52 protein-coding genes, 5 tRNA genes and 2 pseudogenes (2 of these 59 only partly in view) are annotated in these 57,671 nt (G+C 29.2%); 28 read left to right on the forward strand and 31 right to left on the reverse strand.

Annotation, left to right across the window (positions count from 1 at the left end):
* The 5 genes from PG913_RS11040 to proS form a co-directional block, all read right to left on the reverse strand.
* A tRNA-Lys gene (locus PG913_RS11040) sits at nucleotides 1-48 on the reverse strand; it reaches 25 nt to the left of the window's first position.
* Nucleotides 49-666: 618 nt separating this feature from the next.
* Nucleotides 667-918, reverse strand: a complete 252-nt coding sequence (rpsT, locus tag PG913_RS11045) for a 30S ribosomal protein S20 (protein ID WP_058884204.1) — start codon at nucleotides 916-918, stop codon at nucleotides 667-669.
* Between the two features lie 36 nt (nucleotides 919-954).
* Nucleotides 955-1,026, reverse strand: a tRNA-Glu gene (locus PG913_RS11050).
* Nucleotides 1,027-1,146: 120 nt separating this feature from the next.
* Nucleotides 1,147-1,218 (reverse strand) — tRNA-Glu (locus PG913_RS11055).
* A gap of 579 nt (nucleotides 1,219-1,797) precedes the next feature.
* Nucleotides 1,798-3,276 carry a proline--tRNA ligase gene (proS, locus tag PG913_RS11060; protein ID WP_271230756.1) on the reverse strand — a complete coding sequence of 493 codons (1,479 nt, stop codon included), beginning with the start codon at nucleotides 3,274-3,276 and terminating at the stop codon, nucleotides 1,798-1,800.
* A gap of 200 nt (nucleotides 3,277-3,476) precedes the next feature.
* Here proS and PG913_RS11065 point away from each other — a divergent pair, with 200 nt between their 5' ends.
* The 5 genes from PG913_RS11065 to porT all read left to right on the forward strand — a co-directional run bounded on the left by PG913_RS11065 (nucleotide 3,477) and on the right by porT (nucleotide 8,251).
* Nucleotides 3,477-4,400, forward strand: coding sequence for a hypothetical protein (locus tag PG913_RS11065; RefSeq protein ID WP_271230757.1), 924 nt, complete (start codon nucleotides 3,477-3,479; stop codon nucleotides 4,398-4,400).
* Nucleotides 4,401-4,447: 47 nt separating this feature from the next.
* Complete coding sequence (locus tag PG913_RS11070) at nucleotides 4,448-5,809, forward strand: OmpP1/FadL family transporter (protein ID WP_271230758.1); 1,362 nt, start codon at nucleotides 4,448-4,450, stop codon at nucleotides 5,807-5,809.
* A gap of 104 nt (nucleotides 5,810-5,913) precedes the next feature.
* Nucleotides 5,914-6,807: a NifU family protein gene (locus tag PG913_RS11075; protein WP_271230759.1), complete on the forward strand. Its 894-nt coding sequence runs from the start codon at nucleotides 5,914-5,916 to the stop codon at nucleotides 6,805-6,807.
* A 12-nt stretch (nucleotides 6,808-6,819) separates the two neighbouring features.
* Nucleotides 6,820-7,548, forward strand: coding sequence for a bifunctional demethylmenaquinone methyltransferase/2-methoxy-6-polyprenyl-1,4-benzoquinol methylase UbiE (gene ubiE / locus PG913_RS11080; RefSeq protein WP_271230760.1), 729 nt, complete (start codon nucleotides 6,820-6,822; stop codon nucleotides 7,546-7,548).
* A 1-nt stretch (nucleotide 7,549) separates the two neighbouring features.
* Complete coding sequence (gene porT, locus PG913_RS11085) at nucleotides 7,550-8,251, forward strand: type IX secretion/gliding motility protein PorT/SprT (RefSeq protein ID WP_271230761.1); 702 nt, start codon at nucleotides 7,550-7,552, stop codon at nucleotides 8,249-8,251.
* Nucleotides 8,252-8,581: 330 nt separating this feature from the next.
* Here the strand turns inward: porT and PG913_RS11090 are convergent, their stop codons facing one another.
* From PG913_RS11090 to PG913_RS11105, 4 genes are all read right to left on the reverse strand, one after another.
* Nucleotides 8,582-9,397, reverse strand: coding sequence for a mechanosensitive ion channel family protein (locus PG913_RS11090; protein WP_271230762.1), 816 nt, complete (start codon nucleotides 9,395-9,397; stop codon nucleotides 8,582-8,584).
* Between the two features lie 9 nt (nucleotides 9,398-9,406).
* Nucleotides 9,407-9,604, reverse strand: coding sequence for a hypothetical protein (locus tag PG913_RS11095; protein WP_271230763.1), 198 nt, complete (start codon nucleotides 9,602-9,604; stop codon nucleotides 9,407-9,409).
* Nucleotides 9,605-9,609: 5 nt separating this feature from the next.
* Nucleotides 9,610-10,179, reverse strand: a complete 570-nt coding sequence (locus PG913_RS11100) for an RNA polymerase sigma factor (RefSeq protein WP_271230764.1) — start codon at nucleotides 10,177-10,179, stop codon at nucleotides 9,610-9,612.
* 177 nt (nucleotides 10,180-10,356) lie between these two features.
* Nucleotides 10,357-10,929 carry an RNA polymerase sigma factor gene (locus PG913_RS11105; protein ID WP_271230765.1) on the reverse strand — a complete coding sequence of 191 codons (573 nt, stop codon included), beginning with the start codon at nucleotides 10,927-10,929 and terminating at the stop codon, nucleotides 10,357-10,359.
* 200 nt (nucleotides 10,930-11,129) lie between these two features.
* Between PG913_RS11105 and PG913_RS11110 the strand changes: the two genes are divergently transcribed.
* Complete coding sequence (locus PG913_RS11110) at nucleotides 11,130-11,993, forward strand: sigma-70 family RNA polymerase sigma factor (RefSeq protein ID WP_058884193.1); 864 nt, start codon at nucleotides 11,130-11,132, stop codon at nucleotides 11,991-11,993.
* 263 nt (nucleotides 11,994-12,256) lie between these two features.
* On the forward strand, nucleotides 12,257-12,913 hold the full coding sequence (rpe, locus tag PG913_RS11115) for a ribulose-phosphate 3-epimerase (protein ID WP_271230766.1): 657 nt from the start codon (nucleotides 12,257-12,259) through the stop codon (nucleotides 12,911-12,913).
* A gap of 45 nt (nucleotides 12,914-12,958) precedes the next feature.
* Here the strand turns inward: rpe and PG913_RS11120 are convergent, their stop codons facing one another.
* Nucleotides 12,959-13,378, reverse strand: coding sequence for a CBS domain-containing protein (locus PG913_RS11120; RefSeq protein WP_271230767.1), 420 nt, complete (start codon nucleotides 13,376-13,378; stop codon nucleotides 12,959-12,961).
* A gap of 131 nt (nucleotides 13,379-13,509) precedes the next feature.
* On the opposite strand from PG913_RS11120, the gene PG913_RS11125 reads away from it, so the two are divergent.
* The 5 genes from PG913_RS11125 (at nucleotide 13,510) to PG913_RS11145 (ending at nucleotide 18,611) form a co-directional block, all read left to right on the forward strand.
* On the forward strand, nucleotides 13,510-14,142 hold the full coding sequence (locus PG913_RS11125) for a Crp/Fnr family transcriptional regulator (protein ID WP_271230768.1): 633 nt from the start codon (nucleotides 13,510-13,512) through the stop codon (nucleotides 14,140-14,142).
* A gap of 476 nt (nucleotides 14,143-14,618) precedes the next feature.
* Nucleotides 14,619-16,064: a site-specific integrase gene (locus PG913_RS11130; RefSeq protein ID WP_271230769.1), complete on the forward strand. Its 1,446-nt coding sequence runs from the start codon at nucleotides 14,619-14,621 to the stop codon at nucleotides 16,062-16,064.
* A 411-nt stretch (nucleotides 16,065-16,475) separates the two neighbouring features.
* Nucleotides 16,476-16,763, forward strand: a complete 288-nt coding sequence (locus PG913_RS11135) for a helix-turn-helix domain-containing protein (RefSeq protein ID WP_271230770.1) — start codon at nucleotides 16,476-16,478, stop codon at nucleotides 16,761-16,763.
* Nucleotides 16,764-16,982: 219 nt separating this feature from the next.
* On the forward strand, nucleotides 16,983-18,335 hold the full coding sequence (locus tag PG913_RS11140; RefSeq protein ID WP_271230771.1) for a hypothetical protein: 1,353 nt from the start codon (nucleotides 16,983-16,985) through the stop codon (nucleotides 18,333-18,335).
* A 48-nt stretch (nucleotides 18,336-18,383) separates the two neighbouring features.
* The gene (locus PG913_RS11145; protein WP_271230772.1) at nucleotides 18,384-18,611 is read left to right on the forward strand and encodes a hypothetical protein; all 228 of its coding nucleotides are present in this window, start codon (nucleotides 18,384-18,386) and stop codon (nucleotides 18,609-18,611) included.
* Nucleotides 18,612-19,084: 473 nt separating this feature from the next.
* On the opposite strand, the gene PG913_RS11150 is transcribed toward PG913_RS11145, so the two are convergent.
* The 15 genes from PG913_RS11150 to PG913_RS11220 form a co-directional block, all read right to left on the reverse strand.
* Nucleotides 19,085-19,158, reverse strand: a tRNA-Arg gene (locus tag PG913_RS11150).
* 19 nt (nucleotides 19,159-19,177) lie between these two features.
* The gene (locus PG913_RS11155) at nucleotides 19,178-19,624 is read right to left on the reverse strand and encodes a GatB/YqeY domain-containing protein (RefSeq protein ID WP_271230773.1); all 447 of its coding nucleotides are present in this window, start codon (nucleotides 19,622-19,624) and stop codon (nucleotides 19,178-19,180) included.
* 70 nt (nucleotides 19,625-19,694) lie between these two features.
* On the reverse strand, nucleotides 19,695-21,527 hold the full coding sequence (gene ftsZ, locus PG913_RS11160; protein ID WP_271230774.1) for a cell division protein FtsZ: 1,833 nt from the start codon (nucleotides 21,525-21,527) through the stop codon (nucleotides 19,695-19,697).
* Nucleotides 21,528-21,611: 84 nt separating this feature from the next.
* The gene (gene ftsA, locus PG913_RS11165) at nucleotides 21,612-22,961 is read right to left on the reverse strand and encodes a cell division protein FtsA (RefSeq protein ID WP_271230775.1); all 1,350 of its coding nucleotides are present in this window, start codon (nucleotides 22,959-22,961) and stop codon (nucleotides 21,612-21,614) included.
* On the reverse strand, nucleotides 22,951-23,688 hold the full coding sequence (locus tag PG913_RS11170) for a cell division protein FtsQ/DivIB (protein WP_271230776.1): 738 nt from the start codon (nucleotides 23,686-23,688) through the stop codon (nucleotides 22,951-22,953). The genes ftsA and PG913_RS11170 overlap by 11 nt, the downstream gene beginning before the upstream one ends.
* Before the next feature lie 2 nt (nucleotides 23,689-23,690).
* Nucleotides 23,691-25,037 (reverse strand): UDP-N-acetylmuramate--L-alanine ligase, encoded by a 1,347-nt coding sequence (murC, locus tag PG913_RS11175; RefSeq protein WP_271230777.1) that lies wholly within the window; start codon nucleotides 25,035-25,037, stop codon nucleotides 23,691-23,693.
* The gene (gene murG / locus PG913_RS11180; RefSeq protein ID WP_271230778.1) at nucleotides 25,037-26,128 is read right to left on the reverse strand and encodes an undecaprenyldiphospho-muramoylpentapeptide beta-N-acetylglucosaminyltransferase; all 1,092 of its coding nucleotides are present in this window, start codon (nucleotides 26,126-26,128) and stop codon (nucleotides 25,037-25,039) included. The genes murC and murG overlap by 1 nt, the downstream gene beginning before the upstream one ends.
* On the reverse strand, nucleotides 26,125-27,303 hold the full coding sequence (locus PG913_RS11185; protein ID WP_271232171.1) for an FtsW/RodA/SpoVE family cell cycle protein: 1,179 nt from the start codon (nucleotides 27,301-27,303) through the stop codon (nucleotides 26,125-26,127). The genes murG and PG913_RS11185 overlap by 4 nt, the downstream gene beginning before the upstream one ends.
* Before the next feature lie 15 nt (nucleotides 27,304-27,318).
* Nucleotides 27,319-28,653 (reverse strand): UDP-N-acetylmuramoyl-L-alanine--D-glutamate ligase, encoded by a 1,335-nt coding sequence (murD, locus tag PG913_RS11190; RefSeq protein ID WP_271230779.1) that lies wholly within the window; start codon nucleotides 28,651-28,653, stop codon nucleotides 27,319-27,321.
* Between the two features lies 1 nt (nucleotide 28,654).
* Nucleotides 28,655-29,881 carry a phospho-N-acetylmuramoyl-pentapeptide-transferase gene (gene mraY / locus PG913_RS11195; protein ID WP_271230780.1) on the reverse strand — a complete coding sequence of 409 codons (1,227 nt, stop codon included), beginning with the start codon at nucleotides 29,879-29,881 and terminating at the stop codon, nucleotides 28,655-28,657.
* Between the two features lies 1 nt (nucleotide 29,882).
* Nucleotides 29,883-31,349 carry a UDP-N-acetylmuramoyl-L-alanyl-D-glutamate--2,6-diaminopimelate ligase gene (locus PG913_RS11200; RefSeq protein ID WP_271230781.1) on the reverse strand — a complete coding sequence of 489 codons (1,467 nt, stop codon included), beginning with the start codon at nucleotides 31,347-31,349 and terminating at the stop codon, nucleotides 29,883-29,885.
* Nucleotides 31,350-33,311 (reverse strand): penicillin-binding protein, encoded by a 1,962-nt coding sequence (locus tag PG913_RS11205; RefSeq protein WP_271230782.1) that lies wholly within the window; start codon nucleotides 33,309-33,311, stop codon nucleotides 31,350-31,352.
* Between the two features lie 58 nt (nucleotides 33,312-33,369).
* Nucleotides 33,370-33,699 carry an FtsL-like putative cell division protein gene (locus PG913_RS11210; protein WP_271230783.1) on the reverse strand — a complete coding sequence of 110 codons (330 nt, stop codon included), beginning with the start codon at nucleotides 33,697-33,699 and terminating at the stop codon, nucleotides 33,370-33,372.
* Nucleotides 33,699-34,595 (reverse strand): 16S rRNA (cytosine(1402)-N(4))-methyltransferase RsmH, encoded by an 897-nt coding sequence (rsmH, locus tag PG913_RS11215; RefSeq protein ID WP_271230784.1) that lies wholly within the window; start codon nucleotides 34,593-34,595, stop codon nucleotides 33,699-33,701. The genes PG913_RS11210 and rsmH overlap by 1 nt, the downstream gene beginning before the upstream one ends.
* Nucleotides 34,582-35,052, reverse strand: a complete 471-nt coding sequence (locus PG913_RS11220) for a division/cell wall cluster transcriptional repressor MraZ (protein ID WP_271230785.1) — start codon at nucleotides 35,050-35,052, stop codon at nucleotides 34,582-34,584. Before PG913_RS11220 ends, rsmH begins: the two co-directional genes overlap by 14 nt.
* Nucleotides 35,053-35,253: 201 nt before the next feature.
* Between PG913_RS11220 and PG913_RS11225 the strand changes: the two genes are divergently transcribed.
* The 8 genes and pseudogenes from PG913_RS11225 (at nucleotide 35,254) to PG913_RS11260 (ending at nucleotide 43,335) form a co-directional block, all read left to right on the forward strand.
* Nucleotides 35,254-36,018: an alpha/beta fold hydrolase gene (locus PG913_RS11225; RefSeq protein ID WP_271232172.1), complete on the forward strand. Its 765-nt coding sequence runs from the start codon at nucleotides 35,254-35,256 to the stop codon at nucleotides 36,016-36,018.
* Between the two features lie 17 nt (nucleotides 36,019-36,035).
* A pseudogene (yihA, locus tag PG913_RS11230) lies at nucleotides 36,036-36,648 on the forward strand (ribosome biogenesis GTP-binding protein YihA/YsxC).
* Between the two features lie 31 nt (nucleotides 36,649-36,679).
* Nucleotides 36,680-37,366 carry an RluA family pseudouridine synthase gene (locus PG913_RS11235; protein WP_271230786.1) on the forward strand — a complete coding sequence of 229 codons (687 nt, stop codon included), beginning with the start codon at nucleotides 36,680-36,682 and terminating at the stop codon, nucleotides 37,364-37,366.
* A gap of 56 nt (nucleotides 37,367-37,422) precedes the next feature.
* Nucleotides 37,423-38,796 (forward strand): aldehyde dehydrogenase, encoded by a 1,374-nt coding sequence (locus PG913_RS11240; RefSeq protein ID WP_271230787.1) that lies wholly within the window; start codon nucleotides 37,423-37,425, stop codon nucleotides 38,794-38,796.
* A 108-nt stretch (nucleotides 38,797-38,904) separates the two neighbouring features.
* A complete protein-coding gene (locus tag PG913_RS11245; RefSeq protein WP_271230788.1) occupies nucleotides 38,905-40,041 on the forward strand; it encodes a DegT/DnrJ/EryC1/StrS family aminotransferase in 1,137 nt (378 codons plus the stop codon).
* Nucleotides 40,042-40,045: 4 nt separating this feature from the next.
* The gene (locus PG913_RS11250) at nucleotides 40,046-40,459 is read left to right on the forward strand and encodes an MFS transporter (protein WP_271230789.1); all 414 of its coding nucleotides are present in this window, start codon (nucleotides 40,046-40,048) and stop codon (nucleotides 40,457-40,459) included.
* 8 nt (nucleotides 40,460-40,467) lie between these two features.
* Nucleotides 40,468-41,475 carry a UDP-glucose 4-epimerase GalE gene (gene galE / locus PG913_RS11255; RefSeq protein ID WP_271230790.1) on the forward strand — a complete coding sequence of 336 codons (1,008 nt, stop codon included), beginning with the start codon at nucleotides 40,468-40,470 and terminating at the stop codon, nucleotides 41,473-41,475.
* Nucleotides 41,476-41,820: 345 nt separating this feature from the next.
* Nucleotides 41,821-43,335, forward strand: coding sequence for a choice-of-anchor I family protein (locus PG913_RS11260; RefSeq protein WP_271230791.1), 1,515 nt, complete (start codon nucleotides 41,821-41,823; stop codon nucleotides 43,333-43,335).
* A gap of 72 nt (nucleotides 43,336-43,407) precedes the next feature.
* Here PG913_RS11260 and fabD read toward each other — a convergent pair whose 3' ends face one another.
* Nucleotides 43,408-44,295 carry an ACP S-malonyltransferase gene (fabD, locus tag PG913_RS11265; RefSeq protein WP_271230792.1) on the reverse strand — a complete coding sequence of 296 codons (888 nt, stop codon included), beginning with the start codon at nucleotides 44,293-44,295 and terminating at the stop codon, nucleotides 43,408-43,410.
* Nucleotides 44,296-44,736: 441 nt separating this feature from the next.
* Between fabD and PG913_RS11270 the strand changes: the two genes are divergently transcribed.
* From PG913_RS11270 to PG913_RS11285, 4 genes are read left to right on the forward strand one after another with little or no spacing between them, the layout of a single operon-like run.
* The gene (locus PG913_RS11270; protein WP_271230793.1) at nucleotides 44,737-45,990 is read left to right on the forward strand and encodes a mechanosensitive ion channel family protein; all 1,254 of its coding nucleotides are present in this window, start codon (nucleotides 44,737-44,739) and stop codon (nucleotides 45,988-45,990) included.
* A gap of 5 nt (nucleotides 45,991-45,995) precedes the next feature.
* Nucleotides 45,996-47,078, forward strand: coding sequence for an ABC transporter permease (locus PG913_RS11275; protein WP_271230794.1), 1,083 nt, complete (start codon nucleotides 45,996-45,998; stop codon nucleotides 47,076-47,078).
* 48 nt (nucleotides 47,079-47,126) lie between these two features.
* Nucleotides 47,127-47,570 carry an acyl-CoA thioesterase gene (locus PG913_RS11280; protein WP_271230795.1) on the forward strand — a complete coding sequence of 148 codons (444 nt, stop codon included), beginning with the start codon at nucleotides 47,127-47,129 and terminating at the stop codon, nucleotides 47,568-47,570.
* Entirely contained in the window at nucleotides 47,570-48,373 is an 804-nt protein-coding gene (locus PG913_RS11285) for a DNA/RNA non-specific endonuclease (RefSeq protein WP_271230796.1), read from the forward strand. Before PG913_RS11280 ends, PG913_RS11285 begins: the two co-directional genes overlap by 1 nt.
* A 52-nt stretch (nucleotides 48,374-48,425) precedes the next feature.
* On the opposite strand, the gene PG913_RS11290 is transcribed toward PG913_RS11285, so the two are convergent.
* A tRNA-Leu gene (locus PG913_RS11290) sits at nucleotides 48,426-48,507 on the reverse strand.
* 94 nt (nucleotides 48,508-48,601) lie between these two features.
* On the opposite strand from PG913_RS11290, the gene PG913_RS11295 reads away from it, so the two are divergent.
* Nucleotides 48,602-49,990: a dipeptidase gene (locus tag PG913_RS11295; RefSeq protein WP_271230797.1), complete on the forward strand. Its 1,389-nt coding sequence runs from the start codon at nucleotides 48,602-48,604 to the stop codon at nucleotides 49,988-49,990.
* A gap of 68 nt (nucleotides 49,991-50,058) precedes the next feature.
* Here the strand turns inward: PG913_RS11295 and PG913_RS11300 are convergent, their stop codons facing one another.
* On the reverse strand, nucleotides 50,059-50,517 hold the full coding sequence (locus PG913_RS11300) for an Lrp/AsnC family transcriptional regulator (RefSeq protein ID WP_271230798.1): 459 nt from the start codon (nucleotides 50,515-50,517) through the stop codon (nucleotides 50,059-50,061).
* 506 nt (nucleotides 50,518-51,023) lie between these two features.
* On the opposite strand from PG913_RS11300, the gene nhaC reads away from it, so the two are divergent.
* Entirely contained in the window at nucleotides 51,024-52,508 is a 1,485-nt protein-coding gene (gene nhaC, locus PG913_RS11305; RefSeq protein WP_271230799.1) for a Na+/H+ antiporter NhaC, read from the forward strand.
* Nucleotides 52,509-52,736: 228 nt separating this feature from the next.
* On the opposite strand, the gene PG913_RS11310 is transcribed toward nhaC, so the two are convergent.
* Complete coding sequence (locus PG913_RS11310) at nucleotides 52,737-54,701, reverse strand: putative porin (RefSeq protein ID WP_271230800.1); 1,965 nt, start codon at nucleotides 54,699-54,701, stop codon at nucleotides 52,737-52,739.
* 70 nt (nucleotides 54,702-54,771) lie between these two features.
* On the opposite strand from PG913_RS11310, the gene PG913_RS11315 reads away from it, so the two are divergent.
* On the forward strand, nucleotides 54,772-55,371 hold the full coding sequence (locus PG913_RS11315) for a ribonuclease HII (protein ID WP_271230801.1): 600 nt from the start codon (nucleotides 54,772-54,774) through the stop codon (nucleotides 55,369-55,371).
* 33 nt (nucleotides 55,372-55,404) lie between these two features.
* Nucleotides 55,405-56,454, forward strand: a complete 1,050-nt coding sequence (locus PG913_RS11320) for a nucleoid-associated protein (protein WP_101903232.1) — start codon at nucleotides 55,405-55,407, stop codon at nucleotides 56,452-56,454.
* A gap of 57 nt (nucleotides 56,455-56,511) precedes the next feature.
* Here the strand turns inward: PG913_RS11320 and PG913_RS11325 are convergent.
* Both PG913_RS11325 and rimM read right to left on the reverse strand, forming a co-directional pair.
* Nucleotides 56,512-57,103, reverse strand: a pseudogene (locus tag PG913_RS11325) (PhnA domain-containing protein).
* Nucleotides 57,104-57,531: 428 nt separating this feature from the next.
* Nucleotides 57,532-57,671, reverse strand: the final stretch of a protein-coding gene (rimM, locus tag PG913_RS11330; RefSeq protein WP_271232173.1) for a ribosome maturation factor RimM. It continues 388 nt past the right edge of the window; 140 of the gene's 528 nt are visible here — the last part of the coding sequence; its start codon lies beyond the right edge, outside the window — the gene reads right to left on this strand; the stop codon is at nucleotides 57,532-57,534.

Genomic DNA, 57,671 nt, shown 5'->3' on the forward strand with positions numbered 1-57,671 from the left:
GACCCTCTCCTTAAAAGGGAGATGCTCTACCAACTGAGCTACCAGGTCATTTATCTTTTCTCCTTAGCGGTTGCAAATATACCACCTATTTTTGGTTCTACAAACTTTTTTATAAAAAAAAGAATAAAATTAAAACAAAAAACTAAATAACCTCATTATCTGCATGTTAATTAAATATTATTTTTATTTATTTTTTATAAAATATTAACTTCGATAATAAAATTAAGAAAAAGCATTAATCGAAAATGATAGCATCTTCTCCTACTTTTTTTTTGATAAAAATTATTATCCAAGAAAACACAAAGAGTTTAAAATTAAAGAAAAACTAGATTACTATAATCTTCAATTTATTTCAGCATTTCATAAAGCTGAAAAACAAGGACATTAAATTTAAAACAAACTATAATATAACGAAAAGTTTAAAAGAAGAGGTTTAAGACACTTATTTTGATAATTAATAAAGTAAAAAAAAATCAACAAGTTATTAATAATTCTATTTAAAGCAATAATAATCTATCTGATATAGTTTTATTCAGACATGAATAATAAACACTTTTAAATAACTTAATAACAAGGAAAAATCAAATAATTAGAAAAGTATAAACCAAAAAAAACGTTTCGATATATCGAAACGTTTTTTTTAATATTTTAAGTAAACTTAAATTCTTATAAAGAAGCTACGTGTTTAGCTAATTTTGATTTTAAATTTGCTGCTTTATTCTTGTGAATAATATTGTTCTTTGCTAATTTATCTAACATAGATACTACAGTAGAAAACATTGCAGTTGCTTCTGCTTTATCTTCAGATGCTTTTAATCTTCTAACAGCATTACGTGTTGTTTTATGCTGATATTTATTTCTTAAACGCTTAGCGTCGTTACTTCTGATTCTTTTAATCGCTGACTTGTGATTTGCCATTATGCTAAAATTCTTAAAGGTTTATAAAAAACTTTGTAGTCCGTACGGGAATCGAACCCGTGTTACATGGATGAAAACCATGCGTCCTAACCCCTAGACGAACGGACCAAAACAATCATTCTGATTGAGAGTGCAAATATAAGATACTTTTTTATATTTACGGTAATTTTATTATTAATTTTTTGTTTCGTTAATAAAATAAACATTAACAAAACATCAATTAAATTGTAGTCCGTACGGGAATCGAACCCGTGTTACATGGATGAAAACCATGCGTCCTAACCCCTAGACGAACGGACCGTGACAAACAATTTATCTGATTGCGGGTGCAAATCTACAACTGTTTTTCAGTACTACAAAATTTTTTGAAGTTTTTTTTGAGAATTTTTACATAAAAAATTCAGAACACCTTCAGTAAACACCATAACAAACTAATAAACAAATAGATAGTAATAAGTCACAGCTAAATAAAAAAAACTGTTGTTTTTTGTAAATTTGAATACACAAAGTACTTTTCTTTACTTTACGACAGCAGAGCCCTTACTCCTATCATAAAAAAAACTAATAAACATCTGATTAATTTGATGTTTTATCAGTTTACATTAATTTAATATTGTTTAAATCTTAGTTTTTTTGATGTTTAGAAAAAAAGAATACAAAATATTTTATCTGATTATTAAAAAATAGTGGAATTTCTAGCCCCGATTGAAGCAATTGTTTGAGCTCTTTTTTATTTTTCTTTTCGAAAAAATAAAAAAAGCGAGTGCGGAAAGCGGGAAATTGCTTCTAATTATTATTCTTAAATAAAAATTGCACTCATTTTTACCCATAAAAAAACCCTACCGAAGCAGGGTTTTTAAATTGTATATAATATAAATACTAGTACGCTTTTGCAAAAAGTACTTTTTTAGAAGAAGGATTTCCTGTAAAAATACAAGTTCCCGCCTCTTCTTTAGCATCATTAGGAATACATCTAATAGTAGCTTTTGTAAGATCTTTAATTTTCTCTTCAGTTTCTTCAGTTCCGTCCCAGTGTGCTAGTACAAATCCTCCTTTATTTTCAATAGCATCTTTAAATTCATCGAAAGTAGTCACCTCTGTAGTGTGATTCGCTCTATAATCTAAAGCTCTTTTAAATAAATTCTCTTGAATCTCTTCTAATAAATTGGTAATAACATCTACAACGTTATCAATAGCAACCGTTTGTTTTTCGAAAGTATCACGACGAGCAACCTCAACAGTACCGTTTTCTAAATCACGATTACCCATTGCAACTCTTACAGGAACTCCTTTTAACTCATATTCAGCAAACTTTGCACCTGGTCTGTAAGTGTCTCTATCATCAAATTTAACAGAAACTCCTTTTTTACGTAACTCTTTTACAATTACAGCTACTTTTTCAGAAATAGCTTCTAATTGGTCATCACCTTTATATATAGGAACAATTACTACTTGAATAGGCGCTAATTTTGGAGGTAATACTAAACCAGCATCATCAGAATGTGTCATAATTAACCCACCGATTAAACGCGTTGAAACTCCCCAAGAAGTAGCCCAAACGTATTCTTTCTTTCCTTCTTTAGAAGTATATTTTACATCAAAAGCTTTTGCAAAATTCTGTCCTAAAAAATGAGATGTTCCTGCTTGTAAAGCTTTTCCATCTTGCATTAATGCTTCAATAGTATAAGTATCTTCAGCACCTGCAAAACGTTCGCTTTCAGATTTAGCTCCTTTTATAACTGGCATCGCCATAAATTCTTCAGCAAAAGTTGCATATACTTCTTGCATTTGTTTTGCTTCTGATACAGCTTCTGTTTTAGTTGCGTGAGCGGTATGCCCTTCTTGCCATAAAAATTCTGCTGTTCTTAAAAATAAACGAGTACGCATTTCCCAACGAACTACGTTTGCCCATTGATTTATCAATAAAGGTAAATCACGGTATGATTGAACCCAACCTTTATAAGTGTTCCAAATAATTGCTTCTGATGTTGGGCGAATTACTAATTCTTCTTCTAATTTAGCGTTCGGGTCAACTCTTAATTTCCCTTTATTCTCAGGATCATTTTCTAAACGATAATGTGTTACAACCGCACATTCTTTAGCAAATCCTTCGGCATTTTTTTCTTCAGCTTCAAATAAACTTTTGGGTACAAGTAACGGAAAATAAGCGTTTTGATGTCCTGTTTCTTTAAACATTCTATCTAGTTCTTTTTGCATATTTTCCCAAATAGCATATCCGTAGGGTTTAATAACCATACATCCTCTAACGGCTGAGTTTTCAGCTAAATCAGCTTTTACCACCAATTCGTTATACCATTTCGAATAATCTTCGTCTCTTTTTGTTAAATGTTTGCTCATAATCAAAAGTTTGGCATAAATATTGTTATATTTTATGCGTAAATTGTCTATGCAAAACTACATTAAAAAGGCTACAAGCCCAACAAAGAAATCGTATTTTGTACCCCAGTTTTCTAATTAGTTTTTATAACCTTAAAATTTAACTCATGAAGTTCCATTATACTAACACCAAGCTTCCCTTTTACATGCTATTATTATTTATGACAGCAACAATTGTTTCTTGCGGAACAATGCAAACGGTTGCTGATAATGATGATGGAATTTATGCAGATGATAAACCTATCAAAAAATATCAGCGTACTATTATTGTTGCTGATACAAAAGAAATTCAAGAGGATAATGAAAATTATTTTTCAAAAGAATTAGACCGTTTAGATAGATTAAATGATACCGAAATTTTTACAGATATTGAAGAATATGCATCAGAAGAAAATGAAGAAGATACATATGAAGCACCTATAAAGTATAATAATTACAATACAAACGAACCTTGGGGATATAGTAATACTAGTAATGTTGTTGTTAACATAAGTACTTCTCCTCAATGGGGATATTACAATAATTGGGATACATATTACGGATATAATTACAACAGACCTTGGTGGCGTTCTGGATATAATAATTATCACTGGAACTTTTACAATTATGGTACGCCTTATTATTACAGACCATATTACAGAAATAATTATTACGGATACAATTATAACAGGTACAATTATAGAGGAGCTAATTCTTACAGAGGATATAGACAAAATTCAAGTTACAGAAGAAATAATACAAGCAGTAATAGAAGATACTCTTCATCAAGAAGAACTTCTAATACCTACAGAAAAAGTACAAGAAATGTAAAATCGTCAAGAAGAGCTAACGCTACAAGAAACACTCGCGCTAACTCAACAGGAAATTATAAAAATAACAGAAGTAATACAAGATCGAAAAGATCAACTAGAAAAAGTAGTTCTAATACTAGACAGAATAACTCTTATAGAAGAAATAATTCTAGAGCATCGAAAACTTATACTAAACCATCATCTTCATCAAGAAATTCAAATAGCAGAGCAACAAGCACACCAAGAAGAAGCTCATCTTCTAGTAGTAGAAGATCAGGAAATAATAGACGCTAATTTAAATAGCTTTTCTAAATACGTTTTTAAACTAATCAACGAAAAAAATGAAACGACTTTTAACATTTGCGGTTATTATCGCTAGTACTACTTACACTTTTTCGCAATCATTAAATTATACTGATTTAGGTATTTTATTTTCGCAAAATGAAAATTATGGAACAGCACGTTTTGAAGCAATGGCTGGTGCATTTGGAGCTTTAGGTGGCGATGTATCATCAATAAATATTAACCCTGCTGGAGGTGCTGTTGCTAGAAAAAACTTAGTTTCTATTACTTTAGGTAACAGAAATACGGATACATCTATTAATTATTACGGAGAAAAATTTAATAATCAAGATAACTTTTTTAACCTAACACAAGCAGGCGCAATACTTTCGTTTGATACAGCATACGATTCTGATTGGAATCGATTTGCTTTAAGCTTTAATTATAGTATTAAAAAAGATTTTAATAACTCTTATCTTTTAAATAATGGAGAATATTTAAAATATTCTGAACACCAAAATGATGAAAAAATTAATAAAACAGCATTTTTAAACTCTGTAGAACATAAATATTCCAATTCATTTGGAGGACAAACAGCTATTTATAACTTTGGATTTTCAGCTGTACATTTAAATAAGTTTTTTGTGGGAGCTGCTTTAAATATTCATGATTTAAATTTCACCCAAACAACCCACTTAAATGAAGTAAATCAAGATAATAAAGGAAATACTTTAAAGGCATACAATTTGACAAGCTCTCAAATGCAAGGAAATGGTTTTTCACTTAGCTTAGGGTTTATTTATAAAGTAAATCGTAATTTTCGTTTTGGTTTAGCATACGAAAGCCCTGCTTGGTATGAAGAAGTTATTGAAAACTATAAAGATAGACTAACAATGAATGATATCAAAAACCTTGATTTAGACTCTTATTATGATCTTATTAATGATTATCCTAATAGTTTCCGTTTTAAATCTCCAGGTAGAATAACGGCAAGTGGAGCAATTATTTTCGGTAAAAAAGGATTGGTTAGTTTCGATTATACTTATAAAGATTTTAGAAATATTAAATATCAAGAGACTGATCAAACACTTTTACAAGCAAATCAAAGTTTTTCAAATACATTAAGAAGTACACAAGCTTTAAATGTTGGTACGGAATGGCGTTTTGATAAAATGAGTATTAGGGGTGGTTATCATTATGAAAAAAACCCGAACTTACTTACCGCTTTTGGAGGGAATACCAATAAAGATAATTTAAGAGGTTTTACCTTAGGGTTAGGATATAATTTTGGAAAAACAAAATTCGATTTATCATATAGGAAATCTGAAAACATGGATTATTATACCTTAAATAATTCAGGAGATACTGAAGTAAATAATAATAGCTCAAGAGTTTCTGCTACACTAACTTTTAATTTATAATTTCCAATAGTAACAAATTATATAAATCCTGCTTTTGCAGGATTTTTTATATACATATATCTCAGTTTTTTACCGTAATTTTGCACTTCATTTTACAACTTATTATGAGCACTATAAAAATAAATATACAAGAAACAAGTAACGAAACCATCTTAAAATTTACGAGTACTACAATTCTAGTAAACGGTGGTAGTTATGAGTTTAATAATATAGATGAAGCTAAAAATTCACCTTTAGCACAACAACTTTTTCACCTTCCATTTGTAAAGAAAATTTTAATTACAGCTAATTTCATTGCAATTCAACGTTATGATATTGTTCAATGGGAAGATGTAGAAGAAGAACTTCGTGAGCAAATTGAAAACTATTTACAAGAAGGAAATAAGTTAGTAACTGAAGTTACAACTAAAAAAGATGCTGTTGAAGTATATGCTGAAGTTACTCCGAATCCTGCGGTTATGAAGTTCGGTTCGAACAAAGCACTTACTCAAACAGATGTTGAGTTTAAAAATATCGAAGAAGCTAGTAAGTCTTCTCCTTTAGCTAAAGAATTATTCGGATTTCCGTTTGTAAAAGAAATTTTTATTTCTGAAAACTATGTGTCAATTACAAAATATGACATGATAGAATGGAATGAAGTACATCAAGAAATTCGTTCTTTTATTAGAACTTATATTCAAGATGGAAAAATAATAATACAAGAACTTCCTAAGCAAAAAACCAAAGAAAACGTTGAAATTCCTAAAGAAGATTTAACAGATACTGAAGCTGAAATTGTTGCTATTTTAGACGAATATATTAAACCAGCTGTAGCTTCTGATGGTGGAAATATTGCGTTTCAATCGTACGATAAAGAAACTAAAATAGTAAGCGTAATTTTACAAGGTGCTTGTAGTGGATGTCCTTCATCAACAGTAACTTTAAAAAATGGTATTGAAACCATGCTTAAAGATATGTTACCTAATAAGATTAATCAAGTAGTTGCTATTAACGGATAATTTATAAAACAGATGTCTAAAACAATCAAACCATACAAAGATTCTGAGCTAGGAAAGAAAGAACAAGTAGCTAAAATGTTTGACAATATTTCTGAAGATTATGACGGGTTAAATCGTGTAATCTCTTTAGGAATTGATGTTAGTTGGCGAAAAAAAGTAGTAAAATTAGTTGGAGAAAATAATCCGAAACAAATTTTAGATATTGCTACCGGTACTGGTGATTTAGCCTTAATGATGGCAGGTTTAAATCCTGATAAAATTGTAGGTTTAGATATTTCTGCGGGAATGTTAGAAGTTGGTAAGTACAAAATTGCCAAAGCTAATTTAACCGATAAAATAGAAATGATTGTAGGCGATAGCGAAAATATGCCTTTTGAAAACAATACTTTTGATGCAATAACAGTTTCTTTTGGAGTAAGAAATTTTGAAAATCTAGATAAAGGTTTAACTGAAATATATCGTATTTTAAAACCTGGTGGTAAGTTTGTAGTCTTAGAAACCTCTAACCCTACTAAGTTTCCTTTCAAACAAGGTTATAAATTTCATACAAATGTTTTACTTCCTATTATTGGTAAAATGTTTTCAAAAGATAAAGTTGCATATTCTTATTTATCAGAAAGTGCAAATTCTTTTCCTTTTGGTGAAGCCTTTAACAATATTTTACAGAAAAATGGGTTTAAGAATGTAAATAATATACCTGTAACTTTTGGAGTTGCATCAATTTACACCGCTTTTAAATAGTATGTTAAAAAAAACTTTACTTTTCGGATTTTTCGGATTTTTCACAATCTGCTTTCAGGCACAAACTGAAAAAATATTAAACCTTCCTAGTTTTGATAAAGATATTTTTCATTATGGTTTTTACTTAGGAGTAAACAATAATGGATATAAAATAGGTTACAAACCTAGTTCTTTTAATAATGCTGAAGTAGAAGTATCAAGTGCTGTAGGATTTAACGTTGGTTTAATTGCAGATTTAAAATTACATGAGAATCTGAATTTAAGGTTTGAACCAGGATTAATGTCGAATACAAAAACATTGTTTTTTAAACACATTCCTGGAACAGAAAATGTAAATACTAGAGAAGTAGGTGCTACTTACTTACACTTGCCTTTAATACTAAAAATGAGTACAAATAGGCTTAACAACATACGTCCTTATGTACTAGGAGGAGTATCATATGATTATAATTTTTCTAGTAATCAGAAAAATGGCGATGATAATTCTGTTGGTGAGTTTAGAACTACAACAAATAATTTAATGTATGAAGTAGGTATTGGAATCGATTTTTATTTAAATTACTTTAAATTTTCTCCTTCTATTAGAGGTGTCTTTGCTATTAATAATGAAATTATACCAGATAATAATAGTCCAAGTCAATGGACTGATCCTATAGATTATTTAGGTACACGGGGAGTATTTTTGCACCTATCTTTTGAATAATATAAAAAAAGCCACTGTTAAAAACAGTGGCTTTTTTTATATCTTATAATTTTATCTAAAAAATGAAATCCTTTATCAGTAAAATTCTGAAAAGAAAAATGACTTTCTTACATTGAAAGTCATTTTATATATAAGATAGAAGTCCCCCGAAATCTACCTTATACTATTTAGACACTAATTTACCTTACAAGTCACATATAAAACAAAAAAATGACCATCTTTCGATGGTCATAATAGTAAGAATAATATTCTTACTTATAAAATAGAAGTCCCCCGAAATCTATTATTTTAATAAGAGACTGCAAATATAAAACAAAAGGCTAGAAACTATTAATTTTCAACAATTATTTTACTGTCTACTATATCTTTAATAGGAAAGACTACTTTTCCTTCACTAGTTGTAACAACTAAACATATATTATCTATTGCTGTAACAACACCTTTAACGTCTCCTATTATAACTTTTTTACCAATACTAACATTCTTTCTTGAATAATACCCATAAAGTAACCTTACCACTACTTCTTTTGCACCAAAGCCAAAAGCTAAAGTAAAAGCTAAAAGAATAGAACCTATTAATAAAGTTAAATTACTCTTTATTACTGAAGTATCAACTCCTGCTTGATCTAATGCTGTTATTGTTAAAAAAACTACTATCAAATAAAAAGCAATGTTTCCTATTAAATTACCTCCGGAAATATCTAAAGACTTAAACATTGTTTGAGTTGCTTTTTTAACAATAGTACCTAAATAAACTCCTGCTATAAAAATACCAATAGCTGTTAATAGTTTAGGTAAGTATGTAAAAAAACTTTTAATTCCTTCTGATACAATTTCTAGCCCAAAAATATTTGAACCAGCCATTACAAATGTTAGTATTAAAAACCATTTTAAAACTGCAAGTATTATATTAGTTAATACAATATTTATAGTAGAGTTTCCAAAAATTTCTGTTTTACTTAATTTTTTAGACCATTCATCAATCTTTGTTTTAGCTAAACCTTTTCTTACAACATATAATAAAAACTTAATAATTAACCATGTTAAAATCACAAAACCAACAAACCCTAAAGCTGTTGGTAACGAATCAATAATATTTTTAAAAACCTCATTAAAAGGTTCTAAAATAACTTCTAATATATTCATGACTGTTTTTTATTTAATTTTATCTTTAGACTCTTTTTTAGACACACCTCCACGTAATAGATCAGCAATTGTACTTGGGTATTTTACCACAAATAAATCAGCCATATCTATAGATAGCTTTATCATTGCCACATCTTTAAGTACTTTTTCTTTAAGTACTTCTGGCAACTCTTCATTATGTAATATTTTCTTAAATGGATTTTCCATAATTATTACAGTGTGTTATATGTTTTTATAACTTTTTCTTTTGCTCTTTTTAAGCGCATTTTTACAGCACTATCACCTAAACCTAATGCTTCTGAAATTTCTTTAATACTCATATCATCTTGATATTTCATTAATAAAATCATTTTTTCAGGAGCAGCAATAATTTCAAGTGCTTTTGCTAATTTATCAGCTTTTAATTCAAATAGTTCTGCGTCATCAATTTCATCTTCATCACTATCTTCTTTAATTTGATCGGTTACAACAGTTACTTTTTCTTTTTTCTTTTCTTTATTTCTTTGCACATAATTTACACAAAAATTATAAGTAAAAGAATACAACCAGGTAGAAAATTTAGATTTCCCCTTAAAGGTTCTTAACTTCACAAATAAACGAATAAAAACGTCGTGTGTTAAATCTTGTGCTTCTTCTTTATTTTTAGAAAAACCATAACATTTATTATACACAACTCCAGCATAACGGTCATATAAAACTGCGAATAAATGACTATCATTTTTTTCTACTATTTTACTAACTAACTCTTCATCAGTTAATGTTGTAATATCAATACTTTTCAATAGCTTAATTTATAGTTCGACTTACAATTCTTTAGACACTTTTATTTCCAAAGGGTCACTTTTTCTTCTTCTACAAGACAGCGAATTTAAGAATTCTTTAAAGATATTCAGTTTTAAATAAAAAAATTAATAAAATAAAATAAAATAAAATAACACACTTTAATTTCATATTAATTTCTAAAGCTCTTTATAAACTTTTAAAACTTTAGCTTTAGCTCTTTTTAAACGCATTTTTACGGCACTACCTCCTAAATTTAATCTGTTTGATATTTCTTTGATACTCATATCCTCTTGATACTTCATCAATAAAATATTTTTTTCAGATACTCCTATTAAACCAAGTGCTTTTCCTAATCTAATAGATTTTAATTCTAATAATATAGCTTCCTTATCTACTTCTTCTTTAAGAATATTTTTGTCTTTTATTCGATCTGTTACAACCGTAATTTTCGATATTTTTTTATATTGACTTCTTTGTACATAATTCACACAAAAATTATAAGTAAAAGAATATAACCACACTGAAAATTTAGAATTCCCTTTAAATGTTTTTAATTTAATAAATAATCTGACAAAAACATCATGCATTAAATCTTCGGCTTCTTGTTTGTTTTTAGAAAAACTATAGCATTTATTAAATACCATTCTAGAAAACCTATTGTATAGTATGGCAAATAAAGCTGAATTATTTGTTTTAACAATTTTATAAACTAAATCTTCATCTGTAATATTTATCTGTAGTGCATTCATAGTTTGGGGGATTTTATACCTCAAATTAAATGAATTATTGATTCTTAATTATTCTAAAAACCATAATAAAACAATTACTATCGATGAATGGTAAAAAACTACCTTTTAAAAAAAGATTCATTTTTTTTGTAACATTTTTAAAGCATCCTACGTATAATATAGTGTAGACCGATTGATGAATTAAAATATCCTTTAATTAGATGAGACAACTTAAAATTACGAAACAGGTTACTAATAGAGAAACCGCTTCATTAGATAAATATTTACAAGAAATAGGAAAAGTAGATTTAATTACTGCTGATGAAGAAGTAGAATTAGCACAAAGAATTAAAGCTGGTGACCAAAGAGCATTAGAAAAATTAACTAAAGCTAACTTACGTTTCGTTGTTTCGGTAGCAAAACAATATCAAAATCAAGGATTAACTTTACCCGATTTAATTAACGAAGGTAACTTAGGTTTAATTAAAGCGGCAAAACGTTTTGATGAAACTCGTGGTTTTAAATTTATCTCATATGCTGTATGGTGGATTCGTCAATCAATATTACAAGCATTAGCTGAACAATCTCGTATTGTACGTTTACCGTTAAATAAAATTGGTTCTATCAATAAAATTAACAAAATGTACGCCTTTTTAGAGCAAGAAAACGAAAGACCTCCAAGTCCTGAAGAAATTGCCAAAAAGTTAGATATGACTGTGAATGACGTAAAAGAATCAATGAAAAATTCTGGTCGTCACGTATCAATGGATGCTCCTTTAATTGAAGGTGAAGATTCTAATTTATACGATGTATTAAATTCAGGTGAATCACCAAACCCTGATAGAACTTTATTACACGAATCTTTACGTATTGAAATTAACCGTGCTTTAGAAACATTAACGCCACGTGAGGCTGATGTTGTAAAATTATACTTCGGATTAGGTGAGCACCAACCAATGACTTTAGAAGAAATTGGTGAAACTTTCGATTTAACTCGTGAGCGTGTTCGTCAGATTAAAGAAAAAGCAATCCGCAGATTAAAACATACTTCTCGTAGTAAAATTTTAATGACTTACTTAGGATAACAATAGCAGATTGTTTTAAGTATTTCAATTATAGATAAAATAGTAAAACTCTCGAATTAATTTTCGAGAGTTTTTTTTTGAAGCAAATTCCTGCTTTCCGCTATATCTTTTTTTCATACTTCAAAAAAGGATGCCGCTTCAATCAGGGCTAAACATCTGAACAAAACAACTTATTGATTAACACCATTTTTAAAATCAGTAATAACATTTTTAAAACTAAGTTAATTATCTTTGCACAAAAATAACAACACAACAATAAATCAATGAGTAATTTAATTGCACCTTCAGTTTTAGCAGCAGATTTTGCTAACTTACAAAGAGACATCGAAATGGTAAATAATAGTGAAGCTGATTGGTTTCATATTGATATTATGGACGGTGTTTTTGTACCAAATATTTCTTTTGGAATGCCTGTTTTAAAAGCCATAACAAAACACGCAAAAAAAACAATCGATGTACATTTAATGATTGTTAATCCTGATCAATATATTCAAACTTTTGCCGATTTAGGAGCAAATATTTTAACTGTGCATTACGAAGCTTGTACTCATTTACACAGAACTATTCAAGCAATAAAAGCTGCAGGCATGAAAGCTGGTGTTGCATTGAATCCACACACACCTATTTCTGTTTTAGAAGATGTTATTCAAGATTTAGATATGGTTTGTATAATGAGTGTAAATCCTGGTTTTGGAGGACAATCATTTATTGAAAATACATATAAAAAAGTAAGTCAATTAAGACATTTAATTGAATTTTCAAATTCAGAATGTAAAATCGAAATTGATGGTGGTGTAACCGATAAAAATGCCAATCAACTTATTGAAGCTGGCGCAGATGTTTTAGTTGCTGGTAGTTATGTTTTTAAAAGTGACAACCCTACCGAAACTATTAAAAACTTAAAAGAATTAGTAAATTAAATATATAAAAAAGGAGGCTGTAAAAGTCTCCTTTTTTATTATAAATTAATACTGTTCTATTAAATAATTAATTAAATCTGTTGTAGTTACAATTCCAACTAACTCATTATTATCAACTACTGGCAAGGCGTGAAATTCTTTTTTAGCTAAAATTTCAGCAACCTCTTTTATTGTTGAAGTTGAGTTAACCGTCACCAAGTTTTTAGCCATCACTTGATCAATAGTAAACATATTATAAACTACAGTATCTACTTCATTTTCATCATCATCAATAGCATCAGCAAAACTGATTCTTAATAAATCCGTATAACTTAGCATTCCTTTTATTTCTGAACTACTTACAACAGGAATATGTCTTATATTTTCTTTTTTGAATAATGATTCAGCAGTCATTAAATCATCAGTACTATTTAAGGTTATTACATTTTTAGTCATTATATCTGATACTGGTGCTCTCCTATTCATCTTTATTTTTTTGATTGATTTATCATTTATTAATACATCAAATTTCAGAAATAATTTCAATTGAAAAGTTGATTAAAATCATGCATTTTTATTTTATTTTATCGTAAATTATGCATTAAAACATTTATCAATTGATAGAAAAATTAAAACAACATTACGGTTATTTATTTGAAGATGATTTAATTAATGAAATAGCCAAAGTAGCCTTATATAAAGAATTTAAAGAAGGTACTATTATTATTGATGCTGATAGCTATATGCATTCTATTCCTTTAATAATCAACGGTGCAATTAAGGTTTTAAGAGAAGATAAAGATGGTGATGAACTAGTATTATACTATATCGAAAAAGGTGATACCTGTGCTATGACACTATCTTGTTGTATGAGCGAAACTAAAAGTAAAATTAAAGCAATTGCCGAGACAGATGTTGCTGTATTAATGATTCCTAAAAATAAAATGTCAGAATGGTTAAGTAAATATAAAAGCTGGCAAGAATATATTTTACAAAGTTATCATTCTCGGCTTAATGAATTTATTGAAGCTGTAGATTCTATTGCTTTTTTAAATATGAACGACCGTTTGCTTAAATACTTAAAAGATAAAGCAATGGTAGTTGGTAATGATGTTTTAAATATAACACACTTAAAAATTGCAAACGATTTGCATACATCAAGAGTCGTTATATCTCGACTCTTAAAAGCTTTAGAAAAAGAATCAAAAATTGAATTACATCGAAATCAAATAAAAATATTAGAGCTTTAAAATCTTTTTTAGAGCCTGTTTAAAAGTTAAATAAAAGATTAGATTCTCGTCACGCTGAATTTATTTCAGCATCGTATTAACAGGAGAAATACGGAAAATTAGGATGCGAAACTGAAATAAATTCAGTTTGACGAATTCTATACTATTTTTTTTCAACAAGGTATTTCAACCTCTTGTCTTACTATTTTACCTTAAAAAAAAATTTGAGTAGAAATTTAAACAGATTCTAATAATTTTGACAAACAAAAAATGCAATAACATGATAATTATGTTATTGCATTTTTTTGTGACTACGAAGGGATTCGAATACACAATACTGATAAAACTTAATTAAACCAATAAAACCCTTTAAAAACAAGGCTTTAAGTATCTAATAATTTAATAACATTGTATTAAATTTAATTAAACTGTAAAAAATTGTACCAATATTTGATACGTTTTACTAGATTTGTACCAAACTAAAAACGGTACTCCTAATGGCAACGATTAATTTTATTTATAGAGGTTCACAGCCGACTGGTAAATTATCAATAAGATTGAACCACGGTAAACAAATCGATTTCAGACTTGCAACCAGTTTTCAATCTAAAAAGGAATACTGGCTTTATAAGACCACTAAAAACGGTAAAACAGGAATTAAACACAGAAAATTAAAAGACTTAGCTAAAGCAGGTTCAAGTGCTACTTTAAAAAATCATAAGGCAGAACTTGAGAAAATACAAGATGAGGTTTTAAAGTATTTCTTAATAGATTACAATAACGGTGTGGCAATTACATCGGCTTGGCTAAAAAAATGTATTGATAAAAATAATATCATTTTAGATACTAAAGAGAAGATAACGGTTGCCGTAAATACTGAAAAAGAACAACTGGAAGCCGAACAACGACAAAAAGAGTTTGTAGCAAATGCCAATCTACTAGCAACGGCAATAGAAGGGATGTTTGTTAAATATGAAACAAACAAAAGAGAACAACAAAAATACAAAGTAACTCACAAATTACTTTTGAAATATCAAATAGCAAAAGAAACAATCTTCAATACAAAAGATTTAAGTCAAAGTTTTTCTGTTAATTTTAAGAACTGGGCGTATTTAGAAATGCAATACACAAAGTCGTATATCAACTCACAATTGAAAAAATTAAGAAGTTCTGTATTGTACCATTATGAAAATGATGAGAATGATATTGTAGAAATTAGTAAAACACTATCTTCTTTTGAAATGTTTAAAGATGTTTATAAAGATAAAGAAATAGTAGTTTTAACTTATGATGAACTTGATAGGATTGATAACACTATTCTAAAAGATGAGGTTTTACAAGATGCAAAAAAAGCAATTTTAATCGGGTGTGAAACTGGTTTACGGTATTCTGATATAAATAAATTAAACGATAGTAATAGTAAAAACATCAAAGGTATTAATTACTGGACTTTTAGAACTCAAAAAACAAATGCAACCGTACAAATCCCTATCAGTAAAAGAATTAAAACATTAATTGATACATACGGACTACCAAATACAAATTATCCCGCAAACGGTGTTAAATTGAATGAAGATATAAAAGAAGTTTGCCGACTTGCAGGAATAAATGAAAAAATAAAAGGTAGTAAAGCAATATCATTAATTATTTATGGAGAAAAAGAAGTTAGAAACAAAATAATAGAAGTTCCTAAATATAAATTGATAACTACTAGAACTTTCAGACGCTCATTTGCCACTAATTACTACGGAAATATTGATACTAATCTGATTATGATGGTAACGGCTCACAAACAAGAAAATCAGCTAAGAGCATATATCGGCTCAAAAGGTTTGCAGGACATTGAACGCTCAAAAACTCAAGTAGATGAATTTCACGAAAAAAGAAAACTGGAAAAAGAAAATAGAAAACTTACAATAGTGGGCAAAGCATCCAACCAGTAGGAAATTGTAACCTCAATTTATTTAGTACTGCAAAATTACTGCAAATATACTACATTGTACGTACAATATGTGTACATCGTATGGTATTGTATAAGTATTGAGTAGTTAATGCCTTAAACACTCTAAAAACACCTTTAATCTGCGTTTTAAAGAGTGTGTTTACAGGTGTTTTTTTAAGTTAATTAATTAAGATTCTGTTTATCAGCGCTTTGCAGTTTTATAATTTATGTTAAAGTAGCTTTAAAAAGTCTTAAATTGCAATAACATAAAAGCCCATTAAATAGATGGCAAAAAAAAAGTGGCACACAGACCATCGAAATGAAAAGCATACCACGTAACTCAGCCCTACAAAGGTACAAAATTCATATCAAACAGTCTATTTGCTTATAATTTTATAAGAAAATATATACTATGGAGAAACAAGTACAACTTATTCAGATTACAGCAGAACAACTACAAAACAAGATTATTAAAGGCGTTGCAGAACAATTGCAGGAGTTAGAAAAATCATTCCAACCAAAAGAGCCAACAGAATATTTAAGTAGGAATGATGTAGCTACAATGCTACAAGTAAATCTTTCAACATTATTTAATTGGAATAAGCAAAAAATACTACAACCTTATCAAATTGGAGGACGTGTATATTATAAGCGTTCGGAAATAGAGAAAGCAGTTGTAAAAGTTGAAATAGCTAAGTAAAATGGCTAAACCTCAACAACAGTACTCGAAAACATTTATAAGTAAGGCTAAACGCTTGTTTTGTCTGCTTATGGATACGCTTTGCACTCTTTTTATAATCTTTATTGATTAACAAAGAATTGACTTAAAAAGACGCTTTAACGGTGTCTTTTTCTCTTTTTAACATTTGCCTACTTCTAGTGGTGTGGCAAAGCCTACTTTAATTTTAAAATATTATCATTGATAGATTACGCAAAAGTATTTCTCCAATATGTAGATGTGAACCGCTTACTGGAACTGCCTTTTTTGTCTTTTTCGGGAACGTATGAAACTAAAACAGGAGAACAAAAAAACAACGGTACATTAATAGCTGAATATCATTTTTGTAAAATAGCAATTTACGAAAGCGGTTTGGTATTGTTTACTGGAAGTTTGCACAAATTATATAATTCACTCAAAGGAATTGTAGCACCAAATCATAAAAGAGTACTTGACAAAATTAAATTAATGCCAAGTAACACACCAGTAGAACAACAACAACAAATTGATGCTTTGGCAGTAGCTAACGGCAAATACAAAGGTTTTAACGGTAATGATTTTACTATTGATAATATAGATGAGGTGCGCAATTACTTAGAATTGTTATTTAATTGTGAGCCTGAACAAATGATATTTCAAAACATAGAATTTGGAGTTAATACAACGCCTTTATTTGCTTCAAAGTTATTTTTAAAAGGTTTGCTATTTCATAAGAACAAAGAATTTGAGTATCGTTTTAACGGTTCTTTTGCGCAATCAATACATCAACAGTATTATATCAAGATATATGATAAAGCTATCCAGTATGGAATGGAAGGCAATGTATTAAGAGTTGAACTTAAAATAGTAAAGTCTGAATACTTGAAGCAATTAGGTATTGTATCATTTGGGGATATAGACACAATTACATTGAACAACGCAAAAGAATTGCTTTTAACGGCTTTTAATGAAGTAGTCTATTATGATTATACAATTGATAAAAAGAGCCTTACAAGTAGCCAAAAGCAAAGTTTAAATAAATACTCAAACCCTCGTTACTGGTTGCATACTTTGAAGTCAGTTCATAGAGACCGCCCAAAGAAAAAACTACAATATTTTATTGTTAATAATTCGGATAACTTAAAGGCTAAAATCTATAAAAATATAGTTAAAAAGTGTGTAACCATTAACAGCTATTTGAAGCCAAAAAAAGATGCTGTAAAAAAACAAAATTGTGTAACCATTAACAGTTCAAGTATAGGGATAAACATTACACAAAACACTATTGAAAAACAGCCTTTAAAAATGCCTAAATGCAAGTACACAAATATCAGCTTGAAACACGAAAAAGAAGGTGCAATTAAAATAGGAATTACAACAGTTAGAAAACTAAGAGTAAGTGACCCTAAAATGTTTGCGTTGCTTTGTTCGGTTTGGTTAAGTAAAAGACAAAGTGATAATAATTTAGAATACAAAATAGTAAAAGCAATTGCGAATAAACATCGTAAAAAAATAACAGATTCAACTTATAAGAGAAATGTATTAGATAATTCTAATCAAACCACCATATTTTAAAATAGAGTTATGAAAAAAGAAAACGAATTATTAAATAATTTGATTGATATGATACCAGCAGATAAAATGCTTTTAACAATCTACTATATTTTTGATGGTGTCATCTACTCCGATACTTTGCAACAAGATGAAATAAGCACCTCATCAGAAATAATTGATAATGTTACTAAAATCAAAGTTGAGGTTTATGGAGAACCACCAGTAACAATGCACGGAACTAATGCAAGATTATTACTTCATCAGATTAATAAATACAATTTACTAAAAGCCTTTTGATTAATTTCAAAGGTTTTTTTTTGGTTCAAGTCTTAGGACGTATAAAGAAGTAAGACTTCGACACTATAAGAAAAGCCTACTTTTCGTACATTAAAAATATATCCGTTTTGGTCACTTAAAAGAGTAAAGAGTTTTTATACACATAAAAGCCGTTTTAGTGCCTTAACTATAAAAAGTATTAAAATATTATTTGCGTTTGTTGAGGTGTTAATTAAATAGTTCGTTAGTATCTGGAGGGGGTATTTAGTAAAAGTTACCACCATCTGTTATGTAGGTGTGTAAAGAGTTTATTCCTGTCTGGAGGGGGTATTTTACCATTATCTGTTATGCACACGTATAAAACAAAGAGTTTTCATATATTAAAAAGGTAGTTGAGAATGTACTTTGTACCATTATTTGTACCAATACTAAAATCAAGACAATAAAAAAACAGTTAAGTGACTGTTTATTAGCTAATTAACTATTTAAAATTATGACCACGAAGGGATTCAAACCCCCAACCGTCAGAACCGAAATCTAATATTTTATCCAGTTGAACTACACAGCCATTTTATTATTGATAAAATTTATGCTAATGTTTTTTTAACAATTGTTGATATTGTTACGCCATCGGCTTTTCCTGCTAATTCTTTTGATACGATTCCCATAACCTTCCCCATATCTTTCATTCCTGTTGCGTTAGTTTTAGCGATAACCTCTGCCACTACTTTTGTAATTTCTTCTTCGGATAAAGATTCTGGCAAGAACTGTTCTAAAACTTTTGCTTCTTCAAGTTCTGGTTTTGCTAAATCGTTTCTTCCTTGTTCAGAAAAAACAACTGCACTATCTTTTCGTTGCTTTACTTGCTTTTGAATAATTTTCAATTCTTCTGCTTCAGAAATATCTCCTGTACCTGTTTGGGTATTAGCTAACATAAAAGCCGATTTTAAAGCTCTAAGAGCAGTTAAAGCTACAGTATCTTTCGATTTCATAGCTTCTTTCATCTTATCCATTACTTGTTTTTGCAACCCCATAATTTTTTATTTTAGCATTAAAAAATTCCCGACTAAGCGGGAATTTAAATATAATATATTATTATTTTTATTAATCTACATTATCATGTAAAAATGAATTATTAGAACGTGATAAATCATTGTTATCTGTATTTAATGTAGTATCTGATTTACTTATCGATGAATCAGTATTAATATCTACACCTAATCTCTTATAAGCTGGTTGACGCTCTATTTCGTCAATATTTTTACCTACCTGATCATTGAATTTGTAGTTAAATCCTTTCATTTTATCACGTCTTTCTTGCGTTCTTTTTTGCAATTCAGAAATGGTGATACTCAATGGCGAAATTTCTTCACTTGTAGTATCATTTTTACTAACCTCTTGTTTCGCTTTGGTTTTTACTTGAAACCTTAACGCTTCTTCAACATCATCTTTTATAACAGGAGTAGAACTTTTAGTTATAGTTGGTTCTGCATCAAAAGCATCTAAAACATAACGCTTTTCAACTTGCTGTTCACCTTCATTTGGTGTAGGTTTATTTATAGCTTTACCAGGATTTTCATTTACAGTATTATTAACTGGCAAATTAAATAATAAATCTTGTTCAAAAGGCTCTTGTGCTACCTCTTTATAGTCATTTTTTGAGTCAGAAATATTAGTAATAATAAAATCATCTTCACCTACTGTATCACTAGTAATATCATCATATACTACGTTTATATTATTAATAGTATCTGTAGTTCTATTTAAATTATGCCTAGGTTCTTCATCATCTTCCTTTAAAACGTTAACAACTCTATTGGGTTTATTAACCGAAATAGGGTCATTAATCCCTGGTGTATTTTGTACTTTTCTTTCTCCAAAATTATAGGTTGCTTTCTGTTCATCTTCTAAAGTATGAACAATTTTAGGCACTTCTGCGTTGGTAATTGTTCCTTGTTGATCGGCAGTAAAACCTGTAGCAACAATAGTTACAGCAATACCATCTTCTAAAGTTTCGTCTTCACCAACTCCCATGATAATATTTGCATCATAACCTGCTTCATCTTGAATATAGTCATTTATCTCTCCAATCTCATCTAAAGTTACTTCATTAACTCCTGAAACAATTAATAATAATACATTTTTCGCTCCTGTAATTTTATTATCATTTAACAACGGAGAATCTAATGCTTTTACAATGGCATTTTTAGCACGATTTTCACCTGCTTCTTTAGCTGAACCCATAATTGCAGTTCCACTATTAGAAAGGACTGTTTTAGCATCATGTAAATCGATGTTTTGCTTATAGTGATGTGTTATAACCTCTGCAATACCTTTAGCGGCTGTTGCTAAAACCTCATCTGCCTTAGAAAAACCTGCTTTAAAACCTAAATTCCCGTAAACTTCACGTAGCTTATTATTATTTATAACAATAAGAGAATCTACGTTCCTACGCAATTCATCTATTCCGTTTTGAGCTTGTTTAGTACGCATTCTTCCTTCAAACTGAAATGGCATTGTAACGATACCTACCGTTAGAATATCCATATCTTTTGCTATTTTAGCGATAATAGGTGCTGCACCAGTACCAGTACCACCTCCCATACCTGCGGTAATAAAAACCATTTTGGTATGCGTACTTAACATTTGTTGAATTTCTTGAATACTTTCTGCTGCTGCTTGTGCACCAACATCAGGATTCGCACCTGCTCCTAACCCTGAAGTTAAGTGTGCGCCTAATTGAATTTTATTAGGAATAGGACTACTTTCAAGTGCCTGTGCATCTGTATTACAAATCACGAAATCTACTCCATGAATTTGCTTACTAAACACGTGGTCTACAGCATTACTTCCTCCCCCACCAACACCAATCACCTTAATAGCATTCGACTGTGTTTTTGGCATATCGAATGAAATGTTATTGAATTCTGTGCTCATAATAACTTTTCTTTTTATAATTTGTATTCACTTACACTTCCTTTTTCTGGGGGAAAAATAAAGGTAACTTTTTTATAATTTAACTTATTCTGCGTTATCTAAAAACTCTTTAAACCTATCTGTAAATTTTTCAAAAATAGATTTAGGTTTTTCCTGCGCTATATATTCTTTTCGCTTTACCTCCTCTTCTAAAAACGCTTCATTTTCGATATCGTTTTCAACTTCAGATGTTACTGGTTCTTCAGGAACAACGACTTCTTGTACTACTTTTAAATCCTTTCTCAAACCTTCCATTAACAAACCAACAGCGGTTGCATATGCAGGACTTGATAAAGCACCGTCAGAATCACCTGCCAAATGTTCGTTAGGATATCCTATACGAACGTCCATTCCTGTAATATATTCTACTAATTGACGTAAATGTTTTAATTGAGAGCCTCCTCCTGTTAATACAATACCTGCAATTAGTTTTCCTTTCTGAGTTTCATGTCCATAATTCTTTATCTCTAAATACACATGCTCTATAATTTCTTGTACTCTTGCATGAATTATTTTTGATAAATTTTTAAGTGTAATCTCTTTCGGTTCTCTTCCTCTTAAACCAGGTATAGAAACAATTTCTGTTTCTTTATTTTCTCCTGGCCAGGCAGAACCAAATTTTACTTTTAATAATTCTGCTTGTTTCTCTATAATTGAGCAACCTTCTTTTATATCTTCAGTAATTACGTTTCCTCCAAAAGGAATTACTGCTGTATGACGAATAACACCATCTTTAAATATTGCTAAATCAGTAGTACCACCACCAATATCAATTAAAGCAACTCCTGCTTCTTTTTCTTCTTGACTTAATACTGCTGATGCCGATGCTAAAGGCTCTAATGTTATGTCTGCTAAGTTTAAACCTGCACTTTTAACACATCTTCCTATATTTCTAATAGATGAAACCTGACCAACTACTACATGAAAATTAGCTTCCAATCGCCCACCGTACATTCCAATAGGTTCTTTAATATCAGATTGGCTATCTACTTTAAATTCTTGTGGTAACACATGAATAATTTCTTCCCCAGGTAACATTACCAATTTATGTACTTGACCAACCAAACTTTCAATATCATCATCACTAATTACTACATCTGATTTTTCACGAGTAATATAATCACTATGATGTAAACTTCTAATATGTTGCCCTGCAATTCCTACAACTACATCTTCTATAGATTGCCCAGAAATACTTTGTGCTTCATCAATAGCCTGTTCAATCGATTTAATAGTTTGTGTAATATTATTTACCACACCACGTTTTACACCTAAACTTTTAGCTTTACCAATACCCAAAACCTCTATTTTACCATATTCGTTCTTACGACCGATCATAGCAACAATTTTGGTAGTACCAATATCTAAACCAACTGAAATTTTATTATTTTTCATCTTGCTTTTGTTTTGTGCACACAACTTGGTTGTGGTATTTTACATTTATTGTCTTATATTTTTTAATTGTTTTATCAATCAATGCTTTATTGTAAAATGCTATTAACTTTTTAAATTTAACAGCTACATTTTTATGCTTTCCAAAAAGTACTTTATACTCACCACTACGGACTATAAATATATATTCATTTTTAGAATTTTTTTGAATTCCTATAATTTCTTTTTTAAAAAAATCATAATTTTCAATTTTTTTTATTAACTCGATTAATTCGCTTATACCTTCTGAGTCCTTTACTCCTGATACTAATGGAACTCTTGCTGAAAAATTTTCTGATAACGGTATTGCTATTCCAAATTCATCAACATAATAAGATTCATATTTGTTTACAATACGAGCTATCGGTTTACGCTGATTTATTAATGTTTTTAATACACCATCAATCGTTAAATAAACAGTAGCTTTTTCAACATATGGATTTCCGCAAACATTTGTTTCTAAAAAATGTAAATTTACTACTCTTTTCTGTTGATTTTTAACAAATTCACTATTTTGTATTAACATTTTATCAACCATACTGTGTGTCAAAAAGTTATTATCACCTTCTTCAAATTGAATTACAGTGTTTTTCACCTTTTTTAAACCATTTTTACTTGTTGTAAATCCGTACAAAAAACTTATAAAAAGTAACAATAATAAAAAAGACACATATGTTAACAATGTTTTCATAGTTAATTTTTGTATTTTTTATGTAATTTATCTTTTATATTATCAACTAATAAACCAATATCGCCTGCACCAAGTATAACTACAACTTTAGACACACTTTTTAATATTTGGTCACTTACTTTATCCTTAGAAACTAACATTTTATTATTCACTTTCACTTTATCTAATAACCAAGAAGATGTTATCCCTTTTATAGGTAATTCTCTTGCTGGATAAATATCTAATAATAATAATTCATCAAACCTAGAAAGTGCCTTCGCAAAATCATCTGAAAAATCTTTTGTTCTACTAAATAAATGTGGTTGAAAAACAGCTAATACTTTTTCATTCGGATACATTTCTCTTACCGAATCTGCTACAGCATTAATTTCTGTTGGATGATGTGCATAATCATCAATCAATACTACATTTTCTGTTTTAATTTTATATGAAAACCTACGCTGAACGCCTTTAAACGTTTTCAACTGATTTTTAATATCTTCAAGAGGAATACCATAAACATCTGCCATTGCTAACGCTGCTAAAGCATTCATCATATTATGTTTCCCTGGCAAATTAAATTCAATATTTTTGATAATAGCTGTTGGTGTTTTTACATCAAAAATATAAGTTCCTGTTCCTACTTTTACATTATAAGCACTATAATCAGCATCTTCATTTACAGCATAAGTTAACCCTTTTAAAGGCAAACCTTTTGCTACAATTAAAGTATCAGAAACCTTGTTTGCAAACTCTCTAAAAGATTGTTGCAACATTTCATTTTCACCATAAATATCTAGATGATCGGCATCCATTGAGGTAATACAGGCTATATTTGGTGATAATTTTAAAAATGATCTATCAAATTCATCAGCCTCTACAACCGTAATTTTATCTTCTCCTAAAATAAGGTTTGAATTATAATTTTCTGCAATTCCTCCTAAAAAAGAAGTTGCCTTTACAGGTTGCATAATATGTCCTAAGATAGAAGATGTAGTTGTTTTCCCATGAGTTCCAGCAACGGCTAAACAAAGAGTTGTTTTAGTAATTTCTCCTAAAATTTCAGCTCTTTTTAAAATATCGAATCCATTATTTATAAAATAATTTAATTCTTGATGCGTACTCGGAATGGCAGGCGTATAAACGACTAACGTTGTTTTAATATCTAAACAAGAAAGAGGTATATTTTTAACTGCATCTTCAAAGTGAATTTTCACTCCAATATCTTCTAATTTTTTGGTTATCGGACTTGGCGTTTTATCGTAACCAAATACGTTTTTTCCGTTTACAGAAAAATAACGAGCAATTGCACTCATTCCAATTCCTCCAATCCCTATAAAATAGACGTTATGTATTGCTTTTAAATTCACTAAATAATTAATTTTTCTATTTCGTTAACTATATGATTCGTTGCATTAGGTAATGCTAATGCTTTTATATTTTCACTTAAATTATGTTGTTTTTCTTCATCTTTTAATAATGCTTCCATTACTTTCGGAAAAGTAGCTAATTCTTTTTCTGCTACCAAAATCGCGCCATTTTTATCAACTATTGATTTCGCATTTTTAGTTTGATGATCTTCAGATACATTTGGCGATGGAATAAATATAGTTGGCTTACCAACAATGCACAATTCAGAAACAGAACTTGCACCTGCTCTTGATATTATAAAATCAGCAGCTGCATAAGCTAAATCCATTTTATTTAAAAATGTATGAACTTGTACATTTTCTAAAGTATTGTATTGTTTATAATCATCAATATATAGCTTTCCACATTGCCAAATTAATTGAACATTCTGTTCTTTAAAAAAATCTAAATTAGATTCAATTAACTGGTTTATTTTTCTAGCACCTAAACTTCCTCCTAAAATTAAAATTGTCTTTTTTGAAGAATCTAATTTAAAAAAAGTTTTTCCTTCGGATACTTTTGTTTGAACACTTAACAAATCTTGACGAACAGGATTTCCAGTTTTTATAATTTTATCTTTCGAAAAAAAACGTTCTAAATTATCATAAGCAACACATATTTTACTTGCTTTTTTACTTAACAATTTATTGGTAATTCCTGGATATGAATTTTGCTCTTGTATTAAAGTAGGAATATTTTTTTTACCTGCAACCATTAATGTAGGTCCACTAGCAAAACCTCCTGTACCAATAGCAATATCTGGCTTAAATTTTCTGATAATAGCATTTGCCTTCCATAAACTACTGATTAATTTAACAGGAAATAATAAGTTTTTAAACGTTAATTTTCTTTGAATTCCTGAAATCCACAATCCTTTAATATCATAACCAGCCTCTGGAACTTTTTGCATTTCCATTTTATCCGAAGCACCAACAAACAAAATTTCTGCCGATGGATATCGATTTTTAATTTCATTTGCAATAGCAATTGCAGGATAAATATGTCCTCCAGTTCCACCACCACTTATAATAACGTTAATCGACTGTTTCAATGTAAAATATCTAAAGGATTATCATCTAAAATTGTTTCTTCAGTTTCATTTTTTGAAGCACTAACACTTAATATCATTCCTAAAGCAAAACAAGTCATCCAAATAGAAGTACCACCACTACTAATTAAAGGAAGTGTTTGCCCTGTTACCGGTAATATATTTACAGCTACCGCCATATTAATCATCGCTTGAAAAACAATAGGAATTCCAACACCTAGTACCATTAATGTTGCAAAAATAGTTGTTGCTTGCTTGGCTGTAATTAAAATTCTTAATAATAATAGTAAATAAATAAACACCACTACTACAGCTCCTACAAAACCATACTCTTCAACAATAATAGCATATATAAAATCAGAAGATGATTGTGGTAAAAAATTTTTCTGTACACTTTTACCAGGTCCTCTTCCTACCATACCTCCTGTTGCAATTGCAATTTTTGCTTTTTCAACCTGATAATTTTCTTTTCCTTCAGATTTAGAAAAACCTTCAATTCTGCTCTGCCAAGTATTTACACGGTTTGGCATTATATCAGGAAAAGCTTTTGCTACAAGTATAAAAAAAAGTAATGAAAAAAGTCCTATCCCAATAATATAACCAATCTGTTTTAATGGATATCCACCGATAAATATCAACAATAAAATCATTAGAAAAATAATAGCTGTTGTTGAAAAATTTGCAGGTAACACTAATAATAATACCACTGAAACAGGCAACCATAATTGTAATAAACTATCTTGAAAGTTTATTACTCTATCTTTATTTTTTGCTAAATATCTTGACACATAAATCATCAAAACTAATCCTGCTAATGTAGAAGTCTGAAAACCAATACCTACAAAAGGAATACTTATCCATCTACTAGCATTTGCACCACCTATAACTCGTCCTTGTGCCAAAGTAAACATTAATAACAAAATTACTACAGGCATCATTAAAACAGCACCACCACTAAAGTACCTGTACGGAATTCTATGTACTCCATAAATAACCGCAAAACCTGTTATTAATAATACTACGTGTTTCATTAAATGCCCAATAGTTGAGCCATTACCGACTACATAAACCAGATTGGTACTTGCACTATATATAGGCATAAATGAAAATATTGCCAATACAGCAACAATAGCCCAAATAGATCTATCTCCTTTTATATGTTTAAATATATCTTTAATCAATCAATTTTATTTTTATAAATTCTTAATTGCTTCTTTAAACTTAACACCTCTGTCTTGGTAATTCTCAAATAAATCAAAACTAGCACATGCTGGCGATAATAAAACAGCATCGCCTGAACTTGCCATTTGACTTGCAACTTCTACTGCTTTATCTGCTGTTTTGGTTTCAATAACAACATCGACAAGGTTACCAAATGTTTCTATAATTTTTTGATTATCGATACCTAAACAAATAATCACTTTTACTTTTTCTTTTACCAAAGATAATAACTCCGTATAATCATTTCCTTTATCAACACCACCAACAATCCAAATTGTTGGAGATTTCATAGAATCTAATGCATAAAAAACAGCGTTTACGTTAGTTGCTTTACTATCATTAATAAATTGTACGCCATTTACTTTTTGGACATATTCTAATCGATGCTCTACAGCTTCAAAACTTGATAAACTTTTAGCAATTCCATCAGTATTTATTTGTAATAGTTTTGCAGTTATTGCAGCTGTCATTGCATTTTTAATATTGTGTTTGCCTTTTAACGCTAAATCATCAATTTTGATTAAAACTTCTTCGGTTTCTAGTTTTATTATTATTTTATCATCCCTTAAAAAAGCACCATATTCCAATTCTTTTTCAATTGAAAAAGGGATTTTTTGAGCCTTTGTAGTATTTTTTTTCAGCCAATTTTGTATTTCTATATCATCAGCGTCATAGATTAAAAAATCTGTTGCTGTTTGATTTTTTGTAATACGAAATTTTGAATTTATATAATTATCAAAATTATAATCATATCTATCTAAATGATCTGGCGATATATTTGTAACAACAGCAATATGTGGGCTGAAATCAATAATTCCATCTAACTGAAAACTACTTAATTCTAACACATATTCATCATAATTTTGTTCAGCAACTAACTGAGCAAAACTATCACCGATATTACCACCAATACCAACATTCAATCCTGCTTTTTTAAGTAAATGACCTGTTAGTAATGTAGTCGTTGTTTTTCCATTTGAACCTGTAATTCCTACGATTTTAGCATTTGTATATTTTACAGCAAATTCAATTTCTGAAACAACTTTTATTTTTTTTGAAATTAACGCTTGTATTAAAGGTACTTTGTCGGGTATTCCAGGGCTTTTCATAACAACATCAGCATTGAATATTTCAGCTTCTGTATGTTTATTTTCTTCGAAAATAATATTATGCTTTAAAAGAACTTTTTTATATTTTTCAGATATACTTCCTTTATCAGAAACAAAAACATCGAAACCTTTTTGTTTACCTAATAATGCTGTTCCAACACCACTTTCTCCACTACCAAGAATAACTAACCTTTTCATATTATCTTAATTTTAAGGTTACAATAGTTAAAACTGCTAATAAAATTCCAACAATCCAAAAACGAGTAACTATTTTACTTTCGTGATAATTTAATTTTTGATAATGATGATGTAATGGCGCCATTTTAAAAATACGTCGTCCTTCACCAAATTTCTTTTTTGTATATTTAAAATAGAATACTTGTAGTATTACTGATAAATTTTCAACTACAAAAATACCTGCTAAAATTGGTAATAATAATTCTTTACGAATTGCAATAGCAATAACAGCTATAATTCCACCAATAGTTAAACTACCAGTATCACCCATAAATACTTGTGCAGGATATGTATTATACCAAAGAAAACCAATTAATGCACCCGCAAAAGCGAATATAAAAACGGTCATTTCTCCCGAATTAGGAATGTACATGACATCTAAATAATCAGCAAAAATAATATTTCCTGAAACCCAGGCAAATATTGCCAAAGCCATTACCATAATTGCAGAACTTCCGGCAGCAAGTCCATCAATACCATCGGTTAAATTTGCTCCGTTTGAAATACCTGTGACAATAAAAACAACTACAAATATGAAAACAATCCAGCCATATTTTTCATATCCATCACCTAAAAAGCTTAAAGCATCAGCATAATCTAATTCATTATGTTTCAAAAAAGGAACGGTTGTTTTTGTTGATTTATGTGCTTCACCAAATACTTTTACTTTACCGTTTACTTGCTCAATTTGTTGTGTAGCAGGAAGCTGTTCTTTCATGGTTACATCTGGATGAAAATATAACATCGACCCAACAATAATACCTAAACCTACCTGTCCTAATACTTTAAATTTGCCTTTTAAACCTGCCTTATCTTTTTTAAATACTTTAATATAATCATCGGTAAAACCGATAAATCCCATCCAAACGGTGGTTATCAATAAAATAATGATATAAATATTTTCTAATTTCGCCAATAATAATACAGGAAGTAAAGTGGCTAGGATAATAATAAGCCCTCCCATAGTTGGCGTTCCTGCTTTTTGTACTTGACCAGCTAAACCTAAATCACGAACAGTTTCACCAATTTGTAACTTTCTTAAAAAGTTAATAATTTGTTTTCCAAATATTGTTGAAATCAACAAAGACATTATAAATGCCATTGCTGAACGAAAAGTAATAAACTGAAAAACACTTGCTCCAGTTAAATTAAATTCACTTTCTAAATATTGAAATATATAATACAGCATACTAAGTATTTTTTAGTTGATTAAAACAATTTTTTACTTCTTCTAAATCATCAAAATGATGTTTTACACCATTTATTTCTTGATAATCTTCGTGTCCTTTTCCTGCTATTAATATAATATCTCCTTTAACTGCCAATTTACAAGCTGTTTTTATTGCCTGTCTTCTATCTAAAATTGAAAGTGTTTTTTTATAATTTTCTGCGGATACACCAGCTTCCATTTCATCAATAATCACCTGAGCATTTTCAGTTCGAGGATTATCCGAAGTAAATATTGCCTGACTACTTAATTGAGCTGCAATCATTGCCATTTTCGGACGTTTTGTTTTATCTCTATCGCCACCACAACCAACAACAGTAAGTACTTTTTCAGTACCTGTACGAATATCATTAATGGTTTGTAACACGTTTTTAAGTGCATCAGGAGTATGTGCATAATCAACAATGGCTGTTATTCCATCATTTGAAACTACATATTCAAAACGACCATTTACACTTTCTAAATCACTAATAAGTCGTAGTGTTTCTCGTTTTTCAAGACCTAATAAATCGGCAACGCCAAAAATTGCTAACAAATTAGAAGCATTAAATTCGCCAATTAATTTTGTCCAAACCTCAACATTATTGATATATAATAAACTTCCTGAAAAACGTTTTTCTAATACTTTTCCTTTAAAATCTCCGAGTGTTTTTAAGGCATAAGTTTTCTTTTTAGCTTTAGAGTTTTGCAACATTATTTGTCCATTCTTATCATCAATATTTACTAAAGCAAATGCCGATTTTGGCAAGGAATCAAAAAATGATTTTTTCACATCTCTATATTCTGCAAAAGTTTCATGATAATCTAAATGATCGTGTGATAAATTAGTAAAAACACCACCTACAAAATTTAATCCTTCTGTTCTTTTTTGATGAATTCCATGAGAACTAACCTCCATAAAACAATGACTTACTCCTGCATCAATCATTAATGATAAATACTTATTTATAGCTAAAGAATTTGGCGTAGTATGAGTTGCTTTATGTTCTTTATCATCAATCATTATTTTTACTGTTGATAACAAACCAACTTTAAACCCTGCTTTTTTAAATAACTGATATAATAAAGTAGCAATAGTCGTTTTACCGTTTGTACCTGTAATACCAACTAATTGCAGTTTTTTTGATGGGTTTTGATAAAAATTAGCTGCTATAATTGCCAAGGCTATATTAGAATCTGTAACCTCAATATAAGTTATTTCTTCTTTTTTATCCGTAGGGATATTTTCACAAACTATAACTCTAGCTCCTAAATTTAATGCTTTTTCTATAAATTGATGTCCATCGACTGTTACTCCTTTTTGAGCAATAAACACATCATTTTTTTCAACTAACCGACTATTAAACTGAATATTATTTATAATAATATCACTATCTCCGTAAATTTTATTTACAGATACTTTTTCTAATATTTCTTTTAATTTTTTCAATTATAATAACTTTAAATAAACCGTAGCTCCTTTTGATACTTTTATTCCATTACCTATAGATTGTTCTGTTACTTTTCCCATTCCTGAAAATTCCACTCGTAAACCCATATTTTCTAATAATGCAATCGCATCCATTCCGCTCATACCTACAACACGAGGCATAATTGTTTTATACTTTATTAATTTATTATAATAATCTTGATAATCTTTATCAATACTTGCTGATGAAATTTCATCAGAAACTAATTGATTATTTATAGGTGTTGTTGTGTAAATTTTCTGAGCAATTTCTTTAAAAACTGGCGCAGCAACGATACCTCCATAATACCCTTTTGATTTATTCGGACTATGAACTACTACAATACAGGAGTATTTCGGTTTATCCGCAGGAAAAAACCCAGTAAATGAAGCTACATATTTTTTCTTCGAGTAATGACCATAAACAGTTTTACCATTACTGTTTTTATATTTCGGAATCCATTTCTGAGCAGTACCTGTTTTTCCTGCCATAGAAAAATTGGAAGAATATATATTTTCAGCAGTACCTCTTTTCACAGTGTTTTCCATGATTTTTCGCACCTGATTGATAGTGTTTTGAGAAGCTATTTTATCTTTTAAAACTTCAGTTTCAAAACTTTTTTCTACATTTCCACCAACTCTTAATTCCTTAACAAAATAAGGTTTAACTAATTTACCATTATTAGCAACTGCATTATAAAATGTTAATACTTGTAATGCGGTTAAATGAACTCCATATCCCCAAGCCATCCATTCTAATGAAATCGGACTCCAAGTATTTTCCGATGGATTAGGAATATACGGCTTTCCTTCTCCTCTTATTTTAACTCCTGTTAACTGATCTAAACCAAAAGATTTAATTCGTTTTACAAATCTCTTTGGATTTTTATCATAATTTTTTCGAATGGTTTTTACAATTCCAACATTTGATGAAACTTCAAAAACACGTGCTAATGAAATTTTACCATGACCACCACTTTTACTATCCTCGACTTTTCTATTGTTAATAAATATCTTTCCATTTCCACAATTAACAACATCAGAAGTATCTGCAACTCTATCTTCTAAAACAGCCATTAAACTAGCCAATTTAAAAGTAGATCCAGGTTCATGACTTTCCCAAACTGCGTAATTTCTTTTCTCGTAATATTTCCCTTCGGATGTTCTTCCTAAATTAGAAATCGCTTTTATTTCACCAGTTTCAACTTCCATTACAACAGCACATCCATGGTCTGCTTCAAAATATTCTAATCGATTAAGTAATGCATGATGCGTTATATCCTGAATATTTACATCAATTGTAGTAATTACATCACTACCATCTATCGGTTCTTTTTCATTAACATCATTAATAGGTCTCCATTGCCCTTTTGCAATTTTCTGCTTTAAACGCCAGCCGTTTTCACCTTGCATATAATCTGCAAATGCACCTTCAATACCTGCTCCTCCTCTTTTATTATCGTAGCCTATTGTTCGCGCAGCAATTTTACCTATCGGATGTACACGAACAGTACTTTGTTCGGCAATAAATCCTCCTCTATAAAGTCCTTCGTTAAAAATTGGAAATTTTCTAATTTTCGCACAATCGTTATACCCAACATTTCGAGCAATTAATAAGTAGCGATTTTTTCGTTTTCTGGCACGTCTAATTTTATTTTGATAATAACTAGCAGGCTTGCCTAACATTTCAGCTAATGCTTCAGATAATGCTCTAATATTTTTTTCGAATACTTCTGATTTTACCACAACAGCATCCATTCTTATGGTATACTTAGTTATTGAAGTAGCTAATAAATTTCCATCAGCAGCATATACATTACCTCTGTTTGCAAATATGGTATCGTTTTTTACTGTTTTTTCTAGAGAAAGTTTACGATACTTATCTCCATCTAAATATTGAAGTTTAAAAACCCTAAAAACAATAAGCAAAAGAAAAAGCGTCATTAAAACTACAACTACATAGAGTCTGTTTAATATGCTTTTTTTTATGACCATTTTTTATCTATTCTTTTTTTGTTGTTACTTTTATTTTTTGAGGTGGTTTCTTTGCGGGAAACAATCCATTAGCTTTTACTTTATCTCGAATACTACTTTCTAATCTAATTTTAGTCAATTCAGTACTCGTATCAAAATCTTCAGCTCTCAACTCTCTTTTTTTCCTATTCAGCTTAGCTATTTTCACAACTTTTGCATCTAAACGATGAGAGCTCGATATCATCATTAATAATAAGCTCACCACAAAAATTAAGATACCCCAATTATTAAAAGAGTTATCATCTGTTAAAAACCGCCCTCGCAAAACATCATAAATACCTTTCTTTACTTTAGACATTATTTTAAAGTTGCTATTCGTAGCTTTGCACTTCGTGCTCTATTATTTAATTTAATTTCTTCCCAACTTGGTATAATTAGCTTACCAACTTTTTTTAATGGAACAGTAAAATTACCATAAAAATCTTTTTCTGGTTCACCAACAAACAACCCTGTCCTTATAAATCGCTTTACCAATCTATCCTCTAACGAATGGTATGAAATAACGCTTAATCGTCCATTTTCATTTAATAAACCAGGAATTTGCTCTAAAAACTCTTTTAAAACTTCCAATTCTTGATTTACTTCAATTCGAACAGCTTGAAATATCTGAGCTAATATTTTGTGTTCTTTAGCTTCTGGAAGAAATTCTTTTAATACCTCTTTCAATTGAAAACTAGTATTAATTTCTTCTTCTTGCCTAGCCTCTACAATCTTTTTAGCTAACATTCTTGCGTTTCTTAATTCGCCATATAAAAACAAGATATCAGCTAATCGTTCTTCACTATATTTATTGATAATTTTCTTAGCAGATAAATCAGATTTCTGATCCATTCTCATATCTAAATCAGCATCAAAACGAGTAGAAAAACCTCTATCGGCTTCATCAAATTGATGAGAAGAAACTCCTAAATCACCTAAGATACCATCTACTTTTCTAATTCCATAGAAACGTAAAAACCTAGAAATAAATCTAAAATTTTCACCTATTAATACAAAACGACTGTCATCAATTACATTTTGTTGTGCATCAGGATCTTGATCAAAAGCAAATAGCCTACCATTTTCTCCTAACCTACTTAAAATTTCTTTTGAATGACCACCGCCACCAAAAGTTACATCAATATATACTCCGTCTTCTTTAATATCAAGAGCATCTACACTTTCCTTTAACAATACTGGATTATGATAATTCATCTACATCTTCTATATTTCCCATTACTTCTTCTGCTAAATCAGCAAAATCAACAACAGTGTCATCAATTACTTTTTCGTATCTTTCTTTATCCCAAATTTCAATAATATTAACAGCTGAAGAAAGCACTATTTGCTTACTAATACCTGCAAATAAACATAAGTTTTTTGGAATTAATAACCTACCTGAAACATCTACTTCTAGCATTTTTACACCAGCAGTAAACCTTCTTATAAAGTCATCATTTTTTTTTACAAATCTATTTAATTTATGAATTTTACACATCACTAAATTCCACTCTTCCATTGGGTATAACTCCAAGCAAGGCTGAAAAACAGACCTTTTAATAACAAACCCATTTAACAACACATCAGATAGTTGTTTCTTGAAAGCTGATGAGAACATAAACCTCCCTTTAGTATCAACTTTACATTCGTATGTTCCTATTAAATTTATCAATTTAAAAAGTCAGTAGTTTGCATCAAAAATAAAAAAAAATACCACTTATTCCCACTTTACACCACTTTGTTAATAAGTTTTGATTTCACCATTAAAAACTGATTACTAGCTCTTTTAACGACAACTAGAAGCATCAAATAATAAAACTGAAAATTTAACAAAAAAGGACTACATTTGTCATTAAGTCAAACTGATAAATTAATGGGTGATTTTTTAAAGAAAGAGGGCAAATTTACATATGCAGAAGCAGGAGAAGGAAAAGCATTAGTCGTATTACACGGATTAATGGGTGCTCTAAGTAATTTTGATGAAACATTTAAACATTTTTCTGAAAAAGGGTATAGGGTTTTAATACCTGAACTACCTTTATATACACTACCGCTAATAAAAACAAATGTAAAAAACTTAGCAGATTATGTACATGATTTTATTGAATACAAAGGTCTTAAAGACGTTGTTCTTTTAGGAAATTCATTAGGTGGACATATTGCTTTATATTACACAAAGCATTACCCTGAAGATGTAGGTGCTATCGTTTTAACAGGTAGTTCTGGTTTGTATGAAAAATCAATGGGAGATAGTTACCCTAAAAGAGGTAATTATGAATATATTGAAAACAAAGCTAGAGAGGTTTTTTACGACCCTAAAATTGCAACAAAAGAACTTGTAGATGGTATTTATGCTATTGTAAGTGATAGAGTTAAAGCTTTAAAAACTTTATCTATTGCTAAAAGTGCTATTCGTCATAATATGGCGAATGACTTACCAAATATGCACCAACCAACCTGTCTTATTTGGGGAAAACAAGACGGAGTCACACCACCTGAAGTTGCAGAAGATTTCCATAAAATATTACCAGATTCAGATTTATTTTGGATTGATAAATGTGGGCATGCAGCAATGATGGAAACTCCTCAAGAATTTAATGAAATTTTAGAAAGCTGGCTTTCTAAAAGAAATTTATAATAGCATAACTTATATTTATGAAAATAAGATCTGCAGATTTTGTAATGAGTAACAGTAATGTTATGAAAGCTCCAAAGGATAGAATTCCTGAATATGCTTTTATAGGTCGCTCAAATGTGGGGAAATCTTCGTTAATCAACATGTTGATGCAACGTAAAGATTTAGCCAAAACTTCTGGTAAACCAGGAAAAACTCAACTGATAAATCACTTTAAAATAAACCAAGAATGGTTTTTAGTCGATTTACCAGGATATGGGTATGCTCAAATATCTAAAAAGAAAAGAACTATTTTTCAATTTTTTATTGAAAACTATTTCAAAGAAAGAGAACAACTTGTTTTTACTTTTGTTTTAATCGATTCTCGTCACGATCCGCAAAAGATTGATTTAGAATTTATGCAGTTTTTAGGTGAAAATCAAATTCCTTTTGGTATCGTTTTTACAAAAGCCGATAAATTAGGAACAACTAAAATAAACAATCAAATAGCAAACTATAAAAAAGAAGTTGCTAAAACACTGGGAAATACTTCCTACTTCTTTTCTTACTTCATCAGAAACAGGTTTAGGACGTGAAGAATTTTTAGAATTCATTGATAAGACCAATGAAACTATTCTTAAAGATTTTAAATAAATTACCAATACAACATTTTACATCTTAAAAAATGCACTCTACTAAAGATAATTTACAAGTTTTACATGAAGATAATCATTTAGTGATTATTAATAAAAGAGCTGGTGATATTGTTCAGGGTGATAAAACAGGCGATAAACCATTGTCTGATGTTGTTAAAGAATACATCAAAGAAAAATACGACAAACCTGGTGCTGTTTATTTAGGTACAGTTCACCGATTAGACAGACCAACTTCAGGTGTTGTAATTTACGCCCGTACTTCAAAAGCTTTAGAGCGTTTGAATAAAATGTTACGTGATAAAATCATCAAAAAAACATATTGGGCGGTTGTGAAAGATCAACCAAATAAATCTGAAGATACACTTATTAGTTTTTTAAAGAAAAACCCGAAGAATAACAAATCTACATCATATCCGAAGGAAATTGACGGTAGTAAAAAAGCAATTCTTCATTATAAAGTTATCAAAAAATTAGATAATTATTCTTTATTAGAAATTGATTTAGAAACAGGTCGTCATCATCAAATTCGAGTGCAATTATCAAACATTGGTTGTATAATAAAAGGAGATTTAAAATACGGTTCTAAAAGAAGTAACAAAGACGGAGGTATTCATTTACGTACTCGTAAAATTGAATTTATTCATCCTGTAAGTAAAGAACTTATCAAAGTTACAGCTCCAACACCAAAAGACCCAATTTGGGACTCTTGCTCATAACATTAAATATTTTTAAAATTCATCGTTAAATTTGTATCTTTAAATAAATTCTAACAATGAATATTCCTGAATTAATACAAGCACAAAAAAACTTTTTTGCAACACAGCAAACTAAAAATATTTCTTTTAGAGTAAATGCTTTAAAAAGACTTCAGAAAGAACTCATAAAAAGAGAAAATGACATTATTAAAGCTTTATATGCTGATTTTAAAAAATCAGCATATGAAGCCGTAATGACTGAAACTTCCATTGTTTTAGCTGAATTAAAAATGGCGATTAAAAACTGTCATTCTTGGAGCAAACCAAAACGAGTTTTACCATCGCTTTTAAATTTTCCTTCATCAGCAAAAATATATAAAGAACCCTACGGAACTACATTAATTATTGCACCTTGGAATTATCCGCATCAATTAGCTTTTGCGCCACTTTTAGGTGCAATTACAGCAGGAAATACCATCATTTTAAAACCATCAGAATTAACACCACACGTAAGTAAAATTACCAAAGAAATTATAGAAGCCGTATTTGATAAAAATCACGTGGCAGTTATTGAAGGTGGCATTGCTGTTTCTCAAGAATTATTAGCACAACGCTGGGATTATATTTTTTTTACAGGAAGTGTGCCTGTTGGAAAAATTGTAGCAAAAGCGGCTGCCGAACACCTTACTCCTATCACTTTAGAATTAGGCGGAAAAAGTCCTTGTATTATTGATGAAACGGCTAATATTCCACTAACGGCAAAACGTTTAGTTTGGGGTAAATTTCTAAATGCAGGACAAACATGTATTGCTCCTGATTATTTATTGATTCATAAATCAGTAAAAGAAAATTTTATAAAGCATTTTAAAGAGGAAATAATAAATGCTTATGGAGAAAACCCTCAAAATTCTAGCGATTTCCCTAGAATTGTAAATACTCGTAATTTTGATAGATTAGCCTTACTTTTAAAAGATGAAAACTGCATAATTGGAGGGCAAACAGATAGAGAAAAGCGCTATATTTCACCAACACTTATTGATGAACCAAGCTTAAATAGTGAGGTTATGAAAGAGGAAATATTTGGTCCTATACTTCCTTTAATTTCATATCAAAAAGAAGAAGATTTTGATAAAATAATTTCTAATTATAATAAGCCTTTAGCCTTGTATGTTTTTACAACACGTAATAGTTTTACTAAAAAGATAATTGCAAAATATTCTTTTGGCGGAGGAACAATTAATGATACAACTGTACATTTTGCTAATCATCGTTTACCTTTTGGTGGCGTTGGCGAAAGTGGCATTGGTAGCTATCACGGAAAACAAAGTTTTGAAACTTTTTCTCATCAAAAAGGAGTCGTTACCAGAAAAAACTGGCTAGATATCCCTGTACGATATGCGCCTTATAAAGGAAAATTAAAACAATTAAAGATGTTATTAAAAATAAGTTAATCATTTTTTAAATAACTTCAGTTACGAAAGGTTTTCTTCAAAGATAACAGAGATTTAATTCGTATTTTTGGAATTCAATAAATCGATTTCTTAGATGAAAAAATTCAAATGGTTGACCTACAAGGTCAATATGCAAAAATAAAACCACAAGTAAATAAAGCTTTTGAGAGTGTTTTAGACACTGCCTACTATATTGGAGGTCCTGAGGTTAAAGGATTCGGAAGCGATTTAGAAAAATATTTAGACGTAAAACACGTAATTCCATGTGCTAACGGAACTGATGCTCTGCAAATAGCAATGATGGGTTTAGGTTTAGAACAAGGTGATGAAGTTATTACTGCTGATTTTACTTTTGCTGCAACTGTTGAAGTTATTGCTTTATTAAAGCTAACTCCTGTTTTAGTTGATGTAGATGCAGATACTTTTAACATTAATATTGAAGCTTTAAAAAAGGCTATTACACCAAAAACAAAAGCAATTGTTCCTGTTCATTTATTTGGTCAGTGTGCAAATATGGAAGCGGTAATGGAAATTGCCAAAGAACATAATTTATTTGTTATTGAGGATAATGCTCAAGCAATTGGAGCAGACTATACTTTTTCTGACGGAACAAAAAAGAAATCTGGAACTATTGGAAATGTAGGTACAACATCTTTTTTCCCTTCTAAAAACTTAGGTTGTTATGGTGATGGTGGTGCAATTTTCACTAATGATGATGATTTAGCTCATACAATTAGAGGAATTGTAAACCACGGAATGTACAAGCGTTATTATCATGATGTTGTTGGTGTAAATTCTCGTTTAGACAGCTTACAAGCAGCTGTTTTACAAATAAAATTACCTTTATTAGACAGTTTTTGTGATGCTCGTAGAAAAGCTGCTAGATATTATAATACTGCTTTTGCTAATAATACAAATATTATAACTCCAACGACTAGCTCTTGTGGTACAACGATGTGTGATAACTGTAATTGTCATGTTTTTCATCAGTATACTTTAAAAATTACAAACGGAAAACGTAATGAATTACATCAACATTTATTAGACAATAATATTCCGAATGCAATTTATTACCCTGTGCCGTTACATGCTCAAAAAGCATATAAAGATGCACGTTATAACGAAGATGATTTTAAAGTTACAAATCAATTAATTGATGAAGTAATTTCATTACCAATGCACACCGAATTAGATGAAGAGCAATTGGCTTTTATTACTAAAACAATTTTAGATTTTTTAGGATAAAAAAATGATAAATCAAAAAATAAAAACACTTAAAATAATTCATCTTGCCTTAATAGCAGGAGTTACTTTAACCTATTTTTTAATGGGCGATTTTAAAAACATCTTAAATATAGAAATAGATGATGCTTCTTTAATATATTCATTTATTCCTGCGGTAGCTTATGTTTTAAGTAACTTTATATTTAAAAATACTTTAAAAGGAATTAAAAAAGAAAGTACTGATAATGAAAAATTTACTATTTATCAAAGTGCTTCTATTTTTAAGTGGGCTATAATAGAGATTGCTTGTTTTTTGATTCTTCTTTTAAAACCCGATTTTATTCTTTTTGGTGTTATTCTTTTATTTTATATGATTTTATTAGCACCTAAAGAAGATAAAATATTTCAACTTTTGGATATTAAAAATTCAAACATTTAAAAAATACTATGAAAAAGATATTAGTTACTGGTGGATTAGGTTTTATAGGTTCACATACTGTTGTCGAATTACAAAATAAAGGTTTTGAAGTTGTTATTATTGATGATTTATCAAACTCTAAAATAACTGTTTTAGATAAAATTACAGAAATTACAGGTGTAAAACCCGATTTTCATCAATTAGATTTACGTATAAAATCAAACGTTACTAATTTTTTCAACAATAATACTATTGATGGAATTATTCATTTTGCTGCTTTTAAAGCCGTTGGAGAAAGTGTTCAAAATCCGTTAGATTATTACGAAAACAACATCGGAAGTTTAGTTTATTTACTACAAGAAATCAGAAATAGAAAAATTGATAATTTCATTTTCAGTTCATCTTGCACCGTTTACGGACAAGCCGATGAATTACCAATTACCGAAAATGCGCCTACAAAACCTGCTGAATCTCCTTACGGAAACACAAAGCAAATTGGTGAAGAAATTATAAAAGATAGCTGTGATGCCTATAATATAAATGCTATTGCATTACGTTATTTTAATCCGATTGGCGCACACGATAGCCTTAAAATTGGCGAATTACCTTTAGGAGTTCCTCAAAATTTAATTCCGTATGTAACACAAACTGCAGTAGGAATCAGAAAAGAATTATCTGTTTTTGGTGATGATTACGAAACTCCTGACGGAACAGCAATTCGTGATTATATTCACGTGGTCGATTTAGCAAAAGCACATATTGCTGCGTTAAATCGTTTATTAGAAAAAAAGAACAAAACTAATTTTGAGTTTTTTAATGTAGGTACAGGAACAGGAAGTTCGGTTTTAGAGGTTATCAATTCATTTGAAAAAGTTACCAATAAAAAACTAAACTATAAAATTGTTGAAAAACGAGCAGGTGATATTACCGCTGCATATGCAGACACTACCATTGCTAATAAAGAGTTGAATTGGAAAACTGAAAAAACCTTAGAAGATGCTTTATTATCTTCTTGGAAATGGCAAGAAAATCAATAAAATAATTTTTTTATAATTATTAAAAACAGGATTCAATATTTTTTTATTGAGTCCTGTTTTTTTTATTAGAAGCAATTTCCCGCTTTCCGCACTCGCTTTTTTTATTTTTTCGAAAAGAAAAATAAAAAAGAGCTCAAACAATTGCTTCAATCGGGGCTAGAAATACATCTCTAATTGATAATATTATTTTTATATCAAAAAACTTCTTAACATTAATTAATCAATTTAAAAACTTTCTATATACACTAGAGCGCCTAAAAACTAAATTCATTAATTATTACTTATAGTTGTATTTACATTAAATTTAAAGAAACATCAGAGTTTTGCTCAAAATAAAAACAACTGATGAAAACATTACAAAAAATTATTTTAGGTACTACTTTAAGTGTTTTAGCTATAGGATGTCAAAATGATGATGACACTGTTAAAAAACAAATAGACACATCTGTAAACTTCAGTTATAAAACAAGTATAAAAATTGGTGGTGAAGGCGCTTCAGAAATTTCGGCTTTCGATAAGATATCGAAAAAATTATTTACGGTTAATGTTGAATCTAATGAGATATCAATAAATAACATTACAGATTTAAACAATCCTAAAAAAGAAAAAATAGACCTTACTACTTATGGTGCTCCAAATAGTGTTGCAGTACTTAACGGTCAATTAGCTGTTGCAGTTGAAGCATCAGTAAAACAAAACAACGGAAAAATTTTATTATTCAATACAGCAGATAATAAATTAATAAGTGAATTTACAGTAGGTGCTTTACCTGATATGGTGGCTTTTTCTCCTGATGGAAAAACAATTGTTTCTGCTAACGAAGGAGAACCTAATAGTGAGTACACAATTGACCCAAAAGGAACTATAAGTATTATTAATATCGAAAATAAAGAAGTTACTACTTTAAATTTTGATGCATTTAATTCTGATGAAAGTGCATTAGAAAAAGACGGATTTAGAGTTTTTGGTCCTGATGCTACTTTATCAGAAGATGTAGAACCTGAATATGTTGCTATTTCAGACGATTCTAAAACTGCTTGGATTTCTTTACAGGAAAACAACGGAATTGCAAAAGTAAACTTAGCTACAAAAACAATTGAAGCTATTTATCCTTTAGGATTTAAAGATTACAATCTTGCTGAAAACAGTATTGATGCTAGTGATAAAGATGATAAAAAAGAATTAAAAAAATGGCCTGTAAAAGGGATGTATCAGCCAGATGCTATTAAATATGCAAATATTAACGGTGTTGATTATATTTTCTCTGCAAACGAAGGAGATTCTAGAGATTATGACGGTTTTAGCGAAGAAGTTAGAATGGATGATTTAGTATTAGATGAAACTGTTTTTCCTATTTCTAAGGACTATTTAAATGAGGTAAACTTAGGAAGATTAAAAACTACAACTACTTTAGGTGATACTAATAACGATGGAAAAGTAGAAACTTTATATAGTTATGGAGCTCGTTCTTTTAGTGTTTGGTCAGGTGATAGCGGTACACTTTTATACGATAGTGGTAATAATATCGCTACCGAAACATTAAACGCTACTTTAGATAGATTTAATGATAACGATAAAAGAAGTGATGATAAAGGTGCTGAACCAGAAAGTGTAGAAATTTTAAATATCGGAAATGAGCGTTATATTTTATTTGTTGGTTTAGAAAGAAACGATCAAGTTATGGTTTATGATGTAACAAATCCTACTGCTCCTGTATTTTTAGATATTTTATCTCATACTGGTGATGAAGGTCCTGAAGGTTTATTAGCTATATCTGCTGAAGATAGCCCAACAGGAAAAGCTTTATTAGTAGTTTCTAATGAAGATAGTGGAACTGTAACATTCTACGAAAACAAATAATATTTAGTGTTTTTAGACAAAAAAGCTCAACTTATTAAAATAAGTTGAGCTTTTTATTTTTTATAAATAATACTAAGCTAATACCCCTGCTCCACTTGCTGTAACAGTTCTATCAATTTTACGCATTAAACCTTGTAAAACTTTACCTGGTCCAACTTCAATAAATTCAGTTCCTCCATCGGCAACCATTGCTTGAATACATTGCGTCCATCTTACTGGTGCAGTTAATTGTGCTATTAAATTTTCTTTAATCTCTTCAGGATTAGTAACCGCTTTTGCAACTACATTCTGATATACAGGGCAAGTTGGCTGACTAAAAGTAGTTTCTTCAATTGCTTTTGCTAATTCCTCACGAGCTGGTTCCATCATTGGTGAATGAAATGCACCTCCAACAGGTAAAATAATGGCTCTTTTTGCGCCTTTTTCAGTTAATACTTCACACGCTTTTTCAATTGCTTCTACTTCTCCTGAAATTACTAATTGACCAGGACAGTTGTAATTTGCAGCAACTACAACGCCATCAATTTCGGCACAAGTATCTTCAACAATTTTATCTTCTAAACCTAAAACAGCTGCCATTGTTGATGGCTTAATTTCACAAGCCTTTTGCATTGCCAAAGCACGTTTAGAAACTAAAGTTAATCCATCTTCAAAAGATAAAACTCCGTTTGCTACTAATGCAGATAATTCACCTAATGAATGTCCTGCAACCATTTCAGGTTTAAAATCGTCTCCTAAAACTTTAGCTAAAATTACAGAATGTAAGAATATAGCTGGCTGAGTTACCTTTGTTTGCTTTAATTCCTCAGGTGTACCTTCAAACATTACGTCTGTAATACTGAAACCTAATATATCGTTTGCTTTTTCAAATAATTCTTGGGCTACGGGTGATTTTTCATATAAATCTAATCCCATTCCTGTAAATTGCGCTCCTTGACCTGGAAAAATATATGCTTTCATCTTTAATTTATTATTAATAAAAAAATGTAAATTGAAATAATTACATTCTTTAATTGTTATTTTTTGTTTGTTATGTATTGCAAACATACACATTTTTAGATTCATTATTAATTCGAAAAATGGTTCTATAACTGATGAATTTAAAAATAAAACAACATTTTTATTCCTTTTAAAAAAAAAGAATATTAACGATTTTGTAAAAGATTTAAAAAGTATGTAAATATGCCTAGCCCCGATTGAAGCATTTGTTTGAGCTCTTTTTTATTTTTCTTTTCGAAAAAATAAAAAAAGCGAGTGCGGAAAGCGGGAAATTGCTTCAAAAAAAAAATACTTCCTAGTTTTACACTACTATTTTATCGTTTATTATTGTACTTTGGTTTTGAAGAAAAATCAATTAAAAGTTGGCTAATAAAAACCTACTTTTGAAACTCAAAAAAAATTATGATAAGCAAATCTTTTTATCGATTATTTAAAAATTATTTTTCAATATCAGAAGAATTCTCAATTAATTTAAATTTAATTGCAAACTTGCTTATTATTGCAATTTTAGGGTATATTTTTTATAAAGCATTTCGATATTTTGGAACTAAATTTATAAAAAAATTAGTATCAAAAACAACAACAAATTTTGATGATTTTTTATTAAATAATCGAGTATTTTTAAATATTTCTAGAATTTTTGTTTTTCTGTTTTTATACTCGTTACTCACTCCTCTTTTAGTTGATTTTCCTAATCTATTAAATTACGGACATCGATTTATCAATCTAATTATTTTATTTTCGATTATCTGGTTTATCAGAAGCATTTTATTAACAATTAAAGATTTTTTAAGAACTTTAACCGCTTTTAAAGACAAACCTTTAGAAAGTTATGTTCAAATTTTTATGATTGTTTTATGGATTATAGGTTTTATAATTTCTTTTTCAATTATTACAGGTAAACCACTAATTCGTTTTTTAACCGCTTTAGGAGCTTTTTCTGCTGTTTTATTACTTATTTTTAAAGATACTATTTTAGGTTTTGTAGCAAGTATTCAAATAACGGTAAACGATACCGTACGTTTAAATGATTGGATTACCATCGACAAATACAATGCCGATGGAAACGTAACAGCCATAAATTTAGCCTCGGTAATTGTACAAAATTTTGATAATACAGTAACAAGTATTCCTACGTATTCTTTAATTTCTGAATCGTTTAAAAACTGGCGTGCGATGGATAATTCTGGCGGACGTAGAATAAAACGCTCGGTACTTATAAAATCGAATAGTATTCATTTTTTAACAGATGAAGACATTGAAAACTATAAAAAAATAAGCTTATTAACCGATTATGTTACCACAGCTTATGAAAATGTAAAAGCCCATAATTTGGAAAATAACATTGATAAATCAATATTAATTAACGGGCGAAACTTGACAAATTTTGGAATGTTTAGAAAATATTTAGACGAATATTTAAAACAACATCCGAAGATAAATCAAGAATTATTATTTATGTCTCGTCAGTTACAACCTACCGAAAACGGAATTCCGTTAGAAATTTACGCCTTTTGTAAAAATAAATCGTGGGTAGCTTATGAAAGAGACATGGCTGATATTTTTGACCATATTTTGGCAAGTATAAAATATTTTAACTTAGAAATTTTTGAAAATCCGACAGGAACAGATATTATCAATTTAAAAAATAACTAATAACATTGAGCTCTAAAAAACCAAATTCGTTATGGCAATTAGCCATTCAAAAATTTAAACAAAGTAAAATAGGTTTATCTAGCTTTTGGTTTATTATTTTCTGTGGATTAATTGCTGTTTTTTGCTATGTAATTGCTCCTGATAATAGTAATTCGGCAAACCAAATGCATTTAGAAATACATTCTAAAGCTCCTGGTTTTTCAGTATTGATGCTTAGTATTCCGTCAAAATCAAAAGAAAAACAATCGTGGTTTTCGGTTTTTGTGGATGGAAAAAAAAATGTTTCTACAGAAATCTCTATAAAATCATATGCAATAAAAGAGCATCAATTAGAGGTTTTAAAATATTCGGATGGTTTATCAAAAGCATATCCGCTGTCTTTATTTAAAAATCAACCTAAAAAATATATTCAACAAAAAACATTTTGGTTTGGAACAGATAAATATGGACGAGATTTATTAAGTCGCTTATTAATTGGAGCACGAATTTCTTTTTTCATCGGATTTATAGCTGTTTTTATATCGCTTTTAATCGGAATTCCTATTGGTGCAATTGCAGGTTATTTTGGTGGGAAAATCGATAATTTTATTATGTGGATTATCAATATTACTTGGTCTATTCCTACTTTATTATTGGTAATAGCCATCACTTTAGCTTTAGGAAAAGGATTTTGGCAAGTGTTTATCGCCGTAGGCTTAACGATGTGGGTGGAAGTTGCTCGTGTAGTGCGTGGGCAAGTAATTACAACCAAACAACAACAATATGTAGAAGCCGCAAAAGCTTTAGGTTTTTCTGATTTTAGAATTATTTTCAAACATATTTTACCTAATATTTTAGCTCCGATAATTGTAATATCTGCGGCTAATTTTGCAGCTGCAATTTTAATTGAAAGTGGCTTAAGTTTTTTAGGAATTGGAGCACAACCTCCTACTCCATCTTGGGGAGCTATGATTAAAAATCATTATAATTATATCATTTTAGGAAAACCTTTTTTAGCCTTAATTCCTGGATTGGCAATTATGAGTTTAGTAATGGCTTTTATGCTAATAGGAAATACACTTCGTGATGCTTTAGATGTAAAATCTTAATTTAAGAAACTTTATTTTGTACTTTCGTTTTCCTTAAAAAAAATACAAATGAGTTTTAGTGTACCTTTTAAAACAAGATGGGCAGATTTTGATGCCAATATACATATGCGACACACCGCATACAATGATTATGCAGCCGAAGTAAGATTACGTTTTTTTAAAGAACATAATATTACTATTCAAGATTTTACAAATGAAAAAACAGGTCCTATTTTATTTGAAGAAAATACCAAATTTTTAAGTGAAATTCATATGGGGACAGATATTACTGTCAATTTAAAAATAATAGGACTATCAAATAAAGGCGAACGTTGGAAAATTCAACGTGAAGTTTTTAATGAAAACGGAAAATTATCAGCAATAATAACGGTTTACGGTGCTTGGCTAGATTTAGTAAAAAGAAAATTAACTGTTCCTCCTACTAAATTTCAAACAATATTTAATACCGTAGAAAAAACCGAAGATTTTAAAGAAATTATATTAAAAAATTAATGATTACATCAAAAAAAATAAAATTAATAGTTGGTATTATTGTACTTATTGCAGGATACTTTATTAATCAAAATCCTAATGATAATTCAATACAAATTGAATCAACAGACCAAATAAATATAGGCGATTTTAATTATTTACCAACCTCAACAACAGGAGTTATCGTAAAACATGATGGCTATCAATTATCTTATAATGAAAAACGTGAACAGGCAGAATGGGTGGCTTATTCATTAAGTAAAGAAGATATTCGTACAACTAAAATTAATAGACCTTATTTTATTAATGATCCGAAAGTAAAAACAAGATCAGCTAATTATAAAAGCTATAAAAAATCGGGATATGACAAAGGTCATTTATGCCCTGCGGCAGATAAAAAACATTCGATAAAAGCATATAAAGAAACTTTTTACACTTCTAATATTTCTCCACAAAGACATAGTTTTAATGCAGGTATCTGGAGAAAATTAGAAGAAAAATCAAGATATTGGGCAAAGAAATATGACAAAATATACATTATTACAGGTGGAATTTTAAAAGATGATTTAAGAACCATCGGTCGTGATAAAGTTTCTATCCCTACTGAATTTTATAAAATAATATTAGATTATACAGGACCCGAAGTTAAAGCTATCGCTTTTTTAATACCTCATAAAAAAAGTACAAAACCATTATATGATTATGTTATTTCTATTGATGATTTAGAAGAAAAAACAGGTATTGATTTTTTTCCTGCCTTACCAGATGATATTGAAGAGAAACTAGAAAGTTCTAGTAATTACAAAGCTTGGAGCTTTAGATAATTTTTAAATTTATAGCATAAAAAAAGCTTCTCATAAATGAGAAGCTTTTTTGTACGGGCAAAGAGACTCGAACTCTCACACCTTGCGGCACCAGATCCTAAGTCTGGCGTGTCTACCAATTCCACCACACCCGCAGTTTATTGTGGGTGCAAATATAAACAATAGTTAGAAACTACAAAGCAGAAGCACATTTTTTTTATTATTTTTGTAATAGACTAAAAACAACACATGGAAAACGTTCAAGAATATATTGCTCAACATAAAGATAGATTTATAAATGAGCTTATCGATTTATTAAAAATACCATCAGTAAGTGCAGATCCTACTTATAAAAAAGATGTATTAAATACCGCTGATGTTGTTAAAAATAGTTTAGAAAAAGCTGGATGTGATAAAGTAGAAATTTGTGAAACTCCTGGCTATCCTATTATTTATGGTGAAAAAATAATTGACCCTACTTTACCTACTATTTTAATATATGGTCATTATGATGTACAACCTGCAGACCCTATTGAATTATGGACTTCACCGCCTTTTGAACCTGTTATTAAAAAAACAGATATTCATCCTGAAGGGGCAATTTTTGCTCGTGGTGCTTGTGATGATAAAGGGCAAATGTATATGCGTGTAAAAGCTTTAGAATACGTGACAAATACAGGTAACTTACCTTGTAATGTAAAATTTATGATTGAAGGTGAAGAAGAAGTTGGTTCTGAAAGCTTATCATGGTTTGTACCTAGAAATAAAGAAAAATTAGCAAACGACGTTATTTTAATTTCTGATACAGGAATGATAGCTAACGACATTCCATCAATAACAACAGGTTTACGTGGTTTAAGTTATGTTGAAGTAGAAATTACAGGACCAAATAGAGATTTACACTCTGGTTTATATGGTGGTACTGTTGCTAATCCTATTAATATTTTAACAAAAATGATTGCTTCATTACAAGATGAAAACAATCATATTACTATTCCTGGTTTTTACGATGATGTAGAAGAATTATCTCGTGAAGAACGTGATGAAATGGCAAAAGCTCCTTTTTCTGTTGATGCTTATAAAGATGCCTTAGATATTGATGATATTTATGGTGAAAAAGGATACACAACCAACGAACGTAATTCTATCAGACCAACATTAGATGTAAACGGAATTTGGGGTGGTTATACTGGTGAAGGTGCAAAAACAGTAATTGCATCTAAAGCATATGCTAAAATTTCAATGCGTTTAGTACCTAATCAAGATTGGAGAGCTATTACAGAATTATTTAAAAATCATTTTGAAAGCATCGCTCCAAAATCGGTAAAAGTAAAAGTTACTCCACATCACGGAGGACAAGCATACGTTACTCCTATTGATAATATCGGTTATAAAGCAGCAAGTAAAGCATATACCGAAACATTTGGTAAAACTCCTATTCCACAACGTAGCGGAGGAAGTATTCCTATTGTAGCTTTATTTGAAGAAGAATTAAAAAGTAAAAGTATTTTAATGGGATTCGGATTAAATTCTGATGCAATTCACTCACCAAACGAACATTTTGGAGTTTGGAATTACCTAAAAGGAATTGAAACAATTCCTTATTTTTATAAATATTTTACAGAATTATCTAAATAAATTCTTTAAAAAACTAATAAAATAGCCTTGAGTTTGAATCAAGGCTGTTTTTTATCAAAAAAAATATTTTATAAAACTATTGTATTAGATTCTTTAACTTTTCCAATAGTAAATGTACTATGTGTACTTCTTATATGTTTTAATACGGTTAATTTATTTACCATAAAATTACGATACTCATCCATATCTTTTACATATACTTTTAAAATATAATCGTATTCTCCACTTACATGAAAACACTCAGTTACCTCTTCTAGCTTATTTATTTCTCTTTCAAAAACAACAATATATTCTTTAGTATGCTTTTCTAGTTTTAAATGACAAAAAACTAAAAAATCTTTCCCTATTTTATTTTTATTTAATAAAGCTACATATTGTGTTATTACTTCTTCTCGTTCTAACTTTTTTATACGCTCATAAACAGCAGTTACCGAAAGTCCTAAATGTAAAGAAAGTTGTTTTGTTGTTTGTTTACTATCTTTTTGAAGTAATACTAAAAGTTTTTTATCTATCGAATCTAATTTCATCTGAAAAATTTTATACTTTTAAAACTAAGGTTCATCAAATTTAAAAAATTTATACACATAATCTTATAAAAAATTATCAAATGAATCCTTTTAATATTTTTAATATTACTTATTAAATAATACTAAAAAGAAAATAATATAATGATAATAAATAGAATCTGATAACTTTAAAAGTCTAATTGAGTATTTAAACACAAAAGAATTAAGAATTTTCACTTCGCTTAAAACTGACTTTTTACAATTAAAAAAAAAATATAATCATCTTTAATAAAAAATATCTTAATTAACGAACAATAAACTCATTTATAAATATCTATAAGTCAAGTATTATTACTATCAGAAAAATAAAATACTTTTAGTAAGGCGATATTATATAAACTATTTTACCATAAATAATAAGTTTAAAAAAGACTGAATATTTTTTTTACTAAACAAATGTTGTAAACTGATTCTACTTGTATAATTCTTTACAAAATCGTAACATTACATATCTAAAAAAATGACAAATGCAAGACGATAAAAACCTATCTGAAATTAAAATAAAAGACCAAAAAATTATTGATAATAAAGAATTAAGTATCTGGGAAGCCTTAATACCTGTATTTGCTTTAGTAATTATGTTAGCTTATAATGTTTTTATATATGGTGATGATGCTTTAAGTGGAAGTAATCAATTTATACTATTATTAGGAGGAGGTGTTGCAGCTATCGTAGGTTTTAAAAACAAAGTATCTTACGAAAGAATGATGGAAGAGGTTGCTGAAAATATAAAATCAACAGTAGGTGCTATTTTAATATTACTAATGGTTGGTTCTTTAGCGGGTACTTGGTTGATTAGTGGTATTATTCCATCCATGATTTATTATGGTTTACAGGTTTTAAATCCCACAATATTTTTAGTTGCTTGCTTAATTATAAGTGCTGTAATTTCTATTGCCACAGGAAGTTCTTGGACTACTTCTGCTACAGTAGGTATTGCATTAATTGGAATTGGTGAGGCTTTAGGTATTTCATTAGGAATGACTGCTGGAGCCGTTTTATCAGGAGCTTATTTTGGAGATAAAATGTCTCCAATGTCTGATACTACAAATTTAGCACCTGCAATGGCAGGAACAGATTTATTTACACATATACGCTATATGGCATATACCACAATACCTACCTTTGTAGTAAGTATAGTATTTTTTATCATTTTAGGTTTTACTCAAACAGCCACAGGAGAAGCTGATACTCAAGGTATGTTAATAGATATTAATAAAGCTTTTAATATTACTCCTTGGTTATTTTTAGTACCTGTATTTGTAATCATATTAATTATAAAAAAGACGCCACCCTTAATTGCTTTATTAGGAGGAACACTTTTAGGAGGTGTATTCGCTTTAATTTTTCAACCAGAAGTGGTGGCACAAATAGCTGGTGTAAAAGTATTAGATTTTAATGCTGCTTACAAAGGAATAATGCAAGCAATAACAGTTGAAACATCTGTTGCCACAGATAATGAAGTTTTAAAAGATTTATTTACTGCAGGAGGTATGAAAAAAATGTTAGGAACTGTTTGGTTAATTTTATTAGCAATGGTTTTTGGTGGAATTATGGATGCAATTGGAGCATTAGCAAGAATAAGTAGTTTTATGTTAGGTTTATTTGATTCAGTTTTTGGATTATTTGCAAGTACTGTAGCAACTTGTATTGGTTTAAACTTTACAGCATCTGATCAATACTTAGCAATTGTAGTTCCGGGTAAAATGTATGCAAAAGCATATAGAGACAAAGGATTAGCTCCTGAAAATTTAAGTAGAACTTTAGAAGATTCAGGAACGGTAACCTCTGTTTTAATTCCATGGAATACCTGTGGAGCTTATCATTCTGGAGTACTAGGAGTACCTGTTGTTGATTATGCTTTTTTTGCTATGTTTAACTGGCTAAGCCCGTTTATGACATTGCTTTTTGCTGCTTTTAGAATTAAAATTAGAGAAATATCAAAAAAATAATAAAAAGCCTCACTTTTAAACGTGAGGCTTTTTGATATGTAAAAAAGAAGCATCCCCCCGGATTGCTTCTTTTCAAAAGTAAGTTATATAAAACGATTAACTTATACTGTAAAAATAGTACGTTTTATCCTTCTTTTTAAAACTATTAGATGAATGGCAGTTTTTTAAAGATTAATTGCAAGACAAAGTTGTTTTAATTTTAAATTGATAAAAAAATAAAGGTTTATATTAGATAAACCAGTTCCAAACAACTCCAAAACGAATTGTAAAATCTCTATAAGGATTATTAGGAGTTGATAAATAATTCTTCTTTAAAACAAAAGAGCTCACATTATCTGCTTTAAAATAAATACGTGTTCTACGTACTCTTCCATTAAAAAATAAATCAACTGTTGGATAGCCTATTTCAGTATCATTTTGTAAAGTAAATTCCGCCAATAATGGATTATAAGCATTCGCTTTATATTTAGAAAAATTTTTAAACGTAGCCCCTATTTGTACAAATAACGGATTTCCTTTAAACCAATTATCAGAATAATAAATAGTATTTCTAGTTACAAAATCAGGTACTCTAAATACTGTATTTCCGTTTGCTACTTTTTGATACATTAATGTATTATCTAAAGCAAATTTACCAAGGCTAAATTCTTTTGATATTTTAGCTTTTAAATAATTTACATTTCCTGAAAATTGTTTTGGTAAACTATTAGCATCAAAATAAGTATAGTTATTAATATTTGTAACATCTACTGATGCATTTATCCATTTAGATTCAATTGTTCCTCCTAAATTTCTTGTTCCTACAGATGCAAAATTAGTTTCCCAATTATACTTATTGTAAGTACTTTGATGTAATAAAAAATTAAAATTTGGTAGTTTATTACTAATTTCTAAGTGTCCTTTTATAGTTACTATACTATCTTTTTTATAAGAAGCTATCGCCTTTAAATTACTTCCTGAAAATCTTCCATTACCTGGTGTTACGTTACTAGAAGCATCTATATAAAAGTTTTTTATTTTTCCTTTCCAATTAGCACCAAAAGAAACTGCTTTTCCTTTTAATTTATTTTTAGTAATTCCAACAACGTTATTTTGTAAATTTTCATAACCATAATTATAGGTTGTATAACCAGAATGTACTCTAAAAGTTCCTAGTACATATTTAGAATTAAAATCTAAAAACACATTATTATTATATAATAAAAAATTTGTTCTATCATTTACACTTCCTATTATAGGAGCTTCACCAAAAACCAAAGGAGTAACAGATGCTTGTTTAAAGTTATAATATTTAGAATCTCTTGTAAACGAGTGTCCAATTTTTAAATTAGAAAAATCTTTTTGATGTAAACTATCTTTTACTGATAGTAATTTAAAAGTATGTTCAAAATGCAATCGTTTTGCTTCTAAATTATTTTCTGTATCATTTAAATTAATATCTAACCTCCCTCTATTAGCGCTAAAATTAGAATCATTATTTAAAAAAGCTATTAAAGAATCACCTGTTAAACCGCCATTTTCTTGATTTAAAAAATCTTGATTAACAGCCTGTCCTCTTATTTCATATTGTCCCTTTGGGCTTTCGTAACTAAAACTAAGCCTAAAATTACCACTACTAGCCAATGAACGCCTGTAAGCACCTAATGAACGAAGTCCTTTATAAGCTATTCCTACATTAAATCGTTTTGAAAAATTAGTAGTAAATAACGTGTCTAAAACTTGTCCTTGTTGTAAACCTGTTCTGTACATCGCTTCAGTTGTGGGTGTTGGTACGTGATAGTAATCAACATCTTCAATTTCAAAATAATTAAATTGTTTGGCACGAAAACCAATATCAGGAAATTGAGAAATATCTGTAAAATTATAAGCTAAATTATTAAACGTTTGTCCTTGATTATGAAATTCTAATAATTCAAAATTATCTTTTCTTAAAGCATTAAATTTATAATGTTTTTTTAGAGTTAGTGTAGTATCAATAATTGTGGTATCATTTTTAAATGATATAATTTTATAGTCGGTATACTTTGTTTTTCCGCTAAGCTTTACACTAATTTCATTATCAGATATAGAGTCTAAATTTCTATTTAAACCTCCTTTATTTAATCCATTTCTCCCACCTTCAAACTGTCTTATTTGAGCATAAAACAATTGAGTACATAATAAACAAAAAAACACTACAAAAAATCTCTTCATAACTACAAAAGTAAAATAATTAAACGACAAAAATTGTGAATATTTTCTTTGAAAACTGTTAATTTGTAGCATGCTAAAATTAAATTATAGTCAATACAAATTAGAAACAGGAACGGATGAAGCTGGTAGAGGTTGCTTAAGTGGTCCTGTGGTAGCTGCTGCCGTTATTTTACCTGAAAATTTTAAACATGATTTGTTGAATGATTCCAAACAACTTTCAGAAAAAAAACGCCAAGAATTGCGCCCATATATTGAAAAATATGCCTTAGCGTATGGTGTTGCTTTTATCAGTCATCAAGAAGTTGATGAAATAAATGTTTTACAAGCCTCTATAACTGGTATGCATCGTGCTATTTCAAAACTTTCTATACAACCCAAATTTATTATTGTTGATGGAAATAAATTCAATCCTTATAAAGATATTCCGCGTGAAACAATTGTAAAAGGTGATGCCAAATTTATGAGTATTGCTGCGGCATCTGTTTTAGCAAAAACATATCGAGATGAATATATGGAGAAAATCCATAAAGAATATCCGCAATACAACTGGAAAAAAAACAAAGGATATCCTACAAAAGAGCATAGAAATGCTATTCGTGAGTTTGGTATAACTCCTTATCATAGAAAGACTTTTAAATTACTTCCCGAACAACTTAAATTAAAGCTTTAGTTTCTTTATTTTTGTCATCCAATAACTTAGAAGATGATTAAAAGAACACGTGCAGAAATTAGCAAATGTATTATTCATAAAGTTGCTAATAAGTATAATAGCGGTCAAAATGCTTTTTCAGAAAGTTTAGTTCGTTTTGATGAAGAAAGTTACGAATTACTGATGCCTTTTTTATTAAAAAACTTTGGAACAGTTACACAAAGTTATCGTTTTAAGCATCATGCTGATGTTCGTTTAAACGAAATTAACAAATATACTTCTGATATTTTTGACAATAATGAAACATTTATTGAGCATTCAAAAAATATTGTAAATCATTTATATGAGCAATCAAATTCTGCAAATATAAAAACTGGTGATGTACTTGTTGTTTATTTTGAAAACATCGAATATAAAGATATTCTTACAGATGCTGTTGGTGTTTTTAAAATTGAAAGTAAAGTAGATTTTTTACAAACTTATTTAGATGATGATAGTTTTGATGTAGTAGTTCAAAAAGGAATTTCAACTAAAAAATTAGACAAAGGATGTTTAATTGTAAATTCTACCGATGCAGAAGGAACTGTAATTTTATCTGTTGATAATAATAATTATGATGCCCAATATTGGATTAAAAATTTCTTAAACGCAAAATTTGCAGATGATAGAAACTTACATACTCAAAATTATTTAGAGATGTGTAAAGATTTTTCTGAAGAAATCATCAAACCTGAATTTGGTAAACAAGAACAAAGTAATTTCTTAGCCAGCACCGTTGATTATTTCAAAGAAAATGAAGATGTAGACTATCACAAATTTAAAGAAGAAGTTTTTGAAGATGATAAACATCAAGGAATGTTTGAAGACTACAAAAAACATTTTGAAAAGTTAAATGATGTTTTAATTCGTAATAACTTTGAAGTTTCTGATGTTGTTTTAAAGAAAGAAAAAAGCAAATTTAAAACTGAAATTAAATTAGATACCAATATTCAAATTAAAATTGATATTGATGCTCCTGATGCTTCTTCAGATTACTTAGAACAAGGTTATGACGAAGATAAAAAAATGAAATACTACAAAGTTTTTTACAATACTGAAAAATAATAAAACAAAAAAGCTGAAGATTAAATCTTCAGCTTTTTTGTTTTATTTTATAAAAACTTACTCTTTTTCAGACATTTTCTTTACATAATCAGTAATAATTACAATTTGAGTAGGTCCTACCTTACCTTCAATATAATTAGCATTTTTAATGGTCTAAAGAAATTCTTCGAACAGCTGTTCCTTGTTTAGCTACCGTGCTAGAACCTTTTACTTTTAAATCTTTAATTAATACAACAGAATCACCTGCTTGTAAAATAGCACCATTTGCATCTCTGTGAATAATTTTTTCACTTTCATCTAAATGGTCTCCACTTTCTTTAGCAAAACGTAAATCATCATCTTCTAAATATAACATATCAAGTAAATCTTGAGGCCAACCTTCGTTACGAAGTCTTGATAACATTCTCCAAGCAACTACTTTTACGGCTCTATATTCGCTCCACATACTATCATTTAAACAACGCCAGTAATTAGCATCTGTTTTTTCTGCGTCGTCAATTTGTTCAATACAAGTATTACAAGCTAATAAGCTTCCATCTACACCACCAATTTGCATTGGTTTTACTTCATAAATTGATAAATTTTCTTTTGAAGCACATAGTTCACATTGCTTTCCACTTCTATCTTCTAACTCTTGTAATAAACTCATTTTTTTACTATAAATTATGAGTTGTAAAAGTACATTATTATTTTATCTTATAGATTTAGAAAATTAATTATTAGATAGATAAAAGTCAAAATTTACACAAAAAAAACACATAAAATTAATCGTTAAAAATAAATTATCATTAAAATCACTTAATAATTTAGGCTTAAATTATAAACAATTTTAGATAATAAAAAAGAGTTTCAGTTTAAAAATCATTGTTTTTTCTAAAAAAACAACAATTAAATACAATAATTAGTTCGAAATCATCCAAATTACATGATTTAACACTTTTAATGTATTTAATCTAGATATATTTGTGATGTAATTATACCCCCCATATAATTAAAAAAACCTTGTTGTTTCTTAAGACAACAAGGTTTCTTTTTTATTAAAAGACTTAAAAGATCCTGATTTTTTATATTTTAAATTTATTCAAAATATAACTCAATTAATCCTTTAGGAGTTTCAACTTCAATAACTTTATTCACTTTATCTACTTTCTTAATAAAATCGTCAATCATAGGAATAAAAATCTCTATATCTCCATTTTCAATTTCAAAAAGAGGCT

The organism is Tenacibaculum pacificus (genome assembly GCF_027941775.1).
In the GTDB taxonomy this organism is placed as follows: Bacteria; Bacteroidota; Bacteroidia; order Flavobacteriales; family Flavobacteriaceae; genus Polaribacter; species Polaribacter pacificus_A.

Coding starts and splice junctions, on each gene's coding strand:
- PG913_RS11310 (WP_271230800.1), bottom strand. CDS start 54,701: ATGAAGAGATTTTTTGTAGTGTTTTTTTGTTTATTATGTACTCAATTG.
- PG913_RS11110 (WP_058884193.1), top strand. CDS start 11,130: ATGAGACAACTTAAAATTACGAAACAGGTTACTAATAGAGAAACCGCT.
- porT (WP_271230761.1), top strand. CDS start 7,550: ATGTTAAAAAAAACTTTACTTTTCGGATTTTTCGGATTTTTCACAATC.
- PG913_RS11105 (WP_271230765.1), bottom strand. CDS start 10,929: ATGAATGCACTACAGATAAATATTACAGATGAAGATTTAGTTTATAAA.
- PG913_RS11235 (WP_271230786.1), top strand. CDS start 36,680: ATGCACTCTACTAAAGATAATTTACAAGTTTTACATGAAGATAATCAT.
- proS (WP_271230756.1), bottom strand. CDS start 3,276: ATGAGCAAACATTTAACAAAAAGAGACGAAGATTATTCGAAATGGTAT.
- PG913_RS11285 (WP_271230796.1), top strand. CDS start 47,570: ATGATTACATCAAAAAAAATAAAATTAATAGTTGGTATTATTGTACTT.
- PG913_RS11145 (WP_271230772.1), top strand. CDS start 18,384: ATGATACCAGCAGATAAAATGCTTTTAACAATCTACTATATTTTTGAT.
- PG913_RS11225 (WP_271232172.1), top strand. CDS start 35,254: ATGGGTGATTTTTTAAAGAAAGAGGGCAAATTTACATATGCAGAAGCA.
- PG913_RS11240 (WP_271230787.1), top strand. CDS start 37,423: ATGAATATTCCTGAATTAATACAAGCACAAAAAAACTTTTTTGCAACA.
- PG913_RS11070 (WP_271230758.1), top strand. CDS start 4,448: ATGAAACGACTTTTAACATTTGCGGTTATTATCGCTAGTACTACTTAC.
- PG913_RS11205 (WP_271230782.1), bottom strand. CDS start 33,311: ATGACGCTTTTTCTTTTGCTTATTGTTTTTAGGGTTTTTAAACTTCAA.
- rpsT (WP_058884204.1), bottom strand. CDS start 918: ATGGCAAATCACAAGTCAGCGATTAAAAGAATCAGAAGTAACGACGCT.
- ftsA (WP_271230775.1), bottom strand. CDS start 22,961: ATGAAAAATAATAAAATTTCAGTTGGTTTAGATATTGGTACTACCAAA.
- mraY (WP_271230780.1), bottom strand. CDS start 29,881: ATGCTGTATTATATATTTCAATATTTAGAAAGTGAATTTAATTTAACT.
- PG913_RS11280 (WP_271230795.1), top strand. CDS start 47,127: ATGAGTTTTAGTGTACCTTTTAAAACAAGATGGGCAGATTTTGATGCC.
- PG913_RS11065 (WP_271230757.1), top strand. CDS start 3,477: ATGACAGCAACAATTGTTTCTTGCGGAACAATGCAAACGGTTGCTGAT.
- PG913_RS11135 (WP_271230770.1), top strand. CDS start 16,476: ATGGAGAAACAAGTACAACTTATTCAGATTACAGCAGAACAACTACAA.
- PG913_RS11245 (WP_271230788.1), top strand. CDS start 38,905: ATGGTTGACCTACAAGGTCAATATGCAAAAATAAAACCACAAGTAAAT.
- PG913_RS11170 (WP_271230776.1), bottom strand. CDS start 23,688: ATGAAAACATTGTTAACATATGTGTCTTTTTTATTATTGTTACTTTTT.
- PG913_RS11300 (WP_271230798.1), bottom strand. CDS start 50,517: ATGAAATTAGATTCGATAGATAAAAAACTTTTAGTATTACTTCAAAAA.
- PG913_RS11250 (WP_271230789.1), top strand. CDS start 40,046: ATGATAAATCAAAAAATAAAAACACTTAAAATAATTCATCTTGCCTTA.
- PG913_RS11120 (WP_271230767.1), bottom strand. CDS start 13,378: ATGAATAGGAGAGCACCAGTATCAGATATAATGACTAAAAATGTAATA.
- PG913_RS11295 (WP_271230797.1), top strand. CDS start 48,602: ATGGAAAACGTTCAAGAATATATTGCTCAACATAAAGATAGATTTATA.
- PG913_RS11320 (WP_101903232.1), top strand. CDS start 55,405: ATGATTAAAAGAACACGTGCAGAAATTAGCAAATGTATTATTCATAAA.
- PG913_RS11155 (WP_271230773.1), bottom strand. CDS start 19,624: ATGGGGTTGCAAAAACAAGTAATGGATAAGATGAAAGAAGCTATGAAA.
- PG913_RS11075 (WP_271230759.1), top strand. CDS start 5,914: ATGAGCACTATAAAAATAAATATACAAGAAACAAGTAACGAAACCATC.
- PG913_RS11315 (WP_271230801.1), top strand. CDS start 54,772: ATGCTAAAATTAAATTATAGTCAATACAAATTAGAAACAGGAACGGAT.
- ubiE (WP_271230760.1), top strand. CDS start 6,820: ATGTCTAAAACAATCAAACCATACAAAGATTCTGAGCTAGGAAAGAAA.
- galE (WP_271230790.1), top strand. CDS start 40,468: ATGAAAAAGATATTAGTTACTGGTGGATTAGGTTTTATAGGTTCACAT.
- ftsZ (WP_271230774.1), bottom strand. CDS start 21,527: ATGAGCACAGAATTCAATAACATTTCATTCGATATGCCAAAAACACAG.
- PG913_RS11210 (WP_271230783.1), bottom strand. CDS start 33,699: ATGTCTAAAGTAAAGAAAGGTATTTATGATGTTTTGCGAGGGCGGTTT.
- fabD (WP_271230792.1), bottom strand. CDS start 44,295: ATGAAAGCATATATTTTTCCAGGTCAAGGAGCGCAATTTACAGGAATG.
- rpe (WP_271230766.1), top strand. CDS start 12,257: ATGAGTAATTTAATTGCACCTTCAGTTTTAGCAGCAGATTTTGCTAAC.
- PG913_RS11270 (WP_271230793.1), top strand. CDS start 44,737: ATGATAAGCAAATCTTTTTATCGATTATTTAAAAATTATTTTTCAATA.
- PG913_RS11130 (WP_271230769.1), top strand. CDS start 14,619: ATGGCAACGATTAATTTTATTTATAGAGGTTCACAGCCGACTGGTAAA.
- murD (WP_271230779.1), bottom strand. CDS start 28,653: ATGAAAAGGTTAGTTATTCTTGGTAGTGGAGAAAGTGGTGTTGGAACA.
- rsmH (WP_271230784.1), bottom strand. CDS start 34,595: ATGAATTATCATAATCCAGTATTGTTAAAGGAAAGTGTAGATGCTCTT.
- PG913_RS11090 (WP_271230762.1), bottom strand. CDS start 9,397: ATGAATATATTAGAAGTTATTTTAGAACCTTTTAATGAGGTTTTTAAA.
- nhaC (WP_271230799.1), top strand. CDS start 51,024: ATGCAAGACGATAAAAACCTATCTGAAATTAAAATAAAAGACCAAAAA.
- PG913_RS11260 (WP_271230791.1), top strand. CDS start 41,821: ATGAAAACATTACAAAAAATTATTTTAGGTACTACTTTAAGTGTTTTA.
- PG913_RS11095 (WP_271230763.1), bottom strand. CDS start 9,604: ATGGAAAATCCATTTAAGAAAATATTACATAATGAAGAGTTGCCAGAA.